The organism is Microbispora oryzae, from assembly GCF_017896165.1.
Lineage (GTDB): Bacteria > Actinomycetota > Actinomycetes > Streptosporangiales > Streptosporangiaceae > Microbispora > Microbispora oryzae.
Genome location: NZ_JAFCNB010000002.1, coordinates 340533 through 397744, shown reverse-complemented (window position 1 = coordinate 397744; position 57212 = coordinate 340533). Strand labels below are relative to the sequence as shown.

Annotated in this window: 53 protein-coding genes and 1 tRNA gene (1 of these 54 only partly in view); 29 read left to right on the top strand and 25 right to left on the bottom strand. The window is 71.1% G+C overall.

What is annotated here, in order from left to right; translation table 11 throughout:
- Positions 1–2 precede the first annotated feature (2 nt).
- On the bottom strand, positions 3–686 hold the full coding sequence (locus JOL79_RS35340; RefSeq protein WP_307848330.1) for a response regulator transcription factor: 684 nt from the start codon (positions 684–686) through the stop codon (positions 3–5).
- A 19-nt stretch (positions 687–705) separates the two neighbouring features.
- Positions 706–1803: a sensor histidine kinase gene (locus tag JOL79_RS05350; RefSeq protein ID WP_210154513.1), complete on the bottom strand. Its 1098-nt coding sequence runs from the start codon at positions 1801–1803 to the stop codon at positions 706–708.
- A gap of 569 nt (positions 1804–2372) precedes the next feature.
- Between JOL79_RS05350 and JOL79_RS05345 the strand changes: the two genes are divergently transcribed.
- The 7 genes from JOL79_RS05345 (at position 2373) to JOL79_RS05315 (ending at position 10162) form a co-directional block, all read left to right on the top strand.
- A complete protein-coding gene (locus JOL79_RS05345; RefSeq protein ID WP_210154512.1) occupies positions 2373–3116 on the top strand; it encodes an AfsR/SARP family transcriptional regulator in 744 nt (247 codons plus the stop codon).
- Positions 3117–3202: 86 nt separating this feature from the next.
- Positions 3203–3853 carry a flavodoxin family protein gene (locus tag JOL79_RS05340; protein WP_210154511.1) on the top strand — a complete coding sequence of 217 codons (651 nt, stop codon included), beginning with the start codon at positions 3203–3205 and terminating at the stop codon, positions 3851–3853.
- Between the two features lie 58 nt (positions 3854–3911).
- A complete protein-coding gene (locus JOL79_RS05335) occupies positions 3912–4376 on the top strand; it encodes a cobalamin B12-binding domain-containing protein (protein ID WP_210154510.1) in 465 nt (154 codons plus the stop codon).
- On the top strand, positions 4373–7570 hold the full coding sequence (locus JOL79_RS05330; protein WP_210154509.1) for an FAD/NAD(P)-binding protein: 3198 nt from the start codon (positions 4373–4375) through the stop codon (positions 7568–7570). The genes JOL79_RS05335 and JOL79_RS05330 overlap by 4 nt, the downstream gene beginning before the upstream one ends.
- Positions 7567–9339, top strand: a complete 1773-nt coding sequence (locus JOL79_RS05325) for an acetate--CoA ligase (protein ID WP_307848329.1) — start codon at positions 7567–7569, stop codon at positions 9337–9339. Before JOL79_RS05330 ends, JOL79_RS05325 begins: the two co-directional genes overlap by 4 nt.
- A gap of 57 nt (positions 9340–9396) precedes the next feature.
- On the top strand, positions 9397–9774 hold the full coding sequence (locus JOL79_RS05320; protein ID WP_210154508.1) for a cupin domain-containing protein: 378 nt from the start codon (positions 9397–9399) through the stop codon (positions 9772–9774).
- A 4-nt stretch (positions 9775–9778) separates the two neighbouring features.
- Positions 9779–10162 carry a tautomerase family protein gene (locus tag JOL79_RS05315; RefSeq protein WP_210154507.1) on the top strand — a complete coding sequence of 128 codons (384 nt, stop codon included), beginning with the start codon at positions 9779–9781 and terminating at the stop codon, positions 10160–10162.
- Positions 10163–10241: 79 nt separating this feature from the next.
- Here the strand turns inward: JOL79_RS05315 and JOL79_RS05310 are convergent, their stop codons facing one another.
- The 6 genes from JOL79_RS05310 to JOL79_RS05285 all read right to left on the bottom strand — a co-directional run bounded on the left by JOL79_RS05310 (position 10242) and on the right by JOL79_RS05285 (position 15029).
- A complete protein-coding gene (locus JOL79_RS05310) occupies positions 10242–10904 on the bottom strand; it encodes a hemerythrin domain-containing protein (protein ID WP_210154506.1) in 663 nt (220 codons plus the stop codon).
- A 61-nt stretch (positions 10905–10965) separates the two neighbouring features.
- A complete protein-coding gene (locus JOL79_RS05305) occupies positions 10966–11337 on the bottom strand; it encodes a DoxX family protein (protein WP_210154505.1) in 372 nt (123 codons plus the stop codon).
- Positions 11338–11377: 40 nt separating this feature from the next.
- Positions 11378–11821 carry an ester cyclase gene (locus JOL79_RS05300; RefSeq protein WP_210154504.1) on the bottom strand — a complete coding sequence of 148 codons (444 nt, stop codon included), beginning with the start codon at positions 11819–11821 and terminating at the stop codon, positions 11378–11380.
- Positions 11822–11898: 77 nt separating this feature from the next.
- Complete coding sequence (locus JOL79_RS05295; RefSeq protein WP_307848327.1) at positions 11899–13056, bottom strand: RNA polymerase sigma factor; 1158 nt, start codon at positions 13054–13056, stop codon at positions 11899–11901.
- A gap of 2 nt (positions 13057–13058) precedes the next feature.
- The gene (locus tag JOL79_RS05290) at positions 13059–13397 is read right to left on the bottom strand and encodes a YciI family protein (protein WP_230984236.1); all 339 of its coding nucleotides are present in this window, start codon (positions 13395–13397) and stop codon (positions 13059–13061) included.
- A 168-nt stretch (positions 13398–13565) separates the two neighbouring features.
- Positions 13566–15029 carry a cytochrome P450 gene (locus JOL79_RS05285; protein ID WP_210154503.1) on the bottom strand — a complete coding sequence of 488 codons (1464 nt, stop codon included), beginning with the start codon at positions 15027–15029 and terminating at the stop codon, positions 13566–13568.
- 254 nt (positions 15030–15283) lie between these two features.
- Here JOL79_RS05285 and JOL79_RS05280 point away from each other — a divergent pair, with 254 nt between their 5' ends.
- Positions 15284–16009: a thioesterase II family protein gene (locus JOL79_RS05280; RefSeq protein WP_210154502.1), complete on the top strand. Its 726-nt coding sequence runs from the start codon at positions 15284–15286 to the stop codon at positions 16007–16009.
- A 25-nt stretch (positions 16010–16034) separates the two neighbouring features.
- Here JOL79_RS05280 and JOL79_RS05275 read toward each other — a convergent pair whose 3' ends face one another.
- Positions 16035–17927, bottom strand: coding sequence for an ABC transporter ATP-binding protein (locus tag JOL79_RS05275; protein WP_210154501.1), 1893 nt, complete (start codon positions 17925–17927; stop codon positions 16035–16037).
- Positions 17928–18152: 225 nt separating this feature from the next.
- Here JOL79_RS05275 and JOL79_RS05270 point away from each other — a divergent pair, with 225 nt between their 5' ends.
- Positions 18153–19436, top strand: a complete 1284-nt coding sequence (locus tag JOL79_RS05270) for an ABC transporter substrate-binding protein (protein WP_210154500.1) — start codon at positions 18153–18155, stop codon at positions 19434–19436.
- Positions 19433–20692, top strand: coding sequence for a CynX/NimT family MFS transporter (locus tag JOL79_RS05265; RefSeq protein WP_307848326.1), 1260 nt, complete (start codon positions 19433–19435; stop codon positions 20690–20692). The genes JOL79_RS05270 and JOL79_RS05265 overlap by 4 nt, the downstream gene beginning before the upstream one ends.
- On the opposite strand, the gene JOL79_RS05260 is transcribed toward JOL79_RS05265, so the two are convergent.
- The 4 genes from JOL79_RS05260 to JOL79_RS05245 form a co-directional block, all read right to left on the bottom strand.
- Entirely contained in the window at positions 20689–21291 is a 603-nt protein-coding gene (locus JOL79_RS05260) for a Uma2 family endonuclease (RefSeq protein WP_230984234.1), read from the bottom strand. The two genes, JOL79_RS05265 and JOL79_RS05260, sit on opposite strands and share 4 nt — an antisense overlap.
- An 84-nt stretch (positions 21292–21375) precedes the next feature.
- Positions 21376–21975 carry a cysteine dioxygenase gene (locus JOL79_RS05255; RefSeq protein WP_210154498.1) on the bottom strand — a complete coding sequence of 200 codons (600 nt, stop codon included), beginning with the start codon at positions 21973–21975 and terminating at the stop codon, positions 21376–21378.
- Positions 21972–22868, bottom strand: a complete 897-nt coding sequence (locus JOL79_RS05250; RefSeq protein ID WP_210154497.1) for an amidohydrolase family protein — start codon at positions 22866–22868, stop codon at positions 21972–21974. Before JOL79_RS05250 ends, JOL79_RS05255 begins: the two co-directional genes overlap by 4 nt.
- A 224-nt stretch (positions 22869–23092) precedes the next feature.
- Positions 23093–23464 carry a phage holin family protein gene (locus JOL79_RS05245; protein ID WP_210154496.1) on the bottom strand — a complete coding sequence of 124 codons (372 nt, stop codon included), beginning with the start codon at positions 23462–23464 and terminating at the stop codon, positions 23093–23095.
- A 304-nt stretch (positions 23465–23768) separates the two neighbouring features.
- Between JOL79_RS05245 and JOL79_RS05240 the strand changes: the two genes are divergently transcribed.
- From JOL79_RS05240 to JOL79_RS05220, 5 genes are all read left to right on the top strand, one after another.
- The gene (locus tag JOL79_RS05240; RefSeq protein WP_210154495.1) at positions 23769–24770 is read left to right on the top strand and encodes an NADP-dependent oxidoreductase; all 1002 of its coding nucleotides are present in this window, start codon (positions 23769–23771) and stop codon (positions 24768–24770) included.
- Positions 24771–24841: 71 nt separating this feature from the next.
- Positions 24842–25117 carry a hypothetical protein gene (locus JOL79_RS05235; RefSeq protein WP_210154494.1) on the top strand — a complete coding sequence of 92 codons (276 nt, stop codon included), beginning with the start codon at positions 24842–24844 and terminating at the stop codon, positions 25115–25117.
- Between the two features lie 48 nt (positions 25118–25165).
- Positions 25166–25882 carry a response regulator transcription factor gene (locus tag JOL79_RS05230; protein WP_307848325.1) on the top strand — a complete coding sequence of 239 codons (717 nt, stop codon included), beginning with the start codon at positions 25166–25168 and terminating at the stop codon, positions 25880–25882.
- Positions 25879–26937, top strand: a complete 1059-nt coding sequence (locus tag JOL79_RS05225; protein WP_210154493.1) for a sensor histidine kinase — start codon at positions 25879–25881, stop codon at positions 26935–26937. Before JOL79_RS05230 ends, JOL79_RS05225 begins: the two co-directional genes overlap by 4 nt.
- A gap of 62 nt (positions 26938–26999) precedes the next feature.
- On the top strand, positions 27000–27773 hold the full coding sequence (locus JOL79_RS05220; RefSeq protein ID WP_210154732.1) for a class I SAM-dependent methyltransferase: 774 nt from the start codon (positions 27000–27002) through the stop codon (positions 27771–27773).
- A gap of 91 nt (positions 27774–27864) precedes the next feature.
- Here JOL79_RS05220 and JOL79_RS05215 read toward each other — a convergent pair whose 3' ends face one another.
- Positions 27865–29409: an HNH endonuclease signature motif containing protein gene (locus JOL79_RS05215; protein WP_210154492.1), complete on the bottom strand. Its 1545-nt coding sequence runs from the start codon at positions 29407–29409 to the stop codon at positions 27865–27867.
- 583 nt (positions 29410–29992) lie between these two features.
- On the opposite strand from JOL79_RS05215, the gene JOL79_RS05210 reads away from it, so the two are divergent.
- From JOL79_RS05210 to JOL79_RS05200, 3 genes are all read left to right on the top strand, one after another.
- Positions 29993–30424, top strand: coding sequence for an OsmC family protein (locus JOL79_RS05210; RefSeq protein ID WP_210154491.1), 432 nt, complete (start codon positions 29993–29995; stop codon positions 30422–30424).
- Positions 30425–31592: 1168 nt separating this feature from the next.
- Positions 31593–32168, top strand: coding sequence for a hypothetical protein (locus JOL79_RS05205; RefSeq protein WP_210154490.1), 576 nt, complete (start codon positions 31593–31595; stop codon positions 32166–32168).
- Positions 32169–32236: 68 nt separating this feature from the next.
- A tRNA-Lys gene (locus JOL79_RS05200) sits at positions 32237–32313 on the top strand.
- A gap of 52 nt (positions 32314–32365) precedes the next feature.
- Here the strand turns inward: JOL79_RS05200 and JOL79_RS05195 are convergent.
- Positions 32366–34852 carry an ATP-binding protein gene (locus JOL79_RS05195; protein WP_210154489.1) on the bottom strand — a complete coding sequence of 829 codons (2487 nt, stop codon included), beginning with the start codon at positions 34850–34852 and terminating at the stop codon, positions 32366–32368.
- A gap of 787 nt (positions 34853–35639) precedes the next feature.
- On the opposite strand from JOL79_RS05195, the gene JOL79_RS05190 reads away from it, so the two are divergent.
- The gene (locus JOL79_RS05190; RefSeq protein ID WP_210154488.1) at positions 35640–36335 is read left to right on the top strand and encodes an RICIN domain-containing protein; all 696 of its coding nucleotides are present in this window, start codon (positions 35640–35642) and stop codon (positions 36333–36335) included.
- Positions 36336–36570: 235 nt separating this feature from the next.
- On the opposite strand, the gene JOL79_RS05185 is transcribed toward JOL79_RS05190, so the two are convergent.
- Complete coding sequence (locus JOL79_RS05185) at positions 36571–37134, bottom strand: TetR/AcrR family transcriptional regulator (protein WP_307848323.1); 564 nt, start codon at positions 37132–37134, stop codon at positions 36571–36573.
- A 164-nt stretch (positions 37135–37298) separates the two neighbouring features.
- Here JOL79_RS05185 and JOL79_RS05180 point away from each other — a divergent pair, with 164 nt between their 5' ends.
- Positions 37299–38792 (top strand): MFS transporter, encoded by a 1494-nt coding sequence (locus JOL79_RS05180; RefSeq protein ID WP_210154487.1) that lies wholly within the window; start codon positions 37299–37301, stop codon positions 38790–38792.
- A gap of 51 nt (positions 38793–38843) precedes the next feature.
- Here the strand turns inward: JOL79_RS05180 and JOL79_RS05175 are convergent, their stop codons facing one another.
- Positions 38844–41084 (bottom strand): ATP-binding cassette domain-containing protein, encoded by a 2241-nt coding sequence (locus tag JOL79_RS05175; protein ID WP_230984325.1) that lies wholly within the window; start codon positions 41082–41084, stop codon positions 38844–38846.
- Between the two features lie 349 nt (positions 41085–41433).
- Here JOL79_RS05175 and JOL79_RS05170 point away from each other — a divergent pair, with 349 nt between their 5' ends.
- Entirely contained in the window at positions 41434–42378 is a 945-nt protein-coding gene (locus JOL79_RS05170; protein WP_210154485.1) for an MEDS and STAS domain-containing protein, read from the top strand.
- Here JOL79_RS05170 and JOL79_RS05165 read toward each other — a convergent pair.
- Genes JOL79_RS05165 through JOL79_RS05150 form a run of 4 tightly spaced genes read right to left on the bottom strand, consistent with a single transcriptional unit; the run spans position 42368 to position 46866 of the window.
- On the bottom strand, positions 42368–43543 hold the full coding sequence (locus JOL79_RS05165) for a cytochrome P450 (protein WP_210154484.1): 1176 nt from the start codon (positions 43541–43543) through the stop codon (positions 42368–42370). The genes JOL79_RS05170 and JOL79_RS05165 overlap by 11 nt on opposite strands.
- A 40-nt stretch (positions 43544–43583) precedes the next feature.
- A complete protein-coding gene (locus JOL79_RS05160) occupies positions 43584–44756 on the bottom strand; it encodes a glycosyltransferase family 4 protein (protein ID WP_210154483.1) in 1173 nt (390 codons plus the stop codon).
- Positions 44753–45637 carry an SGNH/GDSL hydrolase family protein gene (locus JOL79_RS05155; protein WP_210154482.1) on the bottom strand — a complete coding sequence of 295 codons (885 nt, stop codon included), beginning with the start codon at positions 45635–45637 and terminating at the stop codon, positions 44753–44755. Before JOL79_RS05155 ends, JOL79_RS05160 begins: the two co-directional genes overlap by 4 nt.
- A gap of 2 nt (positions 45638–45639) precedes the next feature.
- Positions 45640–46866, bottom strand: a complete 1227-nt coding sequence (locus JOL79_RS05150) for a glycosyltransferase (protein ID WP_210154481.1) — start codon at positions 46864–46866, stop codon at positions 45640–45642.
- A gap of 307 nt (positions 46867–47173) precedes the next feature.
- Between JOL79_RS05150 and JOL79_RS05145 the strand changes: the two genes are divergently transcribed.
- The 4 genes from JOL79_RS05145 to JOL79_RS05130 all read left to right on the top strand — a co-directional run bounded on the left by JOL79_RS05145 (position 47174) and on the right by JOL79_RS05130 (position 49679).
- Entirely contained in the window at positions 47174–47410 is a 237-nt protein-coding gene (locus JOL79_RS05145) for a hypothetical protein (RefSeq protein WP_307848322.1), read from the top strand.
- Between the two features lie 142 nt (positions 47411–47552).
- Entirely contained in the window at positions 47553–48560 is a 1008-nt protein-coding gene (locus JOL79_RS05140; RefSeq protein WP_210154480.1) for an aldose 1-epimerase family protein, read from the top strand.
- 285 nt (positions 48561–48845) lie between these two features.
- A complete protein-coding gene (locus JOL79_RS05135) occupies positions 48846–49313 on the top strand; it encodes an ATP-binding protein (RefSeq protein WP_210154479.1) in 468 nt (155 codons plus the stop codon).
- A gap of 108 nt (positions 49314–49421) precedes the next feature.
- A complete protein-coding gene (locus JOL79_RS05130; RefSeq protein WP_210154478.1) occupies positions 49422–49679 on the top strand; it encodes a DUF6458 family protein in 258 nt (85 codons plus the stop codon).
- Between the two features lie 245 nt (positions 49680–49924).
- Here JOL79_RS05130 and JOL79_RS05125 read toward each other — a convergent pair whose 3' ends face one another.
- From JOL79_RS05125 to JOL79_RS05115, 3 genes are all read right to left on the bottom strand, one after another.
- Positions 49925–51760: a transketolase gene (locus JOL79_RS05125; RefSeq protein WP_210154477.1), complete on the bottom strand. Its 1836-nt coding sequence runs from the start codon at positions 51758–51760 to the stop codon at positions 49925–49927.
- Between the two features lie 77 nt (positions 51761–51837).
- On the bottom strand, positions 51838–52830 hold the full coding sequence (locus JOL79_RS05120) for an SDR family oxidoreductase (RefSeq protein WP_210154729.1): 993 nt from the start codon (positions 52828–52830) through the stop codon (positions 51838–51840).
- A gap of 12 nt (positions 52831–52842) precedes the next feature.
- Entirely contained in the window at positions 52843–53091 is a 249-nt protein-coding gene (locus tag JOL79_RS05115) for a hypothetical protein (protein ID WP_210154476.1), read from the bottom strand.
- Between the two features lie 176 nt (positions 53092–53267).
- Between JOL79_RS05115 and JOL79_RS05110 the strand changes: the two genes are divergently transcribed.
- Both JOL79_RS05110 and JOL79_RS05105 read left to right on the top strand, forming a co-directional pair.
- The gene (locus JOL79_RS05110) at positions 53268–54320 is read left to right on the top strand and encodes a glycosyltransferase family 9 protein (RefSeq protein WP_210154475.1); all 1053 of its coding nucleotides are present in this window, start codon (positions 53268–53270) and stop codon (positions 54318–54320) included.
- On the top strand, positions 54302–55420 hold the full coding sequence (locus JOL79_RS05105) for a DNA topoisomerase IB (protein ID WP_230984232.1): 1119 nt from the start codon (positions 54302–54304) through the stop codon (positions 55418–55420). The genes JOL79_RS05110 and JOL79_RS05105 overlap by 19 nt, the downstream gene beginning before the upstream one ends.
- Here the strand turns inward: JOL79_RS05105 and JOL79_RS05100 are convergent.
- A complete protein-coding gene (locus JOL79_RS05100; RefSeq protein WP_210154474.1) occupies positions 55311–56537 on the bottom strand; it encodes a glycosyltransferase in 1227 nt (408 codons plus the stop codon). The genes JOL79_RS05105 and JOL79_RS05100 overlap by 110 nt on opposite strands.
- 290 nt (positions 56538–56827) lie before the next feature.
- On the opposite strand from JOL79_RS05100, the gene JOL79_RS05095 reads away from it, so the two are divergent.
- Both JOL79_RS05095 and JOL79_RS05090 read left to right on the top strand, forming a co-directional pair.
- On the top strand, positions 56828–57073 hold the full coding sequence (locus JOL79_RS05095; protein ID WP_210154473.1) for a BON domain-containing protein: 246 nt from the start codon (positions 56828–56830) through the stop codon (positions 57071–57073).
- On the top strand, positions 57070–57212 hold the beginning of the coding sequence (locus tag JOL79_RS05090; RefSeq protein ID WP_210154472.1) for a metallophosphoesterase family protein. The gene runs 583 nt beyond the window's last position; only the first 143 of its 726 coding nucleotides appear in the window; it begins with the start codon at positions 57070–57072; its stop codon lies off the right edge, out of view. Before JOL79_RS05095 ends, JOL79_RS05090 begins: the two co-directional genes overlap by 4 nt.

Sequence of the window (57212 nt, the reverse complement as noted above, 5' to 3'; positions counted from 1 at the left end):
GCTCAGGCCGGGCCGCCCTCGGCCGCCTCGAACCTCGTCGCGCCGCGCAGCAGCCCGGCGGCGTTCGCCTTGCGGATGGCGTCCAGCCGGGACACCGCGCCGAGCTTGCCGTAGATCTTCGTCAGGTGGCGTTTGACGGTCGTCTCGGCGATGTGCAGCCGGACCGCGATCTGGGAGTTCGTCAGGGCCTGCGCGGTCAGCTGCAGCACCTCCAGCTCGCGGTCCGACAGCGTCGTCCGCGGCTCGGGCGGGTTGCGCTTGAGCCGGTCGATGGTCTCCCGCGACACCGAGAGCAGCACGTTGCGCCCGTCGCGGGTCAGCGCGTGCAGGGCCGCGAGCAGCTCGCTGCGCGCGATGGTCTTCACCAGATAGGCCGCGGCCCCGCACCGCAGCAGCTCGTGGAGCAGACCGGGATCGTCGTGCATGGTCAGGATGGCGATGCGGGTCTCCGGGTGGAGCCGGGTCAGCTCGACCACCGTCGCCTTGGCGCCGGGACCCGGCATCTCCACGTCGAGGATCAGGATGTCGGGGCGGTGCCGGCCCACCGCGAGGATGGCCTCCGGCCCGGTCGACGCCTCCCCGACGACCTCGAAATCCCCGGTCGTGGAGATCATTTCGACCAGGCCCTGGCGGAACAGTGTGTGATCGTCCGCGACGACGATACGGGCGTGGGCGGGCGCGTTCACAGCGACCCCCTTGGGACATTCACAGCAACCCCCTCAGGAACGGGATGTGCGCCTCCACGGTGGTGCCCTGGCCGGTCCCGCTCTTCAGCACGAACCGCCCGCCGAGCAGCTCCACCCGCTCCCGCATCGAGGTCAGGCCGACGCCGGAGCGCCTGCGTGCCGTCTGCCGCACGTTGAAGCCCGTGCCGTCGTCGCGCACGGTCGCGCTCAGCATCACGTCGGTCACGGTCAGGCCCACGCTCAGCTCGGTGGGCGAGCCGTGCAGCAGCGAGTTGTGGATGGCCTCCCGCACCACGAGATAGACCTCCTCGGCGATCTCGGGCGGCACCGGGAAGTGCTCGTCGCAGGAGAACTCGATCCGCACGTGCGCCGGCACCTCGGTGCGCAGATACTCCGCCACCGCCTCGCCGAGGCCGTGCTCGAAGGCCGTCTCCCGCAGCTCGACCGACATCCGCCGGACGCTGTCGAGCACCTCTCTCACATACGACCGGGCGTCGCGCAGCTTCGCCTTGGCCCGCGCCGGGTCGGTCTGGGCGTACACCTCGTGCAGCTCGATGCTCTGCAGGGCGATGCTCATCGTGTGCGCGATGCGGTCGTGCAGCTCGCGCGCCATCTGGTGACGCTCCTCGATCCGCGCGTTGTTCGCCTTGCGGAGCAGGTAGCTCAGGTAGTTGCCGGTGTCCTCACCCAGCCACTCCATGATCAGGCGGTGCAGCAGGCCGGCGATGGCGACCTGGTTGTGCGGCAGGTCGCCGCCGGGCAGCTCGCGCAGCAACACGGGCAGCGCCGCCTGGAAGAGCGCCCGCGCGGCACGGAGCGACTCCCGGGTGTGCACCACCTCCAGCCCCGACAGCGTCCCCGGCCCCGCCGCCTCGTAGCTCGCGGCGGCGCCCGCCTCCACGGCGGCGCCCATGCCGTCCGGACCCATGCCACCCGGGCCCATGCCGTTCGCGTTCATGCGGAGGTACTGGTCCGCGACCACTCGCACCAGTGCCGCCGCCCGGGTCAGCAGCATCGCCATGGTGACTCCGCCGTACATCGCCTCGCTGTCCTCACGTGCGAGCAGCGATTCGTACGCGCAGAGCACCTCCTGCAGGGCGGACTCGGGCAGCGCCACAGGCGTATCCGACGCGCGATCCCCCATGGAACCCCCCAAGGGTAGGCCGATCGGACCGACATAGCGCTCCGGCTAAATAGTAGCTGCCATATACCCCCAGAGTTGGATAAAACGCCAGGTCAGGATCACTATGCTCTTTACCGTTTGTCAGTGCGTGATTCATCTCAATATATGAACCCCCCATTACGGGTGACCGAATGGGTGCCGCAAACGTTTTCGGCGCGCTGACCGGGGAGAAGCAGCCGCAGGCCGGACGCCTGTTTACCGCCATTCAATCGCCGGTGGGGGCGCTCGCCATACCGGCGTCTCACGCTGTTTCCAGGTACTACTACCTACGTATACCCCCCCGATGACACCTTCGGGTCGAAGTCGCGCGGTGGGGTCGTGCCTACCTTGAGGGGCCCCTGTGCAACCCCTAACTTGGCCATCAACCGTGACAAATGTGACGCCGATCGGCGCTCGCAGGGATCTCAACAGCAATTACGAGAGGGAAGGGGCTGCGCATGTCATCACCGAGAGCAACGACGACGTCCGTGCGGTCAGCCGGCGCAGCTCTCGAGGTGCACTGCATGGGGGCGTTCTCCGTCCAGTTGCACGGCGCCCCGGTACGACGGTGGCACGCCGGCAAGGCGCGCAGCCTGTTCCAGTATCTGCTCGTGAACCGCGGGCGTGTGGTGCTGCGCGACACGCTGTACGAGGTGCTGTGGCCGGACCAGGAGTGGTCGCCGGGCTCCAGCTCGCTCAAGGTGGCCGCGCACGCGCTGCGGCGGATGCTGCTGGAGAGCGGGGCGCCCGCGCGGATCGAGCACCAGGACTTCGGCTACGTCCTGCGGGCCGAGGACGTCTGGGTCGACGCCGAGGAACTGCAGGCGTCGTTCTCCGCCGGCCGCGTCGCCGAGCTGCGGGGCGACCACGAGACCGCCGCAGCGCGCTACCGGCGGGTCGCCGCGCTGCACCGCGGCGACTACCTCGCCGGGGAGACCGCCGACTGGGTGTACGAGCAGCGCGAGTGGTACCGGTCGCTGGCGCTGCGCGCGCTGACCTACCTGCGCGGTCAGGCCCTGGCGCGGAACGACTACCCGGAGGTCATCGAGTGGTCGCGCCAGGCCCTGGCGATCGACCGCTACCAGGAGGAGACGTACCAGGCGCTGATGATCGCGCACGGCCGGCTCGGTGAGCTGGACCGCGTCCGGAGCTGGCACGAGCTGTGCGTCCGCAGGCTGGGCGAGGAACTCAACCTGGAGCCCACCGCCGAGACCGCCCGCATCCTCGCCAACGCCATGCAGGGCCGGCTGCGCTCGTCCGCCGCCTGATTTCCGGCACACACCTCACCCGCCGTACACACCCCGTCTGAGCGCGCCGCCATCGGGGCGCCGTCATCGGAGAGAAGGAGGAGCACGTGAGCGTCACCCAGCCCATCAAGATCCTCGCCATCAACGCCTCGGAGCGCAAGGACGGCAACAACACCGTCATCCTCGACTACGCCAGGCGCCTGCTCGCCATGCGTGGCGCCGAGCTGGAGGTCGTCCGGCTCTGGGAGCTCACGATGACGCCGTGCGGCCCCTGCGGCGACTGCAACTTCCGCACCACGCCCTGCGAGGTCCGCGACGACGTCGCCGGTGTGGTCGAGCGCATGGTGGCCGCGGACGGCATCATCTACGCGACGCCCATCCACGGCTACAGCGCCGCCCCGCTGATGCCCGCGTTCATCGAGCGCTCCGGCACCGGATATCTCCGGTTCGACCGGCGCCTCACCAACAAGGTCGCCGGCGTCATCGTCACCGGCCGGCGGTACGGCCACGTGGAGACCTTCTCCAACCTGGTCCTCAACGCGCTGCTGAACCGCATGATCGTCGCCGGGTTCGGCTTTCCCTCCGTCGCCTTCGGCAACCAGGTCGGCGAGGTCCTGGAGGACGAGGAGGGCATGGAGATGATCACCCGGATGCTCAACCGGATGGTCGACCTGATCACCGTGCTCCGCGAGCACCGCGAGCTGACCGGCCACGACGCGCTGGCCGTCGAGGTGCCGAACGAACGCGCCAGGGCCTGACGCCCCCCTCCCTCCCCTCCACCGCGCAACAGCGCCGCGCAACAGCAAGGAGTCCGCGATGACCGCCCTACAGGAGCGCGCCCGAAAAGTAGTGCTGTCCACGGTGTCGTCCGACTCGCACACGTGGAACCTCGTCTTCCTGCAGCTGCTGCTGGAGGAGCACGGCTTCGAGGTCGTCAACCTCGGGCCGTGCGTCCCGGACGAGGTGCTGCTCGACGCGGTGCGCGAGCACGCCCCCGACCTGGTCGTGATCAGCACCGTCAACGGTCACGGCCATCTCGACGGCGCCCGCGTGGTGCGCCGGCTGCGCGCCGATCCCCTGACGTGTTCCGTCCCGGCCGTCATCGGGGGCAAGCTCGGCATCCGCGGCGCGGGCGACCGCGACAAGGTGCACGCGCTGATCGAGGCGGGTTTCGACGCCGTCTACACCGACTCGGCGGACGCGGACGAACTGCCCGCCCAGCTCGAACTGCTGGCGGCCACCGGCACTGCCGGTCGGCGGACACCCGAGCGCGTGGCATGAGCGGGACACCGGACCTCCAGGAACACGTCAGGCGCGCGAAAGAGGCCGGCAAGCTGGTCGTCCAGCCCCGGATGGGCTTCGCGGCCCCCGAGGAGATGGCGCTCGGGCTGCGCGCCGTCGCGCGGGCGCGGGCGACCACCATCGGCACGATCACGCTGGACAGCTACACCAGAGTGGGCGACCATGTCGGCGCCCGCCGCGCGCTGGGCGCGGGCCACCCGCTCAACGGCTACCCGATCGTCGCGCACGGCGCCCACCTGACCGAGGCCGTCGCGGCGTACGCGGTGGACGACCGGACGCCGGGCGCGGAGCCGATCCCCGTGCAGGTGCGGCACGGCTCGGCCAACCCGCGCGCCATCTTCCGCACGGCCATCATGGCCGGGCTCACCGCGAGCGAGGGCGGACCCGTCTCCTACTGCCTGCCGTACGGACGCACCCCGCTCGCCGAGTCGGTGCGCAACTGGGACGCGGCCGTCGTCGAGCTGGCGGACGGCGCCGGGGAGCGCGGCGCGCGGGCCCATCTGGAGACCTTCGGCGGGTGCATGCTGGGACAGTTGTGCCCGCCGTCCCTGCTGATCGCGCTCAGCGTGCTGGAGGGGCTCTTCTTCGCCCAGCGCGGCATCCCCACGGTCTCGCTGAGCTACGCCCAGCAGACCAACCCGGTGCAGGACGTCGAGGCCCTGGCGGCGCTGCGGCTGCTGGCCGGTGAGGTGCTGCCGTCCCACGTGGACTGGCACGTCGTCCTCTACACGTACATGGGGGTGTTCCCGCGCACCGCGGGCGGGGCGGGGCGGCTGCTCGACGCGAGCGCCGAGCTGGCGGTCCGCGGCGGGGCCGAGCGGCTGATCGTCAAGACCGCGGTCGAGGCGGACCGCATCCCGACGGTGCCGGAGAACATCGCGGCACTCGAGCGGGCCGCGCGCGTGGCCGACCTGGCGACCCGGACGGTCTCGGCCGTCCCCTGGGCCGCCGATGCGGACTGCTCGGAGCTGCTCGACGAGGCGCGCGCCCTGGTCGCCGCGGTCGCCGACGGCGGCGACGTCGGCAAGGCCCTGGTCCGCGCCTTCGCGGCCGGCGTGCTGGACGTGCCGTTCTGTCTGCACCGCGACAACCTCGGCCTGACCCGGACCCGGATCGACGACGACGGGCGGCTGCGCTGGGCCCACACGGGTCGCCTGCCGCTGCCCGCGCCGGCCCGATCCGACGGCCGGATCGGCGCCCACCGGCTGCTGTCGATGCTGCGGTTCACCGCCGACGGGCACGACCGCGCCGCGCTGCGGGAGCGTACGCCGCGCGCGCTGCCCGCCGACCGGCCGTACCGGGTGGCGGTGGTCGGCAGCGGGCCCCGGGGCCTGGCCGTACTCGAACGGCTGGCCGCCCGGCTGATCGCCGACCCGCCCGACGGCCCGGTGGAGATCCACCTGTACGACCCGGTGGAGGTCGGCTGCGGCCGGATCTGGCGCACCGACCAGCCGCCGTGGTTCCTGATGAACACGGTGGCCGGTGAGGTGACCATGTTCTCCGGGCCGCCCGACGGCGGGCCCGCCCGGCCCGGCGCGGGGCCGTCGCTCGCCCAGTGGTGGCAGGAGACCGACCCCGCCTGCCCCGGCCCGAACGGCTACGCGCCGCGCCCCCTCTACGGCCGCTACCTGCGCTTCCTGCTCGACACCGTCGAACGGTCGCTGCCGCCCCGGGTGACCCTCGTCCGCCGCCGGACCGAGGTCGTGGACCTCGTGCCGGATCAGGGCGGCTACCTGTTGCGCGCCGCGGACGGCGAGTCGCTGCGGGCCGACCGGGTGGTTCTCGTGACGGGCCATCCCCGCCCCAGTCTTGACTCGGCCCAGCAGCGCCTCGCCGACTTCGCCGCCGACCGGCCCGAGTTGCTCTACATCCGCGGCGACTCGGCCTCCGACATGCCGCTCGACCGGGTGCCGGCCGGCGCGAAGGTCGGCGTGCTCGGCCTCGGCCTGTCGTTCTACGACGTGATGGTCGCGCTCACCATCGGCAGGGGCGGCCGGTTCGAGGAGGACGGCGGCGCGCTCCGCTACCTCCCCTCGGGAGCCGAGCCGGTCATCGTGGCCGGGTCGCGCAGCGGCGTCCCGATCCCGGCCCGGGGGCGCAACCAGAAGCCCAGCAGGTATGCGTACCGGCCGCGGGTGTTCACCGCGGACCGGGTCCGCGCGCTGCGCCGCGCGGGCAGGATCGACTTCCGCGCGGAGGTGCTGCCGCTGCTGACCGCCGAGATGGAACTCGTCTACTACGCGACGGAGATCCGCGGGCGGTTCGGGGAGGACGTGGCCGAGCGGTTCGCCGCCGAGGCGGCGGCCGATCCCGCGTCGATCGAGTCGCTGGCGGCCCACTTCGGCGTGGCCGACCTGCCCCGGCTGGACCTGGACGCGCTCAGCCGGCCGTTCGCGGGCCGCGGGTTCGCCGGACGCGAGGAGTTCACGGCGGCGCTGCTCGACCTGATCGACGACGACCTGCGCCACGCCGAGCAGGGCAACGTCGACGGTCCGGTGAAGGCGGCCTGCGACGTGCTCCGGGACACCCGGGGCGTGCTGCGCCTCGCGGTCGACTACGCCGGGCTGACGCCCGGTTCGCACCGGGGCGACTTCCTGTCGTGGTTCACGCCGCTGGCCTCCTTCCTCGCCGCCGGGCCGCCGCTGCTGCGGCTGCGGCAGACGAGGGCGCTGATCGAGAGCGGCGTCCTGGTGGTGGTCGGGCCGTCGGTCACCTTCGACGCCGACCCGGCGAGCGGCCGGTTCACGGCCGTCTCGCCGCAGGTGGAGGGGGCGCGGATCGAGCTCGACGCCATGATCGACGCCCGGATCCCCGCGCCTCACCTGGACCGCGACCTCGCGCCGCTGCCGTCGCGGCTGCGCGAGGCGGGCCTGTGGACGGGCTACGTGAACACCCACGGCGACGAGCGGTTCGAGACGGGGGGCGTGGCCGTCACCGGCGCCCCCTTCCATCCCGTACGCCGCGACGGCCGGCCGGAGACGGGCCTGCACGTCCTGGGCATCCCGACCGAGCACACGCGCTGGTTCACCCAGGTCGGCAGCGGCCGGCCCGGTTCGTGGGGTGAGTTCGTGCGCGACGCGGACGCCATCGCGGCCGGACTGATGAGCGGTCTTCCCGCGACGGACAGGGCGGACAGGGCAGACAAGGCGGAGAGGGCGGGTGAGTTGCTGTGACCGCATGGGACACCTGGTCGGGGCCCGTGGCGGCGCCCGTTTCGGGGCCGGTATGGGAGACGGGGCCGGACACCGCACCGTGGACCGCGCCGGACGACGCCTACTGGGGTCCACGCCGGACCCCCGCCCACGCCGCGTTCCGGGCGGCGCGTGACGTGCTGCTCGAACACCGCGACGACATCGACGCGGCCCGCGCGCGGTTCGACTGGCCGCGCCCGGCCCACTTCAACTGGGCGCTGGAGTGGTTCGACGTGATCGCCGCCGGCAACGACGCCCCCGCCCTGATCCTCCTGGACGGCGCGGGCGGCGCCACCGAGGTGAGCTACGCCGAGCTGTCGCGCGGCTCCGACGCGGTGGCGGCGTGGCTGTGCGCCCTCGGCGTCCGGCGCCGCGACCGGGTGCTGATCGCGCTCGACCAGCGGCGGGAGCTGTGGGAGGTCATCCTGGCCTGCCTGAAGATCGGCGCGGTGGTGATCCCGACGTACACGAGCCTGACCCCGCCCGAGGCGGCGGACCGCGTCGAGCGCGGCGGCGTGCGGCACGTCGTCTGCGCGTCGTGGCTGACCCACCTGTTCCCGGTGCGGGCGGGAGGCGGGGCGCGGATCGCCGTGGGCGAGCCGGTGGACGGCTGGCTCCGGTACGACGAAGGGGCGGCCCACCCCGGGCGGTTCGTGCCCGCCGAGCCGACGCCCGCGGACGACGTCGCGTTCTGCTACTTCACCTCGGGCACGACCTCGGCGCCGAAGCTGGTCGCCCACACGCACGTCAGCTACCCCGTCGGGCACCTGTCGGGCCTGTACTGGTCCGGCCTGACGCCCGGCGACCGGCACCTGAACGTCTCGGCGCCGGGCTGGGCCAAGCACTCGTGGAGCAGCCTGTTCGTGCCGTGGAACGCCGAGGCCGCCGTCGTCGCGCTGCCCCCCGGCCCCGTCCCGGCCGAGCGCCTGCCCTGGCTGCTCGCCCACCACGAGGTGACGACGTTCTGCGCGCCCCCGAGCACCTGGCGGGCGATGCTCCCGGCCCTGCTGGACCCGCTGCCCGCTCATGGTGGCCCCGGCCCGTTCCCGGCACGGCCGCGGCTGCGCGAGGCGCTCAGCGCGGGCGAGCCGCTGGACGGTCGCGTGGCCGAGGCGGTCGAGCGGGCATGGGGCGTCGCCGTACGCGACGGATACGGGCAGACCGAGACCACCGGGCTCATCGGCACCTCGCCGGGCCTCGGCCGCCGTCCCGGATGGCTGGGCAGGCCGCTGCCGGGATATGACATCACCCTCCGCGATCCGGAGACCGGTGAGGCGGGAGACGCCGGCGAGGTGTGCGTGGAGCTCACCCCGCGGCCCGCCGGTGTGATGCGCGGCTACCTCGCCGCGGACGGCGGCGTGACGGCGCCCGGCGGCGGCTACTACCGCACCGGGGACATGGGCGAGCGGAGCGAGGACGGCTGGATCCGCATCCACGGCCGCCGGGACGACGTGTTCAAGTCCTTCGACCGCCGTGTCTCGCCGTACGAGCTGGAGGCCGTGCTGCGCCGGCACCCCGCCGTGGCCGACGCGGCCGTCGTGCCGCGGCCGCACCCGGTCGGCGGCGCCGTCCCGCACGCCGTCGTGGAGCTGGTCCGCCCCGGCGACGGCGGCCCGGAGCTCGAACGGGAGCTGCTCGCCCACGTCGACGCGCACGTGACAGAGGACCTGCGGGTGCACTCCGTGCAGGTCAGTCCCCGGCTGCCGCGCACCGCCTCCGGCAAGGTGCGCAGGGCGGCCATCCGTATCTGACTCAGGGTGCGACCCAGGACCTGACCCAGGATCCGATCCAGGGAGGAGAGACCGGAGATGATGGAGACGGCACAGCAGAGGGACGTTCTTGTCGTCAGAGACCTGCTCAGCGCCGAGGGCCGGGAGGCCGTGGCGTGGGAGCGGTGGGTGCAGCCCGGACGGGAGGGCGTCGACATCCACACGCTCTACCGCACCGGTCAGCAGGCCCACGCGTTCCTCGTGCGGTTCGGCCCCGGCGCCCACGGCGACCTGCACGAGCACCTCGACTACGAGATGATGTTCGTGCTGGACGGCGAGCTGGTCAACGACAACGGCGACCGCTACGGCGTCGGCGACGTGATCGTCGAGGAGCCGAACAGCGTCCACCAGGTCAGTTCAGATTCCGGCTGCACGCTGCTCGTCGTGCGTGAGGCCCCGACCCGTCCGGTGAGGTGACGGCATGCCACTGGTCCGCATCGACGTTCTCGACGAACGCGACGACGACACCCTGGCCGCGATCGGCGACGCCGTTCACCTGGCCATGACGGAGACGATCGACGTGCCCGCCGACGACCTGTTCCAGGTGATCAACCGGCACCCGGCGGGTCACCTCCGCTACGACCCCGGCTACATGGGGATCCGGCGGGACAACGGCATCGTCTTCATCGCGATCACGATGCGCGCCGGGCGCACCGTCGAGCAGAAGAAGGCGCTCTACCGGCGCATCACCGAGCTGGCCGCCGACAAGGCCGGCGTCGAGCCGCGCAACGTGCTGGTCTCCATCACCGAGAACGAGCTGGTGGACTGGTCGTTCGGCAACGGGGACGCCCAGCTCCTCGGCTGACACGCCGGCACCGGCACACACCGGCACACACACCGGCACGCACCGCGGGGCCGCCTCGTCCGAGGCGGCCCCGCGGCTGTCAGCCCGCGCCGCCGGCGCTGCCCGTGCCCCACAGGTCCAGGGCCGCGTACGCGGGCTGCCACTCGTTCCGATAGGCCAGGCGTGCCGGTTCGGGCAGCGGGGCCAGCATCACCGCGATGGTCCGCTCGCTCGCGCCGTCCAGCATCCAGGGCAGGATGCGCGGGGCGTCCGGGCCGACCAGGCGAGCGTTGACCTGGCCGAAGTGCTGCCACTGCGGCTCGGTGACGGTCGCCTGGATCAGCGGCAGCGCCTCGTCCTCCTCGTGCTTGAGGTGCCCGCTCAGCCCGGTGGCCAGGGCGTCGGTGAGATCGCCGATGCGTTCCGGCCCGGACTCCCGGCCGCGCAGCGCGGCGTCGATCTCGGCGTCGATCGCGTCGATGAGCGGGTCGATGGCCTCGTGCTCGGACTCCATGGCCGCCAGCAGGGCCAGGTCGTCGGGGCGGCCGGCCACGGCCTCGCGCATCGCCGGCCAGAGCGCGTCGTCCTCGGCGGTGTGATGCACGTGCAGTGACTTCTTGAACAGCTCCCAGCCGACGGCGGCGCCCAGGATCCGCCGAGGGTCGTCATCGACCCTGGCCGTGGTCCGGGCGAGGTGTTCCAGCTCCCGCCGCAGCGCGTCGTGCGCGGCGTACATGGCGGTCATGTCGAGCCTGTCGCTCATGGTTTCTCCTTCGGTTGGCTGATGGTGCCCGGACCGGGTGATTCAGGCGCCGCTGATGCGATCACCAGCCGTAGGGGCCGAACCGTCCCCAGGCGACGAGCGCGGCCAGCACGATGAGAACGGTGGTCACCGCAACTCCGGACGGCTCCCGGCGGCGGAGATGCAGCCCCGCCGCGAAGATCATCATGACCGCGATCCCGGTCGCGGCGATCGGTGTCAGGACGGTGGCGACTCCCGTGGCGGCGGGCGCGATCAGCCCGATCGCGCCGAGCAACTCCAGCACGCCGATGAGCCACACGGTGGCCGAGGACATGTCCCGGACCCACGGATATCTCCCGGCCAGCCTGTCCTTCGGCTGGGCGAGTTTGCCCAGGCCGGAGAGGGCGAGCAGACCGGCCACGATCGCCTGCACGATCCACAGGAACACGTTCATCGGCGGAGGCCCCCGTGGCCCGCCGATGTCGAGGGCGTGATCACGCGGAGCCTCCCGGAAGCACGCCGAGCTGCCGCATCAGCCCGGCGACGTCGACGACACCCCAGGTCTCGGCGATCCGCCCGTCCGCGAACCGGAAGATGAAGATCTCGTTGTAGGCGACGGACCTGCCGGTCGGCGGGAGGCCCATGAAATCGCCCCGGTGGGTCCCGGTGACCGTGTTCCGGCAGACGAGCCGGTCCCCTTCCGCGATCATGTCCTCGACCTCGACGTGCAGATCGGGGAAGGTTTGGAAGAGCCTCGCCCACACGTGCTTGAGCGCCTCCGCGCCCGTCGCGTCGATCGGCAGCGGCGTGCGGATCAACGCGTCCGGCTCGACGATCTCGTCGATCGTCTTCGCTATGAGCTCCATGTCGCCGCTGTTCACGGCGTCATGGAGGCGGCCGAACGCCGCCTTTTCGCGGGTTTCCTGGGTTGCCGACACGTGGCCCCCTTTTCGGGTCGTCGTTCCGTCGTTCCTGTTTTGGAGACGAACGGCGATCCGCCCGCGGGACACCCGGGTCAGAGATCTTCGAGCCGCCGGGTCAGAAACCGCCGCTCGGGGGTCGAGGCGGCCAGGGCGAGCGCCCGCCGGTACGCCTCCCGGGCCTCGGTGTCGCGGCCGAGACGGCGCAGCAGCTCGCCTCTGGTCGAGTGGAAGTAGAGGTAACCGTCCAGGTCGAGGCGGTCGACGGCGCGCAGCGCCGCGGCGGGGTCGCCGGCCTGCGCGAGCGCCACGGCGCGGTTGAGCTCGATGACCGGTGAGCCGGTGAGCCGGGCCAGCCGCCCGTACAGATCCGCGATCTGCGGCCAGTCGATCCGCTCGCGGGTCTGCAGCGACGCGATAGCGGCCTGGACGACGTAGGCGCCGCGCCCGCCCAGCGCGATCGCCCGGTCGAGCACCGCCCGGCCCGCCGCGATCTGCCGCGTGTCCCACAGCGAACGGTCCTGATCCTCGAGCAGCACGAGATCGTCGCCGGAGAACCGGGCCCGCCGCCGAGCGTGGTGGATCATCATCAGCGCGAGCAGGCCGTGCGCCTCCGGTTGGTCTGGCATGAGCGCGGTGAGCACCCGGCCCAGGCGGATGGCCTCGGCGCCCAGGTCGACCCGGCCGCGGTAGCCCTCGTTGTAGATGAGGTAGACGACCGCGAGCACCGCGTCGAGCCGGTCGGGCAGCAGGCGCGCGTCGGGGACCGCGAACGGGATCCCGGTCGCCTTGATCTTGTTCTTGGCCCTGGTCAGGCGGCGCTTCATGGTCTCCTCGGAGACCAGGAACGCCCGCGCGATGTCGGCGGTCTCCAGGCCGCCGAGGGCCCGCAGCGTGAGCGCCACCTGCCCGTCCAGCGGCAGCGCCGGATGACAGCAGGCGAAGATCAGCTCAAGCCGTTCGTCCTTGATGGGGGTGTCGTCGAACTCGTCCATGACGGCCTCGGGCGCCGGTAGAAGGTGGATCTTCTCGGCCAGGGTGCGTTCCCGGCGGATCCGGTCGATGGCCCGGTTGCGGGCCGTCGTCACCAGCCACGCGCCCGGATTGGCGGGCAGGCCGGACTCCGGCCAGCGCTCAGCCGCGATCGTGAACGCCTCCTGTGCGGCGTCCTCGGCCCTGTCGAAGTCGCCGAGGAACCCGACCAGCGAGGCCAGCACCCGGCCCCACTCGTTCCGGAAGACCTCCTCCAGCACGGTCAGCGCGGCACCACCGGCCGGATCTCCACCACGCCGCCGGCCCGGGCGGCCGGGACGCGGGCCGCCATCTCGATCACCTCGTCGAGGTCGGCCGCCTCGACCAGGCAGAACCCGCCGAGCACCTCCTTGGTGTCCGCGAACGGGCCGTCGGTCAGCAGCGTGCGGCCCCCGGCCACCCGCACGCTGGTGGCCGTCTCGGCGGGTTGCAGCTGCCCGGAGGCGACGCACCGGGGGTCGTCGGCCAGCGCGAGATACTCCGCGTAGCCCGCCTCACGCTCGTCGTCGGTCAGCCCTTCGGCGTAGGCGGGCTCGATATAGATCATCAGGGCGTACTGCATCGCGACCTCCGGAGTCAGCGGCTCTCACCCGTACGACGAACGGGCGGCGGCGTAGGGGACACTACCCGCTCGCGACTTCCGGGCGGCCGCCCGGCTCCTCAGGCCGGACGCGGGACCGCCCGGCCTGGAAAACCAGGCCGGGCGGTCCCTCTTTTCTCCAGGGATTCGTCAGGTGGTCTGGAGCGCGTGGTAGGGGCACTGCGCGGCGGCCGCCTCCGCGGCCGGAGCGGCCCCCTCCGCGGTGGACGTGCGGGGCCGGGCCGTCAGGGTGAAACCGGCCGGCATGAAGAAGCCGGGCTCGCCGACGGTCAGCTCGTATCCCGGGTCGGCCTCCAGGTCGAACCGCTGCAGCAGCATGCCGAGCGCGAGCGTCGCCTCGTGCTGGGCGAACTGCCGGCCGATGCAGGCGCGCGGGCCCGTGCCGAACGGCTTGTACGCGTGGGCCGGGCGGGACCTGACGGCGTCGGGGCCGAACCGCTCGGGGTCGAACCGCTCGGCGTCCTCGCCCCAGATCGCCTGGTCCCGGTGCAGCACCGGCGTGAGGACCAGCGCCCACGCGCCCTTCTTCATCGGGTACCGCCCGCCCAGGACGGTGTCCTCACGCGCCTCGCGCATGAAGACCGCCGCCGGCGGCCACAGGCGCAGCGCCTCGTCCAGGACCTTGCGGACGTAGCGCAGCTTGGCGGTCTGCTCGTAGGTGGGGTCGGCGTCCAGGTCGCCGCCGAGCACCCGGTCGACCTCCTCGCGGGCCTTCGCCAGCACGTCGGGGTGCTTGGTGAGGTAGTACAGCGCGAACGACATCAGGCCGGCGCTGGTGCCGAAGCCCGCGACCAGGAACGTCGTGATCTGGTTGCGGATGTTGGTCAGGTCGAGCTTGTTCCCGGTGCCCGGCTGGGCCGTGTTGAGCATCACGCCGAGGAGGTCGCTCGTCCCGGTGTCGCCCGAGTCCTGCCGGCGCCGCACCACGTCGTCGACGAGCTCGTGCATGAAGCGGACGTTGTTCTCGTGCTGCTCCCGCTCCGCGGCCTGCTCGTCGGGCATCTTCGTGGAGTGCTGGAGAGTGGCGATCATGGAGGCGATGAACGGATGCGGCTCGGACCGCTGGAACGAGTCGAAGGTGTAGCCGAACCCGGCCCGGCCGATCGATTCGAGCGCCAGGTTGGTCATGTCGCCGACCACGTTGAGAGGCTCGCCGGCCCGCTTGTTCCAGGCCGCGATGAGTTCCCGGACGGTCGCCGTCATCGCCGCGTGGTAGCTGCGCATGGCCTCCAGCGTGAACGCCGGGGCCAGGATGTCGTGGGCGAGCTGCCAGTTGGGCTCTTCGTTGAACGCGGTGAACAGGCCGTCCGCGGTCACCTCGCGGTAGGCGGCCATGCCGAAGCCGACGTGCTTCGCGAAGCGCGACTCGTCGACCAGCTCGGCGACGAGGTCGGCCCCCGAGGCGATCACCATCTGGAAACCGGGCGCCTCGAACTGGAAGATCGGGCCGAGCTCCCGGGCGAGCTGCATGAACCCCTGCAGCGGGGCGGGCGGGCCATAACCCGCCGCGTCCTCGCCCGAGGGCGGGGCCGGCGTCGGCGGTGCCTTCGGGATCTGGTCGAGCTCCGGCCACAACTCCGCGGTCGATGCCATTGTCGTCTCCTCCTGATCCAATCCCTGGATGGCGGGGAGCCTAGGAAGACCCGGTTAGCGACCGGTTACGTAACCGAAGTGCAACCGTCTCCGGCTCGAATACCGGTATGACCAGCACGTCCATATCCACGTCCATATCCACGGTGGGATCTACGGCGGGATCCACGGTGGGATCCACGGTGGGATCTACGGCGGGATCTACGGCGGCGTCCACGCGGCCATCCACGGCGGCCGGGCGGGAGTGGGTGCAGTGCGTGGCCGGCGACGCGGACGCCCGGTTGCGGGTGCTGCTCGTGCCCCACGCCGGCAGCGGCGTCTCGGCGTACCGCCGCTGGAGGGATCACCTGCCGCCGCGGGTGGAGCTGTGGGCGGCGTGCCTGCCGGGAAGGGAGACCCGGCTGCTCGATCCACCCGTCGGCGCCCTGCCCGACCTGCTGCGGCCGCTCGGGCCCGCGGTGGCGCGGTGGCGGGCGGCCTCGCCCCTGCCGTACGTCCTGCTCGGGCACAGCATGGGCGCGCTGGTGGCGTTCGAGCTGGCCCGGCTGCTCACCGCCGCCGGGCACGGCCCCGCGTGCCTCGTCGTGTCGGGGCACGCGGCGCCCCACCTGCCGCCGGAGAACGCGTTCCACCTGCTGCCCGACGAGGAGTTCCTGCGGCAGGTGCTGGCCGACAGCGGCGACCTCGGCGACGCCCTCGACGATCCCCGGCTGCGGGAGCTCTACCTGCCCGCGCTGCGCGCCGACTTCCGCCTGGCCGAGACCTACCGCTACGTGCCCGGACCGGCCCTGACCTGCCCGATCGTCACCTGGTCCGGGGCCGCCGACCACACCGTGCCGGTGGAGGAGGTGCGGCAGTGGTCGGCCTTCACCGGCGCGCCCGCCCGCCACCGTACGTTTCCCGGCGGCCACTTCTTCCCCCTGGAGGAGCCGGCGGCGGTGCTGTCGTCGCTCGCCGCCGATCTGCGCGACCTGGTGCCCTGAAGCGCCACACGGTGGCTGCTCCGGCTCAGGCCGAGCGGTACGCCTGGGCCTGCAGCTCGTACAGCTCGGCGTAGAGCCCGCCGAGGGCCATCAGCTCGCGATGGTCGCCGTGTTCGCGGACCAGCCCGTGTTCGAGCACGTAGATCCGGTCGGCGTAGCGCACGCTGGCCAGCCGGTGGGTGATCAGCAGGACCGAACGCCCGTCCGAGTGGCGCCTGATCCGCTCGAACAGCGCGTGTTCGGCGCGTGCGTCGAGCGCCGCCGTCGGCTCGTCGCAGATCAGCAGCGGGGAGTCGCGGTAGAAGCCGCGGGCCACCGCGATGCGCTGCCACTGGCCGCCGGACAGGTCGCGGCCGTCCTTGAAGCGGCGGTCGAGCAGGGTCCGGTAGCCGTGCGGGAGCTCGGCGACGACCTCGTCCGCCCCGGCCACCCGGGCGGCGGCGTCCACCGCGTCCTGCCCCTTCTCCAGCCCCATCGTGATGTTGTGGCGGGCGGTCAGCGGCCATCGCGTGTGGTCCTGGGCGATCACCGCGATCCTGCTCCGCAACGTCTCCGGGTCGACCTCACGCAGGTCGACGTCGTCCCACAGCACCCGGCCGCCGTCCGGGGCGTACAGCCCGGAGAGGATCTTGGCCAGGGTGGTCTTGCCCGAGCCGTTCTCCCCGACGAGCGCCACCACCTCGCCCCGGTCGATGTGCGCGGACACCCCGCGCAACGCCGGGGTCTCGGTCGCGGGATAGGAGAAGGAGACGTCCTCGACCGTGATCCGGCTGAAGGCGGCGGGTGCCTCGCGGGTGCGGGCGGCGGGGATCCGGGCCTCGGCCTGGGCGGCGAAGTCGAGGTAGTCGGTGAAGTAGAGGCCCTCCTCGTACAGGCGGTTGGTGGCGAACATGAAGCTGGACAGCGAGCCCTGACCGGCGCGGATGGCGAGCACCGCGGTGCCGGCGACCGCGAGGGGGACCGCGCCCGCGGCGAGCAGGATCCCGAGTGAGACGTAGACCAGCCCCTGGCCCGCGCCGCCGAGCACCTCTCCGACGACACGGGTGACGGTGCGCCGCCTGGCCAGATCGAGGAGCACGTCCTGCTCGGCCCTGGACACCACGCCGTGCATGCGCATCAGGAAGCCGCGCATGGTGAAACTGCGCACCTCGGCCGCGGTCTCCTTGTCCGCGAGCAGCTCGGCGATGATCCACTTCCGCCGCCGGGCGGGGACCAGGCGCAGGTCGGCGACGTAGCCCATGCGGGCGGCGCGGACCGCCGCCCACGCGTCGGGGACGACGGCGAGCAGCAGCAGCGGCAGCAGGACGGGATGCAGCACGCCGAGAACGCCCGCGGCGGCCACCAGGCCCACCACCGACGTGATGGTGTCGATGGTCGCGTCGACCACGCTGCCGGCCATCGCCATGCCGCGGTAGCGGGCCCGTTCGAGGCTGTCGTGGAACGCCGGGTCGTCGAAGCACACCAGGTCGACCCGGCTGGTCAGGTCGTACAGGCGCGTCTCGCCCACCAGGGTCACCTGGGGGCGCAGCCGGCTCTGCGCCCAGCCCGCGCCGGACTGCATCGCGCTCCGCACCACCGCGGCCGCGCCGACCAGCAGCAGGCTGGGCAGCGCGGCCCGCACGCGGCCGGGGGTGGGACCCGCCTCGAACAGGGCGGTCAGCACGCCGGTCGTGGCGAGCAGCCCGAAGGCGGTGAACACGCCGCCGAGCAGGTTGAGGACCACGGTGGCGAGGGTGTCGCGCGGGCTCGCCGCCCACGCCATCCGCAGGGCCTGGCGGACCAGGGCGGGCAGCCGTCGCGCCACCGTCAGGAACCCCACGCCCACGAGGACGTCGCCGTGCCTGAGCCAGGTCGGCGAGTCGAGCTCAGCGAGCGCGGGCAGGTCGTCCTCTGCGTTTTCTTGCGCTGTCACCGCCATGGGAGCAGTGTGGGCGCGGGCACCGACATTTCCCAGGGCTCCGATCAGCGGTACGCCGCCTTTCCCGGGCGCTCCGACGCCGGAGGCCGCTATGCGGAGCCGTTACCCCGGCAAACTTGACGGCGTATGACCATAAATGGGTTGATTGTCCGCGCTGGCAACCTTGTCAGGGACGTGTGTCCGGGAGGCCCGCAATCCTGACGCCGATGGAAAGGGAACGTCGCGATGAGACGACGGTGGATGACGGCCGTCGCGGTCTCCATGGCAGGGGCGCTGATGTTGTCCGCCTGTGGCGGCGACGCGAAGAAGGGCGCGGACATCCTGTCCGGGCCGCGCAAGGTCGAGGTCTTCTCCTGGTGGACCGGTCCCGGTGAGGCGGACGGCCTCAAGGCGATGCGGGCGATCTTCGCCAAGCAGAACCCGAAGCTCCAGTTCTACGACGCGGCCGTGGCGGGCGGCGCCGGTGACCTGGCCCGCGCGCTCCTCGCCAGCAAGCTCCAGGCCAACCAGCCCCCGGACACCTTCCAGGGTCACGCCGGGGCCGAGCTGCAGGGCTACATCAACAGCGGCAAGCTCGAGTCGCTCAACTTCCTCTACAACGACCTGAAGCTGAAGGAAGTGTTCCCCAAGCAGCTCGTCGACCAGCTCACGGTCGAGGGCCAGGTCTACTCGGTGCCGGTGAACATCCACCGTTCGAACGTGCTGTGGTACAGCCCGTCCGTACTCAAGGAGGCCGGCATCGCCGCCCCGCCGAAGACGATGGACGAGTTCATCATCGACCTGGAGAAGGTGAAGAGGGCCGGCAAGATCCCGCTGTCCATCGGCTCCGAGTGGACCCTGGTCCACCTCCTGGAGAGCGTGCTGTGCGGATCGCTGGGCACCGACGTCTACAACCAGCTCTGGACGCCGACCTCCGACTGGTCCACCGCCAACGTGACCAAGGCGCTGGAGAACTACGGGACCGTCCTGTCCTACGCCGGGACCCCGCAGAACGACTGGCAGCCCGCCGCCAAGCAGGTGGCCGACGGCGAGGCCGCGTTCAACATCATGGGTGACTGGGCCTACGGCTACTTCCGCAATCCCGCGCCCGGCGGCATCGGCAAGGAGCCGCACAAGGACTTCGACTGGGCGGCCTCGCCCGGCACTGACGGCACCTTCATGTGGCTGTCGGACAGCTTCACCCTGCCGAAGGGCGCGCCCAACCGCGACGGCGCCATCGCCTGGCTCAAGGTCGCCGCCAGCAAGCAGGGCCAGGACGCCTTCAACCCGCTGAAGGGCTCGATCCCCGCCCGTACGGACGCGGACAAGTCTCTGTACAAGGACTATCTCGCCTGGAGCCTGCAGCAGTGGGCGGCCGACAAGCTCGCCGGCTCCATCCAGCACGGCGTCGTGGCCAGCGACCCATGGCGCCAGGCCATCACCGACGCGGTCGACGTGTTCCAGAAGAACCACGACGTGGCGACGTTCCAGCAGGCGCTGGTGGCCGCGGCCAAGTCGAGCGATCAGTGAGTTCTTCCGTTGTGAGCGGCAGGGCGCGGTGGCTGTTGCTGGGCGGATTCGTACTCGCCGCCCTGAACCTGCGTCCGGCGCTGGCCGGACTGTCTCCGCTGCTGCCCGCGATCATGGAGGACCTTGGCCTGCGTCCGGCTCAGGGCGGGGCCATCACCACGGTCATGGTGCTGTGTCTGGGGCTGTGCGGGCCGCTGGCGCCCGCCCTGGCCGCCCGGCTCGGCCTCGACCGCACGCTCCTCGTCGGCCTGCTCCTGCTGGCCGCCGGGATCGCCGTCCGCAGCGCCGACGGGCTCGTCGCGCTGTACGGCGGGGCCGCGATGGCGGGCACGGCCATCGCGATCATGAATGTCGCCATGCCAGGACTCGTCAAACAGCACTTCCCCGATCGCGTCGGCCCGCTGACCGCCGTGTACGTCTCGTCCCTGGTCTGCGGGGCGGCCACGGCGTCGGCGGTGACGGTCCCGCTCGCGGCGGCGGCCGGCTGGCGGCTTGCCGCCGGGGCGGGCGCGGTGTTCGCCCTCGCGGCCGCCGTGCTGTGGGCCCCCCAGACCTTCGGGGCGCGCGCCCGCCGGGCCGGGTCGCCGGGGCGTGGCCGGTCGTACCGCGTCCTGCTGCGCAGCCGCACGACCTGGATCGTCATGGCGTTCATGGGCCTGCAGTCGCTGACGTTCTACATCATGCTCGCGTGGCTGCCGACGATCTTCCAGTCGGCCGGCCTGTCCGCGGAGGAGGCCGGCTACCTGCTCGGCCTGACGAACCTCGCGCAGATCGCGGCCACCCTCACCGTGCCCGTCCACGCGGGCCGGGCGCGGACGCAGGTCCCGCACGTGATCGTCGCGGCTCTGCTCACCATCATCGGCTACCTCGGGGTGCTGCTCGCGCCTACGACGGTCCCGTGGCTGTGGATGATCGTGCTCGGGGTGGGACAGGGCGCCTCGATCGCGCTGGCACTTCTGATCATCACGCTGCGCGCCCCGGACCCGGCCTCGGTCACCGCGTTGTCCGCCGTCGCCCAGTCGGCCGGGTACGTGCTGGCCGCTCTGGGCCCGCTCGCCGTCGGCCTGCTCCACCAGAGGTCCGGCGGCTGGACGGCGCCGCTGCTGGCCGGGCTCGGCGTCTGCGTGATCCAGTGCGTCGTGGGCGCCGTCGCCGGTCGCCCCGTCCCGGACCCGCGACAGGCCACCGGCAGGCGGGACACGGAGGATGTCCCGGATGTCCCGGATGTCCGGCCGACCGACCGGGGGGCGCGCTAGCGCGGCAGCCGTTCGAGGTCGATGTCGAGCGGGAACGGCGTGTCCACGGTCATCCGGGAGTGGTGCACCCCGGTCACCTGGTAGGCGCCCGTGGTGGGATCGAGGCCGAAGGAGTAGACGAAGGGGCGGCTGCCCGAGCTCTCCAGCCGCCAGAAGTGGGGGATCCCCGCCGCCGCGTAGTGCCTGGGCTTGATCTCCCGGTCCGCCCGCTCGGTCTCGGGCGAGACGACCTCGATGATCAGCTGTACCTCTTCGGGCAGGTAGAAGGTCCGCGAGTCGTCGGCCGCCGCGAGATCGTCGACGAGACAGACGTCCGGGCACGTGCGCCGGTGGCCGCCGAGCTTGACGTCCATCCGGCAGACCGCCACGACGTCGCCGGGCACCTGGGCGTTCAGCACCGTGCGCAGGCCGTACATGATCCGCTCGTGGAAGCGCATCTGCGGCGCCATGAAGATCATCGATCCGTCGACGAACTCGGTCTGCCTGGGCACTTCGAGCCAGCTCGGCTCGCCCTCGGGATCGGCGGGGGGACGGCGGCCGGCGCCGCCGTCCGTCCAGCCTCCGGGAGGGGTGGGCCAGTCATCGAGGACGCTCGTCATGCCCCTCAGGGTAGCGTCGATCCGTCACACGCCGTGCTCGATCGATCACAGGGCCGGTGGCCACGCCTGCGGACTCGGGCGCCGTCAGGCCGGGTCGACGGGCCGGAGCTCGTCGGCGTAGCTGACCGAGAGCCGCCGCATCATGCCGTCCTCGGTGATGGAGTACTGACCCAGGCGCCACAACGGCGGCGAGTAGGCGTGGATCGAGACCGTGCCGTTCGTCTCGCCGGTAAGCCGGTGGATGTGGTCGGGCCCGAAGGAGAACGACTCGCCCTCGGCCACAGGGGTTTCGACGTGCCGCCCGCCGATCCTGGGATTGCTCTCCTTGAGCTCGCCGCTCACCACCTTCACCGCTCCCGAGGAGATGTCGTGGTCGTGCCAGCCGGTGTCGTCCCCCGGCCGCCAGCACAGCAGCCAGACGTCCACGTACGCGTCCCGGTAGAGCGAGGCGTAGTGGCGGCCGCCGTCCTCCGCGCCGTCGAAGCCCAGGTGGTGGGTCCACAGCTCCGGCCGGGCCGCCAGGCCCTCGACGAGGGCGGTGAGCTCGCGGCGCTCCAGCGGCCGGGCGGGCAGCTCGTCGAAGGGGGTGTCGAAGGGCGCGCCGAGAGGGGTGCCGGCGGGAGCCTCGGAGAGAGCCGCAAAGGGAGCACAGCTCTCGGTGACCTGGACGGTGGGGGTGCTCATGAGTGCGACTCCTTTCGGGTGAGCAGGCGGTGGGCGTTGGCCACCGTGATGGCGTGACGGGCGGCGTCGCCGAGGCCGAGCACGGGGGCCTGCGCGTACGGCTGATCCGAGCCGTTGACGACGACGTCGACCCCCAGCTCCCGGATCACCGCGTCGACGGCGCGGGGACCGTAGGAGGAGGTCTCCACGAACATGTCCGGGTCGACGAGCCCCCGCACGGAGGCGCCCCGGCTGATCTGCCGCTCGCTGTGGAGGGGTGCGAGCCCGGCCAGCAGCGCGAAGCAGACCTTCAGCCCCGGGTGCCGGGGCCGGCCGTACGCCTGGAAGGCGTACCAGGCGGCGTGCATCTGCTGGACGTACGGCACGACCGGCGCCCACCAGTCCGGCCAGTCCGGCCCGGCGGCGACCGTGGGTCCCGGATGCGCGAACAGCGGCAGGCCGCGCGCCTCCAGTTCGTCGAGCAGCGGTGCGACGCGGGCCAGCCCGGCGGCGTCCCCGAGCGCGGTGGCGGGGAGCTGGAGGCCGGCGAACCCGGCGTCGAGCGTGCGTCCGAGCCGTACCGGGTCGATGTCGGTGACCGGCGCGGCCGCCCAGGGACGGAACGGCGGTGGCAGGCGGGCGGCGTCGTGGTGATAGGCGTCGATCAGCGGCCAGGCGTCCTCGGGCGGCAGATGCTCGATCCCGAGAGGGCTCGACAGCGAGACGAGCGCGAGTTCGAGATCGGCGTTGAGCTTGAGCCGGGAGTCGAGGTCGTGGGCGGCCGGGTTCACCTCGTAGGGCGGTTCGCCGCCGAGCAGCAGAGTCCAGCCGTCGAGCATGGGCGGGCGCGACCGGCGGCGCAGGGCGTCGATGAACGAGGGCGTCCACAGATGCTGGTGCACGTCGACGGTCATCGTCACCTCCCACTGGCAGTCGCCCGCCTAACCGAACATTCCCGACAGATAATACATGCAATTCGGGTATTCGCATGTCGGAGTGGTTGGGCCGTCCTGCGCGGGCTCGCCGGTGACCACGATCCGTCGACGGTGGACGGGCGGTCAGCGGCGGGTGACGGCGGGCGGCGGCCGGGCCGGGACGCGCGGCGCGTCCCGTGGCCCGGCCGTTCGCCGGTGGGTTGTCAGTCGTCGCCGAGGATCATGTTCAGGAGCCAGCTGATCACGCCGACGACGATCGCGCCCCAGAAGGCCGCGACGAATCCGCTGACGTGGAAGGGGACGTGGAGCTGATCCGCCAGCCAACTGGTGAGGAGGAGCAGCGCGGCGTTCACCACCAGGGCGAACAGGCCGAGGGTGAGCACGTAGAACGCGCAGCCGACGGTTTTGATGATGGGCTTGAGGACGGCGTTGACGATGCCGAAGATCAGCGCGACGGCGAGGAGGGTGCCGATCTGCTTGGCGGTGGTGTCCGCGGTCACCGTGATGCCGTCCACCAGCTTGGTGGACGCCCACAGCGCCGCCGCCACGACGATGATCTTGAGTATGACCTTCACGTAAAGAGTCTTCCATGGCGAGGTACGCGGCGCGCGGGCCCGCAGGCCATCCCTTCCGTCGCCTTCCGCCGCTTGCCGTCGCTTGCCGTGGCATGCAGCGGAGGCGCGCCGGCGGGCCGGGTCCCCAAGGGGTTTCCGGGGATTCGGGCCTGGGACGCTTCCGGGGCTGCCGTCTCCACCGGCGGTGCGGAATGGTAGGACGGTGCCCAGGCGGGTCCCGGTCCCGGTTCAGGAACAGGTCCAGGGTCGCCGCCCGAGCGCCCGCCTGCCCATCCGTCCGTCCGTCCGTCCCACGAGGAGCGCCATGAAGACCCGCGAGATCCACCTCGCCTCCAGGCCCACAGGCTGGCCCGAGCCGTCCAACTTCGAACTCGTGGAGACGGAGTTGCCCGCGCCCGCCGAGGGTCAGGTGCTCGTCCGGAACCTGTTCATGTCGGTCGACCCGTACATGCGGGGCAGGATGAACGACAGGCGGTCGTACACGCCGCCCTTCCGGATCGGCGCTCCTCTCACGGGCGCGGCCGTGGGCGAGGTGATCGAGAGCCGCGCGGAGGGCCTGGCCGTGGGTGATCTCGTCCGGCACCAGAACGGCTGGCGGGAGCACACCCTGCTCGACGCCTCCGCCGCGGAGAGGCTGCCCGGCCTTTCGGGGATCTCCCCGTCCGCCTACCTCGGCGTGCTGGGGATGCCGGGCCTCACCGCGTACGTCGGGCTGCTCGACATCGCCGGGTTCAAGAAGGGCGACGCGGTGTTCGTGTCCGGAGCGGCAGGGGCCGTCGGCGGTCTGGTGGGCCAGATCGCCCGGCTCAAGGGCGCGAGCCGTGTCGTCGGCAGCGCCGGCTCCGCCGCGAAGGTGGCCCATCTCCAGGAGGCCCTCGGCTTCGACGCCGCCTTCAACTACCGGGACGCGCCGGTGGCCGAGCAGCTCAACCGGGCGGCTCCGGACGGCATCGACGTCTACTTCGACAACGTTGGCGCCGATCACCTGGAGGCCGCGATCGGCGCGCTGCGCGTCTCCGGCCGCGTGGCCATGTGCGGCGCGATCGCCGCCTACAACGCGACCGAGCCGCCGCCCGGGCCGCGCAACATCTTCCTGGCCGTCACCAAGCGGCTGACCTTGCGGGGCTTCATCGTCTCCGATCACGGGGACCGGACCGCCGCGTTTGTGGAGGAAGTCGGCGGCTGGCTTCGCGACGGCGCGGTCAGGTACGACGAGACCGTGACCGACGGGCTGGAGAACGCCCCGTCGGCCTTCATCGCCATGCTGCGAGGCGAGAACGTGGGGAAAATGGTGGTCCGGCTCTGACCCGGATTTCCTCCTCAACCGGCATAAGCGGCAAACGCGGGGGAAACCTCATCTCTTGGGGGTGAGGCCGGATGGACGTGGAAGAGCTGGAGTCGCTGCCGGCGAAGGAGCTGCATGACCGGGCGGTCCGTTACGCCGTACGGCACGGCGACCTCGGATTCCTGTGGGACCTGCTGAAGGTCATTCCGGCGGCCGAGGCCGCAGCCGGCAACCCCGACGAGACGGCCAATGACCTCAGCCGGGTCTCCGCGCTGCTCAGCGACGCGATGGCGGCGGGCGAGGGCGAGCTCGGAGACGCGCTCCGGCCGGTCTACGTCGAATATCTCTCCCGGCACCCCGACGCCTGACCGGTCCCCGTTCAGGCCCTTCTCATCTCCCTGGGTCAGGATGGCCCTGTGGCGAAGACGCGTGTGCTGGTCGTGGACGACGAACCCGAGGTCCGCGGCGCCGTCGCGCGAGCCCTCCGCGTGGAGGGGTACGACGTGGTGACCGCGGACGACGGGCTCGCGGCGCTGGCGGCGATCGGCGCGAACGAGCCCGACCTCATGGTGCTCGACGTCCTGATGCCCCGGATGGACGGCTTGGCGGTGTGCCGGAAGATTCGCGGGGAGGGCGACCGGATGCCCGTGCTCATGCTCACGGCTCGGGACGGCGTCGGAGACCGCGTCGCCGGTCTGGACGCCGGCGCGGACGACTATCTCGTGAAGCCGTTCGCGCTCGAGGAGCTGTTCGCGCGGGTCCGCGCCCTGCTCCGGCGTACGGTGACACGACCGGGCGCCGCCTTCGCGGACCTCGTCCTGCTGCCGGACAGCAGACAGGCCCGCCGGGGCGCCCGGCTGATCGACCTGACCAGGACCGAGTACGCCCTGCTCGACCTGCTGGTGCGTAACGGGGGACAGGTGCTGACACGCGAGGTGATCCTCGACCGGATCTGGGGCTACTCCTTCCGTCCGGGGTCGAATCCCCTTGAGGTGTACATCCGCTATCTGCGCAGGAAGACCGAGGCGGCGGGCGAGCCCCGGCTGATCCATACCGTCCACGGCCTGGGGTACGCGCTCCGGGTCCCCGCGCCACCCGCGGGGGCGACCGATGCGACGGGGGAACCGAGGTGAAACTGCGGCTGCGGCTCGCCCTGGCCTCCGCCCTGGCGGGGGCCTTGAGCGTGATCGCCGTCAGCCTGGCGGCCTACCTGGTCACCTCCCGCAGGGTCGAGGGCGCGCTCGGGCTGTTCGGCGGCGGCGCCGACCGGCGCCCCACCGGCGTGCTCGCGGCCCTCGCGGACATCGACGATCTCGGCTGGCCGTTCTTCGTGGTGACCCTGGGCGGCCTGGTGTTGTCGGGGACGCTCGGCTGGCTGGCCGCGCGGGCGGCGTTGCGGCCGGTCAAGGCCCTGCAGGACGCGGTGAGCCGGGTTGCGGCCACCCGTGACCTGACGACCCGCATCGGCGCCGTCAGAGACGACGAGCTGGGCGGCCTGGCCGAGAGCTTCAACACCATGCTCGACGCGCTCGAAAGATCGATACAGGCCCAGAAGAGGCTGGTCGCCGACGCGTCGCACGAACTGCGCACCCCGTTGACCGCGGTACGGACCAACGTGGAGCTCCTGATGGGGGGACGACTGCCCGAAGACGAACGTGAGGAGGTGAGCCGGGCCGTGATCAACGGCCTGGAGGAGCTGACCGCCCTCGTCTCAGATGTGGTGGAACTGGCCAGGGACGAGGAACCCCAGGCACTGGTCGAGAGACTGCGGTTCGACCAGCTCGTCGCACGTGAGGTCAGCCGGGCGACCGGTCACTGGCCCGCCACCACGTACGTCCTGTCCGTGGAGCCGACGATGGTGCGCGGAGTCCCCGACCGCCTGGCCCGGGCGGTGGCGAACCTCCTCGACAACGCGGCCAAATACGGCCCGCGCGGCGGCGAGGTGGAGGTGACGCTCCACGGGGGAGTGCTTACCGTGCGCGATCACGGGCCGGGGATCGCCCCGGAGGACCTTCCGCACGTGTTCGACCGGTTCTACCGGGCCCCGGCCGCCCGGGCGCTGCCCGGGTCCGGCCTCGGCCTGGCCATCGTGGGTCAGGTCGTCGACAGCCACGGCGGGAGCGTCACGGCCACCGCGGCGTCCGGCGGAGGCACGCTCGTCCGGCTGACCCTTCCTCCAGATGATTGATGCCGATAGGTTCGATCGGTTGAGAGCCTGTCCGGCAATCATGTGACTACTAGGCTGTGGCGATGGAACACGTAACCGACGGGCCCGGTAGTCTCGCCCCGCTCGCGGATTCGGCCCAGGTGAACGACTACGACAGCTTCGCCGAGGCCTACTCGGCGGAGAACGAGACCAGCCTCGTGAACGCGTACTACGAGCGGCCCGCGATGTTGGCCCTCGCCGGAGACGTGGCCGGCCGTCGGATCCTGGACGCCGGTTGCGGCTCGGGCCCACTGTCCGCGGCGCTACGCGAGCGCGGTGCCGTCGTCACCGGTATCGATGTCAGCGCCGGGATGCTGGCGTTGGCAAGGCGGCGACTGGGTGATGACGTGGCGCTGCATGTCGCCGACCTGAATGACCGCCTGCCGTTCGCCGACGGAGCGTTCGACGACGTGGTCGCGTCGCTGGTGCTGCACTACCTGGAGGACTGGGGGCCGCCGCTGGCCGAGTTGCGGCGCGTGCTCAGGCCCGGCGGCCGGCTGATCGCCTCGGTGGATCATCCGTTCGTGGCCTACACGATCCAAGATCCGTGGCCCGACTACTCCGCGACCACCAGCTATACCTTCGACTGGACGTTCGGCGGGCGGTCCGTCCCGATGAGGTTCTGGCGCAGGCCACTGCACGCGATGACCGATGCCTTCACCACCGCCGGTTTCCGCCTCGCCGTCATCAGCGAGCCGCAGCCCGATCCGGCCGCCCGTGAGCTGTTCCCCGGCGACTTCGATGACCTTTCCAGAAAAACCACCTTCCTGTTCTTCGTCGTCGAGGTACCCCGGTCGTCTACCGATTCGGACGGGTAGCCGGTCGCGGATCGCGACCGGAGCCGAACCCATTCCACGGTCGTCAGATCTCCCCGCGCCATGCCATGCCGACGACCCGCGACCACGAGGGTCACAAGGTCCGCGGGACAGGCCCTGACCGTGGGCGGCGTGTGGGACCTCTTGTGGGGTGGTGGGTGAGGGTCCAGGTGCCGTTGGGGCTGCGGTGGGTGGTGTAGCGGTGGGGGTGGGTGAATTTGTCGCGGTTGTGGAAGGTGCAGGCGGGGGCGAGGAGGTCGAGGTTGGTGACGCCGTCGTCGATCCAGCCGTGGACGTGGTCGACTTCGGTCATGGTGGCGGGGATGGGGCAGCCCTGGCAGTAGCAGGTGGCGTACTGCGCGAGCAGGGCTTTGCGTTGGGCGGGGGTGGCCAGCCGGACCGAGCGGCCCATGTCCAGTACCTGGCCTTTGGCGTCCATCACCATCCGGGTCAGGCGTGAGGTGCGGGCCAGGCGGTGGACGTCGCTGACGGGCAGCAGGTGGCCGGTGGCGACGAGCAGCCCGGGGGCGAGCCGGTCGGGGGCATGCCCACATGTCCGGCACGCGTCAGCACGCGCTCCTGCGGCCTGCGTCTCCGTCTCCGGCCACGCCCTCGCGTCGGCTCGGCCGTCCGCGCCCGCGTCGGGTTGGTCTTCCGCGCCCGGGTCCACTTGGCCCTCTGCGCCCGCGTCGGGTTGGTCTTCCGCGGTCACGGCCACTCGCGCGTTCCCGTCGGTGTCCGCCACGGTCTCTGCCGGTGCTGGGATGTCGTCGGGGAGGGATTCGGGGCGGACCATGACGATGAGTTCGGTGGAGACCTTCTCGCTCAACAGCGCGGCGAACGCGTCGGCCTGGCGCACGCGTAGCGGCCTGTCGTCGTCCTTGTCTTTGGGGCGAGCGTAGGAGGTCAGGAACGACCGCAGCCGCGCCGCGGCCTCCCTGGGCAGGCGGAATTCGCCCTCCACTCCGCCGGTGTTGGAGGGGCGGAGCAGCAGGAACCGGGACGCGTAGTCGTCTTCGCACTCTTCGACGAGGGTGCCGGGGTCGAGGATCTCCCGGATGTAGCGGCCGGCCTTGGCCACCTCCGCACAGGACGCGCTGTCGGACAACTGCAGCAGGATCGGCTCGGCCTCCGCCGCCTGCGCGTCGGTCAGCTTCGCCGTCACCGTGGTGATCGCATCCACCGCTCCACCGGACAGGGAACCATCCCGGTAGCGGGCCTTCACCAGGGGAAGGCGGGCCACCTCACCGGAGATCCGCAACCACCGCGACGCCTGCGCACCCGTCATCCCCGGACCACGCCGCACCACCACCGGCACCACGGGCGCGCCCGGTACCTCAGCGCCGGTCTCTGCGGCGTCTGGTGCGAGGGTGTTCGGATCGGGGGTGCTCGGATCGGGGGTGTTCGGATCGGGGGTGCTCGGTCGGTCCGAGCGGAGCCATGAAGCGGTGGAAGCATGCCCATACGCCTTCGCCTCACCGGTGACATCCACCCGATGCAGCAGCGCCACTATCGCCGCATTCAGCAGATCCACCGCCTGGATCAGGGTCTCGGCCCGCTGAAGGCACACCGCCGAACTGTCCGGCACCTCCGCGGCCGCCCACCTGGCCGCCACCCCCAGCAACTCCGCCTCCGACAAGCACGGCCCCGGACCTGGCGCAGCATCGTCGGCCGCGCCGGGATCCCCCGGTTCGCCGGAGCCCGAGCCTCGGCTCGACGCCTGGCCGTGCTCCCCATCACCTCCACCAGACTCCGCGCGAGAACCCGCGCGAGAACCCGCGCGGGAGTCCACGTACGGGTCCAGACATGTGCCCTCAAGCGCCGGCGGCACCGGTCGCGCGGACGTGGCCTCTGCACCTTCGGGCGGGACAGAAGGACCAGGGAAGGCGTGATCGGAGTCCGACTGGCCCGAGGCGGAGTGATCGCCGCACCCGTCGGCAGAAGAGCCGTGGAACGCCGGCACCGGAGGCACCCCCTTCCCCACCATCAGTCCATCTACGTAACAACAACACTACTGAATGTCACCAACAACCCGCAAGCCTGTTCGAAAAATCTGGAGGGAGGGAAGAGTGAGCGCAGGCCACCCCACGCCCCAACGTCGGTGAGCCCCTGGCCGAATCTGCCGAGATCGGCCCTCCGGAAATCGGCCTGGCGGCGAACCTGGCTCTGCTGTGGCAGCTGAACGGGACGAGCCCTCGGCATCAGCCGTCTAGGGTGAGGTCATGGGGTCAGTACGCGTTGAGCGCACCGGTGACGGGTTCGTCGCCCGCAACGACCGCGGCGGCGAGATCGTGATGGGGACGGGCGACGGCGTGTTCAGCCCGGTGGAGCTGCTGCTCGCAGCCGTGGGCGGGTGCAACGTGATGACCGTCGAGCCTCTCACGGCGAAGCGGGGTCACCGGCTCGTACGGCTGGCGGTCGACGTGAGTGCGGAGAAGGAGACCCCGACGCTGCTGGGTTCGGTCACCGTGACCTACGACGTCGAGCTTCCCGGGGAGGAGTCCCGCGAGCTGTTCGAGACCGTCGCGAAGCGGGTCCATGAGCGCCACTGCACGGTGAGCCGGTCGCTGGAGCGGGGCACCGAGGTCAGGCTGGTGCTCCGCGCGGGGGGTCCCGGAAACGACCCCGCGGATGATTCCCCCGAGGACGGTTAGGGAGATCGCGTGACGACGCTCATGCCGCGAAATCCGGCGGATCCGGCAGGCACGCGGCCCCGGTCAGGAGCCCTACAGGCGGGCGTCTACGACTGCGGATGTAGGCCGAAAATCCACCTGCGTATGACGACTTCATGACAACTGTGCTTGTACTGTTGAAGCATGTCCTCCAGCAGAGGACACCACATGGACTTTATTGAAAAGGACGCGGATGGGGGAACCGTGTCCAGAAAGCGGGGGACCCGCCGGATGCCTTTGGGGAGGGCATTCCAGGCGGAACCGCTTCGATCCGGAGCCGGGCAGTTGGGGGACTGCCCGGCTCCGGCACGTTCGGACCCGGTGCGTTCGGACCCGGTGCGTTCGGACCCGGTGCGTTCGGACCCGGTGCGTTCGGACCCGGTACCCACCGGCGCAGGATCACGCCACGCCTCCACTCCCGGACCCCGGCGCCGGTCGCCGGTGCCGCGCCACATGACCCCCACTCGTTGACGGTTTCGGGACAGAGCCTCCCGCGCGGTTTCCCCGCGAATCGGAAACCCTTTACGCGTTCTCGATTCGAGGCCGGAATATTCATCGTCGTCCGGACGAGAGGCGCTTTCCCGTACGGCAAACGCTGCGCCTCGGCTGGTCGTCCGTCCAGCACGGCCCCGGACTTGTTTTCCGCGCCCCTCTTCCGTGCCGCCGATCTCGGTGTCACCACACCTTGTGGCCCTATTCCGGCCTCCGCGCCGCCCCGTGGAAGATCTGTGGGAGGCCCTGATCGTATGGCGTGCCGTTCGCTGGGCAATCATGGCCGCGGCTTGGCGTTGCCTCCCCGTCTTGAGCCAACGCGGTAGATCTTCTGGGTGTTATGTGCATCTAACTTTGCTACATCCTGACTTGTCCTGTAGTGTCCAACTTGCCGCCAACCGGTGGCTGGTTTTACAGGGAGAAGGAGATCGCGGTGGAAAACTCCGTACCGACCTCCGGCTCCCGGCCCGGCTCACACGCCTGAACGGCGACGGCCCGCAGGCCGCTCGCCCCTGACTTCGGCGTCGGAGCTCCCGCCGCCCGGGAGACGGACACGTCTCGCTGGGATCGCGCCCCCCTCATGGACCGCCGTGACCCGCACAGGTCCCTTGATGCCGCATGGCCATCCCCTGTCGTCTCACGAAAGATCCCTTTCTTGATGAAGACCGTCTTTGACCTGCGAGACAAGCGAACCTTCACGTCACTTGCCGCGTTGGCGGGCGCCGCCGCCGTCACTCTGAGCCTGGCGACCGCCGCTCCGGCCCACGCCGAGAAGCAGGTCGTCCGGCAGGAGAGCGCCATCGCCGCCCTCCTCCCACAGAACGAGCAGGTTCTGCTCGCTGGAAGCACCACCGGCTCGTACTTCTGGGACGACGCCTCCGGCCGCCAGGGCGACACGGGAATGCCGGCGATCGGCAAGCCCATGCAGAAGGGCCTGTTCGCCAGCCCCAGCTGGCCGCTCGGCACCGAGGGCTACATCTTCTACAACGGCAAGCAGGCCAAGTTCTTCATCGGGGACCGCGGCCCCGGTGTGCCGTCGGAGGACGGCGTCATGCTCGACATCGACGGCAAGACCTTCGCCCAGCTCACCGGCGCGTCATGGAACGACGACACGCTGACCGTGAACGGCGATCAGGGCCACATCCAGGTCCAGTACGTCGTGACGAAGTGGGGTCCCGGACCGGGCAAGCGGGGCGAGCCGTTGCCGTTCTCCTCGGGCGCCTGGAAGGGCTGACGCCGGGCGCCGCGCGGCCGGGCATCGATGTGCGAGCCGCCTTTGGGGCTGCTAAGGTTACGCACGTCGCGCCGCTAGCTCAGTTGGTTAGAGCAGCTGACTCTTAATCAGCGGGTCCGGGGTTCGAGTCCCTGGCGGCGCACCACGGTTGACACCGATGACATGGGCATCCTCCACGGTCTGGAGGGTGCCCACAGTCATTTCCGCGTCTGTTGTGCCGATCGCCGTTGAGAAGCGGGATCAGCGAGCCTGGAGGGGGCCGGTTCGCCGGCTCTTCTCAGGATGTCCTCGGCCTGGGCCAGCAGCGGAGCGGCGCCCATCATGGTGATCGTGGGCATGGTCCCCTCGACGATTCGCATTGCCTCCGCCGGCTGCTCGGTACGCAGCCGGACTTCGGCGATGGCCAGCTGGATCTGGGAGTGAACATGTCTTTCCTGGTTGGTGGCCGCCAGTTCCGCCGCGAGTGTCAGCTGGGCGTCGGCCTCCTCGTATCCGCCGCTGTCGATGGCCAACTGACCCAGGCCCAGCCGGGCATGAGCCTCGCCGGCCCTGTCACCTATTCCGGACAGGGCGGCGGCCACCGATGAGAACGTGGTACCAGCCTCCTCAAACCGCCCCAGCAGCCGGTACGCCTCCCCGAAGTAAAGCAGCACCGTAAGGCGGCGCCAGGACATCTGACTCCTGGATGCCACCGTCAGGGCCGCCTCCAGGAACGGCAGGGCCTCGGCCGGGCGCCCCTCGGCCAGATGGATCTGGGCCAGCCCGCGCAGTGCCATGGACTCCGCCAGGTCGTCGCCCACGCGGGGCGCGACTTGACGGATCCAGAGATAGCGGCGCGTGGCCTCGTCGTAGCGGCCGCGCCGGCGATCCAGCATCGCACGCGACTTCCGCACTTCTACCAGGCCATGCGATTCCCCCATGTCAGTGAAGATCCGCTCAGCCGTATCGAACAGCGCATCCGCTTCACGGACCTGTCCACGAAACATCTGCAGATCGCCGAGCAGGCTGGTACAGGCCCCCTCGGCACGCCGGTCGCCCGACCGCTCGGCCGCCTGCCGCGCCGTGGACAGCAGGCTCCCGTATTCAGCCGTAGAACTCGGTATAGCCGAAATCCAGCTCCCGGCCAGGGCGATCGCCCAGCACTCGTCGAACAGCCCAAGCGTCAAGGTCTGTCCGACCAGCCCGGAAATCGTCCCCGACTCCGCCTCGAGCCAGCCGATGCCCTGCCGGGCGTGTACCGCCACAACCTCCGGATCGACGTCCGAGCCGATCTCACCGGCCAGCCTTACCTGATATTCCAGCCCCCGATCGGCCTCACGCGCTGCCGTGGCAAGACCGATCAAGTGCCGTGCGGCGGTCCGAACCGCGTCGACACCCGGCTCATTGTCGGCAGACCGCTCACGCCCATAGGCACGAACAAGATCATGCATGCCATACCTGATCTGCCCGGCACGATCCCGCCCGATTACCTGCACCCAATGGGACTCGATCAGCCGCTCCATCGACTCCTCAACCTCGGCGCGGTCCCCACCCACCACCGCGGCAGCCAGCCATAACGGAATATCCGGGACATCGAGCGCGGCCAGCCGCCGCAGCAGCCGACGTTCCGGTTCGCCCAGCACCTGGTGGCTCAGGTCGAAACTGGCCCGCACGGCCAGATCCGAATACGACAACACATCCAGTCGACGATGCTCATCGGCAAGATGCGCGGCCAGCTCACGCAGCCGATGGTGAGGCCGGGACGCGAGCCGAGCACCCGCGATACGCAACGCCAGCGGCAGTCCACCACACAACCTCACCACCTCACGCGCGCTCGCGGTCTCCTCGGCGACCTGATCGGCCCCCACGATGCGCCCCAGTAGCTCGACCGACTCCGGTTCGCTGAACGGATCCAACCCGATCAGAGTCTGCGCGCCCAGCCCCGCAAGCCGCCTACGGGAGGTCACCAGCACCGCACAGCCCGCCGAACCGGGCAACAGATGCCGCACCTGCTCCTCGTTCAAGACGTTGTCCAGCACAATCAGTGCACGCCTACGCGACAGCAGCGTGCGAAACAACGCCGCACGCTCGTCCAGATCATCAGGCATGACCCTGTGGTCCACACCCAACGCGCGCAGAAACCCGGCAAGCACTTCCGACGGTCGAGCCGGCATAACATCAGCGCCACGAAGAGTCGCGAACAACTGACAATCCGCAAAACGCGGCAACATCCGATGCGCGACATGCACTGCGAAAACCGTCTTACCAACACCAGGCGCACCAGCCACCACACACACCTTCGGTGCGCCGCCGACCCCTTCGCCCAATGCCCGCACCGCGACGGCGACCTGCTGCTCCCGGCCGGTGAAATCGGCGACATCAGCGGGTAACTGCGCAGGCGCCACCGCCTGCTTTTCGGTCCGATTTCGATCGGAGCGATCGCCCCCAATACGGCTGGCCCAAAAAAGCACCCGTCCAGACTCGATGAATCTTTCCCGCTCATCACCGGCGAGCTCCAGCGCCGCCGCGAGCAACTCCACCGTACGAGCCCTCGGACTACGCCCCCGCTCCATCTCGCCGACCGACCGCGAACTGATACCAGCCCGTTCGGCAAGCTCCTCCTGAGTAAATCGACGTCGAAGCCGATGCCCCCGCAGCAACACCGCGAACGCGCCCGGCCCGGAAGAACCCTCATCCGCGACCATGCCATGAGGCTAACGCACGTCCGGTCAAACGTCCGGTCAAACGTCCTGGTGTGGTACAAGGGCCGCCTGTTTCATGGTGCGAGGAAGGCGGTCGCCATGACAGATGGCCGAGCTCGCACGGTCCGCGGTTTCCTGACAATGGAATGAAGAACGTTTGGCCGTGGAGACTGGCGATCGATCGCCCGAGATTCGGCATTATTTTCCGGAGGGCTTCAGATGAGGGCTCGAAAAGCATTCGTGGCTGTCGTTTCCATTGCGATGCTGGTCGCCGGCTCTGTAGCAGTTATAGGATCTCCGGCGCAGGCGGGAACGTGCCGTACGTCGGGATGTGGCGGAACAGTCATCAATCGCGGCAGCGGTTCGTGGGTCAAGGTGAGCAACGCCTGGTGCTGGAAAGTTCGGTTCACCTATGTCGGCAGCAAGCTCCCATGCGTTTCCCATCCCAACACATGGTACGCATGGAATGCGGACGCGAGTCTCACCTCCGGTGACACCTCGGCTTACAAATCAACCTACTATTACGATGTCGACGCCTTCTTGGCCCGGGCGGGATGTACGACAATTTACTATTACAACGACGCGCGCCGGTACCCGCAAAGCTATCATGCCAGCTCGAACACATGGATCCGCATCACTGGGCAGACTCGGGTCTCCATCACGCGCATCATCTGTTGATTTTCGCCGCGCCCTCGACGTCGACCCATTCGGTCGCCTATGCGCATGGAGGGTGCGTGAGTAATAGATCGGCGAATGGTCCAAGTCGGAAGAAGGTCATTGAAGGGAAGTCATGAAAGGGATGTTCGGTAAAGGCATCTTCGTTGTGGTCGCAGCCATCTGTCTCGCTGTCGCCGGCGTAACGACATCGAGCGCCAACAGTACAAGCGCGATCCCTTCCGCCAATGCGAGCGCGCATTTCCTCCCTGCTGGCTCCATCGTAGCGGAATCGCTCCACCTTGAGCCTGTCACCGATCCCGGGTTGTTGGCTCAACGGCCTATGAATGTCTCCGCCAGCGCTTCGCTATATGTGCTGCGTAGCGGCGCCGGAAGTAATCTGTGTCTGGATGCCGACACTGCTACCTTGGGTTCGAACGGAACCAAGATCCAGCTGTGGACGTGCAGTTATCAGGCCCCGGGCTGGCCCGCCTCCAACCAGCTCTGGTGGCTGAGCACCAGGGACCCAGGCGCCTTAAGCAGCACCTTTATCCAGAGCAACGTCAGTGGCCGGTGTCTGGATGCAGACCGTAGCGCACCTATAGGGCAAAACGGCGTCAAGGTGCAGCTCTGGGACTGTGTGTCCAGCGATTTCACCGAGTGGAAGGCATTGAATCAGATCTGGGGGTGGGATCCTTACCAGCCAAACCAGCTCGTGAATCATTGGCACTGGACCTGTCTGAACGCGGACGGCAACACCTTGCGGACCAAAGTGCACCTCTGGAGCTGCAGTGACGGGGGAGCCAGGGATCAGTGGTATCCGGGGCTTTGACCCCGAGTTCCTGACGGCGCATGGGAGGACACCCCAGCTCATCTCGGTGGGCTGGGGTGTCTCGTTTTGCGGGAGCCCGCAGACCCTTTCGGGTGCCCGGCCAGCCACTCCTCGTTCCAGCGGTCGAGAAACGTATTCCACGCGAGGCGATCCATCGAGGCTCCGTCGCGGGCCGCACCAGGACGCGTCCGGCTCGGCAGAGCCCACTGACGTTTCCGTTCCCGCGTCCGCAGGTTCAGGGCCGGACGCGTATGCCGTCGAGGGTGAAGCCGAGAACGCGCTCACGCTGCCGTTCGTCGGTGAAGGCGGCGGACGTGATGCCCGCGATCATCCGCAGCACGTCGTCGAAGCGGGCGTCCTTACGGGCGATGCCGGCCTCCTGGGCCCGGGTGAGCAGCGGCCCGCCGACCTCGTCGATCGCGCCCCGGCAGGTGCGGAAGATCTCGGAGTCGCGGTTGAGGGCCTCATGGATGGCCCGCTTGGTGGCGACATAGGACACGAAGCGGCGCAGCCACGCCACGAGCCCGTCCCACGGCGGCAGATCCATCGCCTCCTCCGCGGCCCGGCACAGCTCCTCGACCTCGCCGACGTACACGCTGCAGAACAGGTCCTGCCGGGTGGGGAAGTTGCGGTAGAGGGTGCCGATCCCGACGCCGGCGCGGCGGGCGATCTCCTCCAGCGAGACGTCCGTTCCCTGTTCCGCGAACACTTCGCGCGCCGCCTTGAGCAGGGCGTCGAAGTTGCGCCGGGCGTCCGCCCGCTGTGGGCGCCGTACGGCCACGTTCCGGCCCTTGTCCACCCGGACCTCCCGGCATGGGTTGAAGTGGAGGATGGCCTCCGCTATTGTGGAGGAACCCCTCCACTTTATCAGGCGCCTTCGTGCTGCGCCGCCTCCATCACTGAGGGGCCGCCGCACGGCGCGGTATCTCCACCTTCCCCCATGGGACTTTCAGAAGGACTTTCATGGCACGCTCGTCCTCCTCGACGCGGCTGACCTTCGCGGTGCTCGCCGCCGCGGCCGCCGCGCTCTCGATGTTGCAGTCGCTGGTCAGCCCGGTGCTGCCGACGATCCAGCATGATCTGCACACCGACCAGAACACGGTGACGTGGGTGCTGACCGGGTGGTTGCTCGCGGCCGCGGTCGCCACCCCCGTCATGGGCCGCATCGGCGACATGATCGGCAAGGGACGCACGCTGCTCATCTCGCTGGGCGCGATCGCGATCGGGTGCCTGCTCTCCGCGATCGCCCCGAACATCGAGACGCTCATCGTCGCCCGGGTGGTGCAGGGCCTGGGCGGCGCGGTGTTGCCGCTGTCGTTCGGCATCGTCCGCGACGAGTTCCCGCCCCACCGGGTGCCCTCGGCTGTCGGCGGCCTGTCCGCGGTGATCGCGGCCGGTGGCGGCCTCGGCGTGGTACTCGCGGGGCCGGTCGTGGCGGCGCTCGGCTGGCGCTGGCTGTTCTGGATCCCCCTCGTCTTCGTCGTGGCGACCGCGCTGCTGGCCTTCCGCTACGTTCCCGAGTCGCCCGTACGGACGCCCGGACGGGTCAACTGGCTGGCCGTGGTGCTGCTGTCCGGCTGGCTGGTCGCCCTTCTCGCTCCGCTGAGCGAGGCGCCCGCGTGGGGCTGGGGCTCCGCGAGGGTGATCGGCCTGCTCTCGGTCGCCGTGGTCCTCTGCGCGCTGTGGATCGTCGTCGAACTGCGGGCCCGCACGCCCCTGATCGACATGCGCATGATGCGGCTGCCCGTCGTCTGGACCACCAACCTGGTCGCCCTGCTGTTCGGGGCCGCGATGTTCTCCGCGTACGCGTTCCTGCCCGAGTTCGTGCAGACGCCCACGGCGGCGGGCTTCGGTTTCGGGTCGAGCGTGACCGAGGCCGGGCTGCTCATGCTGCCGATGCTCGTCACCATGGCCGTGGCGGGCTCGCTGAGCGGCCCCATCGCCCCGATCTTCGGAGTCAAGGCGCAGCTCGTGTTGGGTGCGGCGCTCACCGCCGTCGCCTGCGCCGCGTTCGCGGGCTACCACGACGAGAAGTGGCAGATCGCCGTCGCCACCGCGGTGTTCGGGCTGGGCGTCGGCCTCGCCTACGCCGCGATGACCAGTCTGATCGTGCAGAACGTGCCGGCCGGGCAGACCGCGGTCGCCGGCGGCATGAACACCAACATCCGCAACATCGGCGGCTCGGTCGGGGCGGCCGTGGCCAGTTCGATCATCACCAGCCACCTGCAGGCGAGCGGGCTCCCGCTCGAATCGGGCTTCACCGACGCGTTCCTGCTGCTGGCCGGCGCCGCGGCGGTCTCGCTGGTCGTGGCGCTGCTGGTCCCCGCGGCCCGGCGCCGAGACGGCGCGCACGCCACGGGCGCGCGGACGGCCCACGGCTCAGCGGCCGGTACGGCGGCGGCCGACGTCCTGACGCCCGCGACACGGGCGGCCGGATCGGACCTGCCGGTCAGATAAAGCCGCGCGTGCCCGTCAGGCTCCCTCAAGCTCCCTCAGGCCCATCGGGTCCTACGCCGTGCCGCCGACGTACGCGCGCAGGTGCCGGGCGGTCAGCGAGTCGCCGTGGGCCACGAGATCGGCGGGCGTGCCGGTGAACATGACACGCCCGCCGTCGTGGCCGGCGCCGGGTCCGAGGTCGATCAGCCAGTCGGCGTGCGCCATCACGGCCTGGTGGTGCTCGATGACGACGACCGTGTTGCCGTCGTCGACCAGCCGGTCGAGCAGCGCCAGGAGCTGGTCGACGTCGGCGAGGTGCAGGCCGCTCGTCGGCTCGTCCAGCACGTATGTCACACCCCGGTCGGCCATGCGGATGGCCAGCTTGAGCCGCTGACGTTCGCCACCTGACAGGGTGGTGAGGGGCTGCCCAAGACCGAGGTAGCCGAGGCCGACGTCGAGGAGCCGGTCGAGGACCCTGCGGGCCTGGCCGGTCGGGAAGAACTCGCGCGCCTCGGTGACGCTCATGGCGAGTACCTCGCTGATGTTCTTGCCGCGCAGCCGGTACGTGAGCACCTCGGGGGTGTAGCGCCTGCCCTCGCACTGCTCGCAGACCGATGCCACCCCCGCCATCATGGCGAGGTCGGTGTAGACGACCCCGATGCCCCGGCACCCGGGGCAGGCGCCCTCCGAGTTGGCGCTGAACAGGGCCGCCTTGACGCCGTTGGCCTTGGCGAAGGCCGTACGGATGGGGTCGAGCAGGCCGGTGTAGGTCGCCGGATTGCTGCGGCTCGACCCCCTGATGGGCGACTGGTCCACGAGCACGACGCCGTCCTGCCCGGTCAGCGAGCCGTGGACGAGCGAGCTCTTGCCCGACCCGGCGACGCCGGTGACGACGGTGAGCACGCCGAGCGGGATGTCCACGCTGACGTCCTTGAGGTTGTGCCGGTGCGCGTTCCTGATCGGGATGGCGCCGCGCGACCGCCGTACCGGCGTACGGGGGCTCACCCGGTGATCGAGGTAGCGTCCGGTGAGGGCGTCGGAGCGGCGCAGGCCCGCGACGTCGCCCTCGTAGCAGATCCGCCCCCCGGCGGGCCCCGCCCCCGGGCCGAGGTCGACCACGTGGTCGGCGATCTCGATCACCTCGGGCTTGTGCTCGACGACGAGGACGGTGTTGCCCTTGTCGCGCAGGCGCAGCAGCAGGTCGTTCATCCGCTGGATGTCATGAGGGTGCAGCCCCACTGTCGGCTCGTCGAATACGTAGGTGACGTCGCTCAGGCTGGAGCCGAGGTGCCGGACCATCTTCACGCGCTGGGCCTCGCCGCCCGACAGGCTGCCCGACTCGCGGTCGAGACTCAGGTAGCCCAGGCCGATCTCCACCAGGGAGTCGAGCGTCTCACCCAGGCCGGCGATCAGCGGCGCGACCGAGGGGGCGTCGAGATCGCGGACGAAGGCGGCCAGGTCGCTGATCTGCATGGCCGAGCACTCGGCGATGGTGCGTCCGCCGACGCGGCACGACAGCGCGGCGGCGTTGAGCCGGGCGCCGCCGCAGGCGGGGCAGGTGGCGAAGGCCACGGCGCGGTCGACGAACGCCCGGATGTGCGGCTGCAGCGACTCCCGGTCCTTCGAGAGGTACGTCCGCCGGACGCGGACCAGCAGGCCCTCGTACGTGACGTTGATCCCACCGATCTTGACCTTGGTGGCCGGGCGGCGCAGGAGGTCGTCCCACTGGGCGTCGGTGAACTCCTTGAGCCTGAGGTCCGGGTCGAACAGGCCTGACCCGGCGATGGTCTGCCAGGGCCAGGAGCCCACGGTGTAACCGGGGACGGTGATCGCGCCCTCGTTCAGCGAGCGGTCCGGATCGACGAGCCCGGTCGCGTCGATGTCCGACACCCGCCCGAGACCTTCGCACTCGGGGCACATGCCGTCGGGATTGTTGAAGCCGAACACGTGCGGGGGGCCCACGTACGGTGTGCCGACGCGGCTGAAGACGATCCGGAGCATCGTGTGGGCGTCGGTCGCGGTGCCGACCGTGGAGCGGGAGTTGGCCCCCATCCGCTCCTGGTCGACGATGATCGCGGCGCTGAGGTTGCGGAGCGCGTCGACGTCCGGCCGGTTGCGGCCCGGCATGAACGACTGGATGAACGCGGTGTACGTCTCGTCGATCAGGCGCCGCGACTCCGCCGCGATCGTGCCGAACACCAGGGACGATTTGCCGGAGCCCGAGACCCCGGTGAACACGGTCAGCCGGCGCTTCGGGACGTCGAGCGACACGTCGGCCAGGTTGTTCTCCCTGGCGCCCCTGATTTCGATCATGTCGTGGGCGTCCGCCTCGGGACGTACGCCGCCGGGTCGGACCCCTACCGGCACGTGCTTCATCGGAACCCTTCCGGGGGAGGCAGCGGGGATGGCGATCCACACGGGGGGATCACTGGAGTTTCAATTCTGTCATTGAAGTCTCCACTGGAGACTTTTCCGCACCTGGCCTCCATTCACCAGCGAAGGAGCCCGGCAGAAGTCTCAACCGCGTCACGAAGGCGCTGTGCCAGACGGGGACCACCTGTGCGGCGGATTTCCGACCATGCGCCTATAGTCCGAAGTAGGGCGACGAAGCGGAATGCCTCACGGTGTGGGGCGGCCGCGCCTTCGTGGTTGGGGGGCCGCGATGGACCCGACGGTGCTCGACCGGCTGTGTGCCGGTGACCATGTCTGCGGGGTGTACGACGACGACGAGCAACGGCTCGGCGTCGTGACCGGAGCGATTTCGTCCGGACTCCGGGCAGGCGAGCGGGTCGTCGTGGCGACGGCACAGCCTGTGGACGCGTTCCTGGACGATTTAGCGAGGCGAGGGGTCGACGTCGGGGTGTTCGGCGACCGGGGACAGCTTGAGGTGACCTTCTCCCAGAGCGGTTACCTCCGAGCCGGGAAGATCGACCATGGCGAGATCCTGAGCCGATGGCGCACCCGGACCGCCGAGGCGCTCGACGCCGGCTACACCGGTCTGCGGGCCGTCGGCGACCTGGGCATGGCGCCCGTGGCGGCCGTCGGGCCCGGACGGCTCAGATCATGCGAGGCCATGGTGAACCGGGTCTTCGCCGCCCTTGATCTCTCGGTCGTCTGCGTGTACGACCAGCGCACGCTCCGCCCGGAGGATCTCGACCACATCATCTGCGCCCACCCGGCCACGCTGGAGCCCTGGGACGACGCGAACTGGAAACCGCTGCTGCGGATGCGTCACACGTCGTGCCCGCCGGGCCTGCGGATGATCGGGGAGGCCGACTTCTCCAACGGGGAGGCGCTGGCCGCCGTGCTGGCCGGTCTCCCCGAGGACGTGTCTCCCGACGGGCCGTTGATCGTCGATCTCGCCGAGCTGCGGTTCGCCGACGCCGCCACCGGCCGTCTCCTGATCAAGGCCGCCCTGACGTGGCCGACGGGCATGCGGATCGTCGGGTGCCGCCGCCCGGTGGCGCGATTGCTGAAGTTGCTGGGCGGCGGCTGGATCCCCGGCGTCCGCGTCCCGGGCGAACGCCCCGCGGCGGGGGCGGTGCCCAGCGGTGGACCCGGCGGCGGACCCGGCGGCGGACCCGGTGTGGGTCCTGTCACCAGGTGACGGGCAATTCGTTGAATCCACCGGTCAAGCGGTCGGCGCGCGGCTTCAGGTCCTCGTACGGCACGGCCAGGCTCAGCGTGGGGAAGCGCTGGAAGAGCGACCCGAACACGGCGCGCAGCTCCACCCGGGCGAGGCTCGCTCCTAGGCAGTAGCGGATCGCGTAGCCGAACCCGACGTGCGGGGAGGCGGCCTCGCGCGAGATGTCGAACCGCTCGGCGTCGGCGAAGGCCCGGTCGTCGCGGTTGGCCGAGGCGATGGAGAGCATCAGCAGGTCGCCCGGGGCGAACCGGACACCGGCGACCTCCGCCTCCTCCCTGACATAGCGGATGATGCCGTGCTCGCTGGGCGCGGCCACCCGCATGATCTCCTCGACCGCCGCACCCGCGAGGGACGGGTCGCGGATCAGCGCGTCGCGCTGTTCGGGGTTGCGCAGGAGCAGCAGGGTGCCGTAGTCGATCTGGTTCACCGTCGTCTCGTGCCCCGCGAACAGCAGGCCGCCCGCGATCCTCGCGACGTCCGGCTCCGGGAGCTGGGCGGTGGCGAGATCGGAGTAGACGTCCTCACCCGGATTTTCGCGCTTCCGCTTCACGATCGCGTAGCTGTACTCGTTCATCTCCCGCAGGGCGGCGGCCGACCGCTCGGGGTCCGACAGGTCGGTCATCTCCTGCGCCGTCGCACGGAATCTCGCCCTGTCCTCGAACGGCACGCCGAGTAGTTCGCAGATCACCTGGATCGGCAGCGGGACCGACAGCCGCTCGTGCAGGTCGGCCGGCGGCCCCTCCTCGGCCATCTCGTCGAGCAGGCCGTCGACGATCTGCCGGACCTTGCCCGACAGGGCCTGCATGCGCCGGGCGGAGAACGCGGGCGCGAGCAGCCGCCGCATCCCGGTGTGCACCTCGGTCTCGGTGGCGTAGTCGCCGGTGGGGCCGCCCAGGAGGGCGCTGTGGGACAGCCGGGGAGCCGTCTCGGGGGTGGGGTGGGATCGGCCGAAACGCTCGTCGGCGAAGATCTGCCGGATCTCCTCGTACCCGGTGACCAACCAGGCCTCGTCTCCGGTCTCGGTGCGGACCCGGGTGATCGGGTGGTCCGCGCGCAGTTCTCCGAACTCGGGGGAGAGAGCCAGTGCGTCCGTGCGCTCGAACGGCAACTGAGGGAGTCCGGGCATGTCAGATTTCCCTTCAAGAGACGTCAGCCTCTAGAAGTTCTCACCTACCCGGGCGATCGACAAGGGGCGAAAGACATCTCTTAACGGCCGCATCGCCATGTCCGGTCAGTGCCGTGCCGTCACCGAGCACTTCTTCGTAGTGTCCGACGAGGCCGGCGCAGGTGTGCGCCCACGTCCGGTCGAGTACCGACCGGCGTGCCCGTTCTCCCATGCCGGCCCGGTATGGCGCGTCCTCCACCAGGCGCAGCACCGCCTCGCGCATCAGGGACGGGGAATCGGCGGGGTAGAGCAGCCCGTTCACACCGGGCCGGACGAGATCGAGCGGTCCTCCGGCGGCCGCCGCGACCACCGGCACCCCCGCCGCCAGCGCCTCCTGGACGGCCTGGCAGTACGTCTCGTTGGCCCCCGTGTGAACGAAGACGTCGAAAGAGGCGAGGACGCGGGACAGGTCCTCCCCGGTGCGCAGCCCGCAGAAGACGGCCCGCGGCAGACGGCGGCGCAGCGCGGGGGCGGCCGGGCCGTCGCCCACGATCACCAGGCGGGTCCCCGGCAGGTCGGCGAGCTCGGCCAGCAGGTGCACCCGCTTGTCCGCGGCCAGGCGGCCCACGTATCCGATCACCGTCTCGCCGTTCGGCGCGAGCTCGCGCCGCACCTCGGCGGAGCGGTGTCGGGGGCTGAACCGGTCGAGGTCGACGCCCCGGCCCCACAGCCGCAGGCGCGGGACGCCGTGCGCGTCGAGCTCCGCCATGGTGGCGGTCGAGGGGGCGAGTGTGCGGGCGGCCCGGCCATGGATGTGCCTGAGCCACGACCAGACGAGCGGGTCGGCGCCGCGGATGCCGTACTGCCGGGCGAAGCCCGCCAGGTCGGTCTGGAAGACGGCCACGGCGGGGACGCCGAGCCCGGCGGCGGCCGTCATCCCCGACGCCCCCACCACCGTGGGGGAGGCGAGGTGGACGATGTCGGGCTTGAACTCCCGGAGCAGCGCGGCGACGCGCCGGGTCGGCAACCCCACCCGGAACGACCGGTAGAACGGCAGCCGGAAGGCGGGGGTGGCGTGCACCGGGAACCCGGCGTACCCGTCGGGCCCGGGGGACGGTGCGATCACCATCGCGTCGTGGCCCTGATCGGCGAAGTGGTCCAGGATCCGGCAGACGGAGTTGGTCACGCCGTTGACCTGGGGGAGGAACGACTCGGAGACGATGGCCACTCTCATGCGGAGATCTCCCGGGCTCGGGGCGGGACGTGCTGCGGTTCGCGGGCGGGCACCGGAGGGAGACGGCGCAGCGCCGGCTCAAGCTCGGCCAGGAAACGCTCGTCGAGCGCCGCCGTCCGGCCGCGCGCCGCGTACCAGGCCTCGCGGACGACCAGCGCGCCGAGCCTGGGGAGGAAGTCCCTCGACCGGCGGGCCAGCCAGCCGGTGCCCTCGACCGCCATCCACCGGACGCTCGCCCAGGCCGACGGGTCGCGCCCGGCCGGCTCCTCGGCGGGCAGCGCCCGTACGGCGACGCCCCGGGCGGCGAGCTCGGCCGCGAAGAGGCGGGCCAGCAACCGGTGCCCGCGCTCGCTGGGATGCAGCCGGTCCACCCCCCACATCCGCCGCTCGTAGAGTGCGGGATGCGAGGCCAGGTCGACGTGGACGGTGCCGTACCTGTCCGCGAGCCGGTCGAGGACGGCGTTGATCGCCCGGACCCTGCGGGTGAGCGGACGCCTGACGAGATCGGGGACGCCCAGCATCAGGCCGGGATCGGGCAGGCGCGCGGTCATGACCGTCGCGCCGGCGTCGCTGAGCCCGCCGACCACGGCGTCCAGGTCGGCGGCGATTCCGGCGAGCCCGAAGTCGCCGCGCAGCGTGTCGTTCACCCCGGCCAGCACGCAGGCCAGCGTGGGCCGGAACGCCAGGGCGAGCGGGAGCTGGTCGGCGGCCAGGTCACGCGACGTGGCGCCGCTGCCGGCCAGGTTGCCGAACAGGACCTCCTCGCGGGGGCCGAGGGAGTCGGCGAGCAGCCGGGCGTACCCGCGCCAGCCGCCGCCGGGCAGCGGGTCGCCCAGGCCTTCGGTCACCGAGTCGCCGAGTGCCACGAAACGCGTCGTCACCGTCACTCCTCTCCCGATGGATCCGTGTGCGAGACAGGCCGCGGCGCCCGAGCCCCGCCCGTGCGGGATCCTGTGCCTATGCCGGGGCCCGCGCCCGCGTCGAGGGCCCGCAGGAAGCCCGCAACCGCGGCCGGCCAGCCGTATCTCTCCGCCTGCCGCCGGGCGGCGGCGCGCCGTTCGCCCTCGTCCCGCGCGAGGATCCGCTCCACGGCGTCGGCGTACGCGCCGGGCCCGCCGTCGACGGCGAGGCCCGCGTCCGCGACCACCTCGGGGAGCGCGCTCTCCGCCGACACCACGACCGGCGTCCCGGACGCCAGCGCCTCCAGGGCGGCCAGGCCGAAGGTCTCCACCGGTCCCGGGGCGATCGTGACGTCGGCGGTGGCGAACAGCCTTGCCACCAGGTCGCGGTCGGACAGGTGGCCGAGGAAACGCACCGGCAGGTCACCGGCGAGCGCCTCGAGCGCGCGCCGCCGGGGGCCGTCGCCGGCGACCGCGAGCACGGCGGGCACCCCGCGGCGGCGGAGCTCACGCAGCGCCAGCACCGGCCGGTCGGGCCGCTTCTCGGGGGAGAGCCTGCTGCAGTGGACGACGAGGTGCTCGCCGGGCGCGGCCAGCGTCCGGCGCAGCTCGGCGTCCCGGTTGGCGGGCGCGAAGCGGTCCAGATCGACTCCCAGGGGCGCCCGCACCAGGTTGGTGACGCCGATCCGCTGAAACTCGGCGGCGGCCCAGCCGGTCGTGCAGATGATCGTGTCGAAGGACTCGGCCGTGGCCGCGTTCAGCCGGTCGGCCATCCGGCCCGCGACGCGGTCGGCGGCCAGATTGGGCAGGACGCCCGCGACGCGCCGGGGCGTGAACACGCGGAGCAGGCCGTCGAGGCTCTCGTGCGACACCATCGCCGAGCGGACCCCGCGTGAGCGGGCCCACCGCCCGGTCCAGCGCAGGGTCGTCCGGTCGGACACCTCCAGCCGGTCGGGCGCGAGGTCGTCCAGCAGCCGCGTGAGCGAGCGGCGGGCGGTGATGACCCGGTATCCCCCGGTGCCGGGGACGAGCGGGCCGGGCACTGAGATCACGAGCCCGGCGGGGGTCTCCCGGCGCTCCGGACGGGGCCCGGGAATCACCAGGGCGACCTCGTGCCCGGCGGCGGCGTAACCCGCGCCCAGCTCCCGGAGGGCCGTGCGCAGGCCGCCCGAGCGAGGGGCGACGAAATTGGCCAGCCGTACGATCTTCATGTTCCATCCACGGCGTCAGGACGGGCGTCTGCGCCGATGGTGGACCGACTGGTCAGCAGGACAGCTAACCGCTTATGGCCTGATACCTAACCTTCTCTGAATACCGGTCAGTGTCGGGACAAGACATGAAACGGATGGGACGGGAGGGGTCTTCATCAAAGTCGGGTGAAGTGACCGCATCCGGTGGGAGATCTTCATCCTGGCCGCGGTGGCCGCGCCGCCGCGCGGGGGAGACCGCTTCTCACTACCAATCGTGTCCGGCAGGGCAGATCGTCGTGTCCGGCACCGAACCTGGAGGTGGTGACGCGTGCGGTTCTCAGCCGAGGACGCGGCCTGGAGCGAGCTGCGCAGCGAGTACGCCGGCCGCTGGTCGATCTGGAGGAGCGACGCCGGGCGCTGGTACGCGACCCGGATGACGAGGTCTCTCTCCCGGGCCGAGATGGATCGGGGCATGATCATGACCGGGAGCGGTGAGAGCGCCGACGAGCTGCGCGCCCTGCTCACGGCTCAGGAGCGCCTGGGCAACCACATGATCTCCACATGATCTCCACCTGACCCGCACCCGATGCCCGCCCCTGATGTCACGGCCTGATGTCACGGCCTGATGTCACAACCTGATGGCGGGGCTGGGGGGTGCGGCCGGGGGTGCGGCGATATCGCCCCAATTGGGGTGAGAGCATCGGGGGATGACGGAATCCGTGGTCAACGACGGCGCGTCTACGGGCGCCGGCGCCGTCCCTCCGACGGGCACCCAGTTCGCGATCGAGGGCGGCGGCTACCGGGCCGTGCTCACCGAGGTGGGCGCGGGCGTCCGGGCCCTGACCCGGGACGGCCGGCCGCTGCTCATGGACTATCCGGCCGGCCACGCGCCGGTGGGGGCGGCCGGGCAGCTCCTCATCCCGTGGCCGAACCGCGTGCGGGACGGCCGGTACGAGTTCGGCGGCGTGGAGCGGCAACTCCCGATCACCGAGATCGCGACGGGCAACGCCACGCACGGCTTCGTGCGCACGCTGCCGTGGACCGTGCTCGCCCGGGAGCCGGATTCGATCCGGTTCGGGCTGCGGCTGTTCCCCCAGCAGGGATATCCGCACGTGCTCGATCTGACCGCCGCTTATGCCGTGGGACCGTCGGGCCTGGAGGCCGAGGTGACCGCGGTCAACGTCGGGTCGACCCCCGCGCCGTACGGGCTGGGCGCACACCCGTACCTGACGCTCGGCGAGGGGACCGTCGACGAGGCGTTCCTGGAACTGCCCGCCGCCGAGTGGGCCGAGGTGGACGCGCGCAAGATCCCGACGGGACGGCGGGACGTCGAGGGCACCGTCTACGACTTCCGGGACGGCCGGCGGATCGGCGGCACCGTGCTGGACACCGCCTACACGGGGTTGCGCCGCGACCCCGACGGGCTCGTCCGGGTGCGGCTGCGGACCGCCGGCGACTCGCACGGGGACTCGCACGGGGACTCGCACGGGGACTCACATGGCGTCGAGCTGTGGGCGGGCGAGGGCGTGCGCTGGCTTCAGGTGTACACGGGTGACACGCTGCCCGAGCCCTACCGCAGAGCGGGGATCGCCGTCGAGCCGATGAGCTGCCCGCCCAACGCGTTCGCCACCGGCGAGGACCTCATCCGGCTCGAACCGGGCGAACGTGCCGGTCACCGGTGGGGAGTGCGCGCGCTGCCCACCGATGTGGGGTGAAACAGCAGTCGTGTCGAGACATGTCTGGTTTTCATGTTATTTCACGACGAGGGGCAGGCCGGCTGGTCTGAACGGGCGGCCGGCCGCACCCCGCCGCTCACGACCGATGGCCCGTTGACCTGGGTGAATACGGCCCCATCCGGAGATGTCACGGTTTGTCAAGGGCGGGTGTGGTCACGATAGGGCACTCGACCGGAAACAATCGCGTTTCATTGAATTCACATGACCACGGTGTGTGCCGTATCGTACGGCGTGGGAGCGCTCCCATTGGCTAAGGAGGCGCGCGTGACTCTCCCCCTCGGACCGGCGCCACTGGACGCCGACCCCGTCTGGACCGCCGAATGCCTCCTACCCGCCGTCCCCGCGAGCGTCGCGTCGGCCCGCTCCCTGGTACGCCGGGAGCTGACCAGATGGGGGCTCGACGCGATGGTGGACGACTGCTCCCTCGTCGTCAGCGAGCTCGCCTCCAACGTCGTACGGCACGGCGGCACCGTCTTCACCCTGCGCCTGGGCAGCAACGGCACCTGGGTGTACGGCGAGATCTTCGACCAGGGGGAGGGCCTGCCCCGGCAGCGGGAGGCCGACATGGACTCGACCGACGGGCGCGGGCTGCTCATCGTGCGGGAGCTCGCCGACGACTGGGGGGTCGTCCGGTCCGCGAGGGGCGGCAAGACCGTGTGGTTCATCACCGGCGCGGAGACCCCGGCCACGGTGCCGATCGTGCCGTCCCGGGCCCGCCTGGCGGTGGGCTGAGCCCGCGCCGCCCGGCAGGGCCCCTGCTCCGTTCGCCCTCCGCCCGGCCCACCCCGCACGTTTGAAATCGGTGGGGAGGATAGAGGCACCGGCGAAGGAGGAGAATCCATGACCATCGCCGGAAGCATCATCCTCATCATGGTGGGCGCCATCCTCACCTGGGCCGTCGACTTCGCCGTCGCGGGCATCGACATCCAGGTCATCGGGGTGATCCTCATGGTCGGCGGGCTCGCCGGGCTGTTGTTCGGCATCTGGCGGCTGACCACCGTCCGCCGCTCGGCCGCCGTTTCCGCCGCCGTTCCGGTCGACGAGGCCACCACCCGCCGCCACGTGTACGAGGAGCGGCGATACAACGACCCCATCTGAGGCCCGTCCACGACCCCATCCGAGCGTCCACTCCTAGCGTCCACGATCTGAGCGCTCCACGATCTGAGCGCTCCACGATCTGAGCGCTGCACGGGCGCCCCGCAGGCGGATAAGGCCCTGCCGGGGCGCCCGTGCCCGTACTCCCGTGCCGATAGCCGCCAATAGGGCACCAATAGGCCACCAACAGGCCGCCGATACGCCCTGCCCGCCCTGCTCATACGGGACGGGCCGTACCGGTCCCCGGGTCACGAACCGCCGCGGACCAGAGCCCGCACCGCCCGCCGGATCGCGTGCCGGTCGATGCCCGCGTCGGCGAGCTGCTCGGCCGGCGCGGCCGAGCCGGGCATGCCCGTCACCGCCAGCTTCACGAGCGGGACCGGGGCGTCCGCCAGCGCGGCCAGGACGGCGTCGCCGAGGCCGCCCTCCGGCCGGTGGTCCTCCACCGTCACGACGCGCCCGGTCGACCTGGCCGCCGACAGCAGCTCGGCCGCGCCGAGGGGCTTGACGGAGTAGGCGTCGACGACGGTGATCGAGATGCCTTCCTCCTCCAGCGGGCCGGCGGCCGCCAGGGCCTCGTGGACGGTGATCCCGGCGGCCACGACCGTCGCGTCGTCGCCGGTGCGCAGGATCTTGCAGCCGCCCACGGGGAACCGCTCGTCCGGGGCGTAGACGACCGGGGTCTCGCCGCGGGTGGTGCGCAGGTAGCGGATCCCCTCCAGGTCGGCCGCCTGCTCGACGAGGCGGGCCGTCTGGTTCGCGTCGCACGGATACAGCACCGTGCTGCCGTGGATCGACCGGAAGGCGGCCAGATCCTCCAGTCCCATCTGCGAGGGACCGTCCGCCCCGATCGAGACCCCGCCGTGCGAGCCGACCAGGCACAGGTCCGCGCGGCTGACCGCGGCCATGCGGACGAAGTCGTACGCCCGGGTGAGGAAGGCGGCGAAGGACACCGCGTACGGCTTCCAGCCCCTCGCCTGCATGCCGACCGCCGCCGCCACCATCTGCTGCTCGGCGATGTGGCACTCGAAGAACCGCTCGGGATGGGCCTCGGCGAAGGTGTCGAGCCCGGTGGAGTCGGCCACCTCGCCGTCCAGCGCGACGATCTCCCCGCGCTCGTTGGCCAGCTCCGCCAGGGCCCGTCCGAACGCCGCCCGGGTCGCGACCCGCTCGCCGATCTCGTACGCCGGGGGGCTGCCCGGGGAGATGGCGAAGCCGTAGGCCGTCCCGGGCCCGGTGGGCGGCGTCACCCGGACGGTGAGCCGGCGTGGTCCGCCCAGCTCGGCGATCGCCTGCTCGGCGTCGTCGAGTGGTTTGCCGTGCTTGCCCTCGCGGTCCTCGACGGCGGACACCCCGAACCCCTTGCAGGTGCGGGCGAGGATGGCCGTGGGACGGCGGCGGGTGGCCCGCGCGTCGGACAGCGCGTAGTCGATCTGGCCGGGATCGTGCCCGTCGATCTCGATCGTGTGCCAGCCGAAGGCGCCCAGCCGCCGGGCGTACCCGGCGAGATCCCAGCCGAGCCGGGTCGGCCCGCGCTGGCCCAGCCGGTTGACGTCGATGATCGCGGTGAGGTTGGCGAGGCCCTCCTGCCCGGCGAACTCGAACGCCTCCCACATCGACCCCTCGGCCGTCTCGCCGTCGCCGCACAGCGCCCACACCTGGTACGGCAGGCGGTCGAGCCGGCGGCCGGTGAGGGCCAGTCCCACCGCGACGGGCAGGCCGAACCCGAGCGAGCCGGTGGCCACGCCGACCAGGGGAACCGAGGGGACGGGATGGCCCTGGAGGCGGCTGCCGCGGCCGCGGAAGGTCAGCAGCTCCTCGTCGTCGATCACGCCGGACGCCTTGAGCATGGCGTAGAGAAGCGGCGAGGCGTGGCCCTTGGAGAAGACCAGATGATCGTTGGCGGGGTCGCGGGGGTCGGTCAGGTCCACCCGGAGATGACGGGCGAGGAGCACGGCCATGAGCTCGGCCGCCGACATCGACGACGTGGGATGCCCCGAGCCGGCGGCCGCGGCGGCGCGTACGGAGTCGACCCTCAGCTGGGTCGCGAGCTCACAGAGGAAACGGTAGTCGACCTCGTCCATCGCCCTCGACTACCCCGCGAATGACCGAATATCGCGGGATTTGAGGCGTTATCTGGTAACCGTCGCCGCTGAGTGGATCATCTGCGCAGGAGGCGGCCGATCCCGGCGACCGCGGCGATCCCGGCCGCGGCGGCCGTCATCGCCCCCCGGTGCTGGGAGAACCACAGCTGGAGGCTGTGACGGTGGGAGCGGGTGTCGAAGTCGCCGTGCGCGCCGTAGTCGTGGTCCTTGTCCGCGGGCTCCCAGAGATTGGACACGCCCGTGGGCGGCTCGTCCGCGAGCTGCGACTGAACCCCCGTCCTGGCCAGATAACGATCGAGCAGGGCGGGCGCGATCCGCTGCGCCAGGATCGTGGCCGCGGTGGTGCCCCCGACCCAGTACTCCTTGCGCTCGGGATGCTCGGCCGCGAAGAGCAGCGCCCGGGCCGCGACCTCCGGCTGGTAGATCGGCGGCACCGGCTGGGTGTGCCGCCGCATGCGATTCAGGCCCCAGTCGAACTGCGGTGTGTTCAGCGCCGGGAGCTGCACCATCGTGATGTGCACGCCGGATCCCTCGGCCATCAGCTCGGTGCGGACCGACTCGGTGAAGCCGGTGATCGCGTGCTTGGCCCCGCAGTACGCCGACTGGAGGGGGATCGACCGGTACGCGAGGGCCGAGCCCGCCTGCACGATGACGCCCCGGTCGCGCGGCCGCATCGTCTCCAGCGCGACACGGGTGCCCCACACGTAGCCGAGGTAGGTCACGCGCGTGGTCCGCTCGTACTCCTCCGGGGTGATCTCCATGAACGGCGCGAAGACCGTGGTGAAGGCCACATTGATCCACACGTCGATCGGCCCCAGCTCCGCCTCGACCCGCTGCGCGGCCTCCCGCACCTGGTCGTAGTCGGAGACGTCCGCGCTGTAGACCTTCGCCGTGCCGCCCTCGGCGCCGACGTCGACGGCGGCACCGGCGAGGCCGGCTTCACCCCGCGCGATCAGGGCGACGGTCGCGCCCTCGGCGCCGAGCTGCCGGACGACCGCGCGGCCCACACCTCCGCTCGCGCCCGTCACGACCACGACCTTGTTCGTCAGGCTCACCGGGGGTCATCCTCTCGATTCCGGTCCGCCGCCCAGCGTGCGCTGCTTCCTCACGGCGAACACCATGTTCAGGACCACGAGTACGGCGACGACCAGGACGATTCCGGTCAGCCACCACAGCCGCGCGACGGCGGACAGCACACCCACGGCCACGCAGAAGACGAGCACGAACGAGCCGAGGCGGATGCGGATCACGTCCATGGGTGTCGCCGGCACCATCGGCTTGCCGGACGGCGAACGCTGTTCCTCGCTCATATTCTGGCGGCTACCCCCACAGCCGGGACGAAAACAACCGCCATGACACCGCCACAACCAGCACCGTCATCCGGTTTGGGAGGTCCGGGACCGGGTAGCCAAGTCGCTTCGCGAGGCGATTGGGGGTGTCCCATGAACGAGGGAACGACGCGGAGACCGTCCCGTGGCGCCCGCCCGTGAGCGCGACCCTGCTCGTCGACGGCGTCGAGCGGATCGCCGTCCTGCGGGCCAACGCCCTCGGCGACCTGCTGCTCGCGCTGCCCGCGATAGCGGCGCTCAAGCGGGCCTATCCCGTCGCCAGGATGACCCTGCTGGGCCGGGAGTGGCACGCCGGATTCCTCCGCGGCCGGCCTGGACCGGTCGACGAGGTGGTCGTCCTGCCGCCCGTGCCCGGGGTCTCCGGCCCGCCGGGCGTGCCGCCCCCGCCGGACGACGTCTACACGGACCTGCGGGAACGTCACTTCGATCTGGCCGTGCAGATGCACGGCGGCGGGCGCGCCTCGAACCCGTTCATCCGGCGGCTGGGCGCCCGCGTCACCGCAGGCCTGCGCGCCCCGGACGCCCCGCCGCTCGACCGCTGGGTGCCGTACGTGCACTACCAGCACGAGACGCTGCGCCACCTGGAGGTGGCGGGACTGCTCGGCGCGTCCACCTCCGACCTCGAACCGCAGGTCGCGGTCGTCAGAGGTGACTGGGCGGAGCTGAACCGCGTCATCGGTCATCTGCCGCGCGGTCTCGTCGCGATCCATCCGGGCGCGAGCGACCGGCGCAGGAGATGGCCGCCCGAGCGGTTCGCCGAGGTCGCCGACCGGCTGGGACGGCCCGTGGTGGTCACCGGCACGGAGGAGGAGCGCGACGTCGTCGACAGGGTGGTCGCGGCCATGAAACGGCCCGCGCGCCCGGTCGTCGGCGAGCTGTCCGTGGGCGGGCTCACCGCGCTGTACGCGGCGTGCGACCTGCTGGTGTCCAACGACACCGGGCCCCGCCATCTGGCGGCCGCCACCGGCACGCCCACCGTGGGCGTCTACTGGTGCGGCAACCTCGTCAACTGGGGACCGCTGACCCGGCATCTGCACCGGCCGGTGATCTCCTGGACCACGCGGTGCCCCGTCTGCGGCGGCGCCGGCGCGGATCCGGTCATGCGGGCGTGCGGCCACCCCGACGCGTCCTGGGTCGGCGACGTCACCGTGGACGCCGTACTGGAGCAGGCATGGGATCTGCTGAGGTGACGGCGTTCGCCGTGCCGGAGATCGAGTTGCGGCCCAGCGACCCGAAAGAGCCGGGGATCCGGCGGCACCGCCGCGGCAAGGGCTTCACCTACACCTGGGCGTCGGGACGGCCGGTCAAGGACAGGGCGACACTGCGGCGGATCAGGTCCCTGGCGATTCCGCCCGCGTGGACCGACGTGTGGATCTGCGCCGCGCCCGACGGGCACCTGCAGGCGGTGGGAACCGATTCGGCGGGCCGCAGGCAGTACCGCTACCACGAGGAGTGGCGGCGGAGGCAGGACCGGGCCAAGTTCGACCACGTGCTCGAGGTGGCCGAGCGGCTGCCGGTCTTCCGCGAACGGGTGGCCGGAGACCTGGCCGGCGACGAGCTGACCCGTGAACGGGTCCTCGCGACCGCGGCCCGCATGCTCGACATCGGCTTCTTCCGGGTCGGCGGGGAGGAGTACACCGACTCCTACGGCCTGGCGACGCTGCGCACCTCCCACGTGAGGTGCCGCGATGGCCAGGTGATCTGCAGATACCTGGCCAAGGGCGGCAAGGAGCGCGCGCTCGTGTTGCGGGACCCCGACGTGTGCGCCGTCCTCACCGCCCTGTCGTCCGGCCGGCGGGGCGAGTTGCTGTGCTACCGGACCGGCGAGGGCTGGGCCGACGTGCGCAGTGCCGACATCAACGCCTATCTGAAGGAGACGCTCGGCACCGAGGCGTCGGCCAAGGACTTCCGCACCTGGCACGCCACGGTCCTGGCCGCGGTCGGGCTGGCCGTCTCCAGGCCGGTACGCGGCACGACCGGCCGGAAGCGGGCCGTGTCCCGGGTGATTAAGGAGGTCGCCGAATATCTCGGCAACACCCCGGCGGTCGCCCGCGCGTCCTACGTCGATCCACGTCTGATCGAGCTGTACGAGAAGGGGCAGGTGATCCCGGCCGAGCGGCTGGGGGAGGGCGCGGGCGAGGGAGGGCCGGCCACCCACGGGCGGGTCGAGGAGGCCGTCATCAGCCTGCTGCGCGGGGCCGGCCGTCCAGGGGCGACAGGCCGCGGGAGGAGATCACATCCTCGTACGCGGCGAGCGTCTCGGCGGCGATCCGGCTCCAGCCGTACCTGACCCTGGCCCGGTCGGCACCGGCGAAGCCGTACGCGGCGCGCCGGACGGGGTCGTCGAGCAGCCCGCGCAGCGCCCTGGCCAGCACGAGGGGCTGCCGGGGCGGCACCAGCAGGCCGGTCACCCCGTTGACCACGGTCTCCTTCTGGCCGCCGACCGCCGAGGCCACGACGGGCACCCCGCATGCCATGGCCTCCAGTGTGACCAGGCCGAAGGGCTCGTACCAGGGGACGGACACCACGACGCTCGCCGAGCGCATCAGGGCGGGCAGCCGGTCGCGGCCGACCGTGCCGAGGAAGCGCACCCGATCGGCCACCCCCGCCTGGGCCGCGAGCCACCGCAGCCGGGTGATCTCGGGGTCGTGGTGCAGCGCCGCCGCCGGCGGGCCGCCGGCGATCACCAGTTCGGCGTCCCTGAGGTGCCGCAGGGCGTCGATGGTCGTCTCGATCCCCTTGCGCGGCACGAGGCGGCCGACCGAGAGCAGCCGTGGCCGTTCCGGCCGCTCCAGCGGCTCGACGTGCGGGTGGAAGACCGATGAGTCGACACCGCACGGCACGACCTGGGCGGTCGTGCGGGGGATCCGCATCCTGATCAGCTCGTCGACCTCGTCCGGGCAGGTGGCGATGATCGCGTCGGCGCGCCGGCCGATGGCGGCCTCCGCCTCGATCCGTTCGCGCGGGCTGGTGTCGGCGAGGCCCTGGTGCCGCCGCTTGACGCTGCCAAGGGCGTGGTAGGTGTGCACCACCGGGATCCCGAGCCGCTCGGCCGCGTCGAGGGCGGCCAGGCCGCTCATCCAGAAGTGACTGTGCACGACGTCGGGCCGGTCGAACAGCCACCGGTCGTGCAGCCAGCGTCCGAACCGCGGGATCCAGGGCAGGATCTCGTCCTTGGCGATCGGTGCGGCGGGGCCCGCGGGCACGGCGACGACGGTCACGCCGGGGCCGAAGGAGACCGTCTCGGGCAGGTCAGGGTGATCCCTTCGCGTGTAGACCGTCACGTCGTGCCCGCGCTCGCCGAGTTGCCTGGCGAGCGCGGCGACGTGGACGTTCTGGCCGCCGGCGTCCACCCCGCCGAGGGCGGCGAGGGGGCTGGCGTGCTCCGAAACCATGGCGATCTTCACTGTGAGGTCCCTCCGTGGGGGAAGCGAGGAGCACCCGGCCCGGCGTCCGGGAAGCGCGGGCGGTAGACGCGGCGACTGCCGGGGACGGAGCGGAAGGAGCCTCGGCGCCAGGGGCGCACGGCATGCCGGGTACCCATGACTGTCCTCCGTTACGGCACGCTTCCGCCTGGGAGGTACCTGCGTCTTAGGCACCGGGCATTCCCCTTTCCACTATCCGGCGTGGCGGCGGTCAAACCCGTGGTTTCGCCTGCGGAGGGCCGGGCAGCCGTACGAAGGGGAAGGGGGAGCCAATGGAGACACCCCAGTACGTCGCGGCCCGCGTGCAGCGGGCACTGGCCGAGGACGAGCGCACCAACGAGCTCGGTATCCGCGTGGACGTGCGCGGGGAGCAGGTGTACCTGCGCGGGCAGGTCTCGTGCTCCGAACGGCGGCACCAGATCGAGAACGTCGCGCGGGAGACCGCTCCCGGCATGCGGGTGCACAACGAGATCACTCTCGTCGAGATGCTGGAGCCCGGGGAGGAGGAGCACCTGTGAGGGATCTGCGGATCGCCGCGGTGGCGGACATCCACCTGGGAGAGGACGTCCGCGGCCACTACCGCAAGCGGCTGGAGGGCATCGAGCACCGGGCCGACGTGCTGCTGGTCGGGGGCGACCTGACCAGGCACGGCACCCT

Bases quoted from the DNA above. Each gene is read 5' to 3' on its own strand.
- JOL79_RS05345 (WP_210154512.1), top strand. From the start codon at position 2,373: ATGGGGGCGTTCTCCGTCCAGTTGCACGGCGCCCCGGTACGACGGTGG.
- JOL79_RS05335 (WP_210154510.1), top strand. From the start codon at position 3,912: ATGACCGCCCTACAGGAGCGCGCCCGAAAAGTAGTGCTGTCCACGGTG.
- JOL79_RS05330 (WP_210154509.1), top strand. From the start codon at position 4,373: ATGAGCGGGACACCGGACCTCCAGGAACACGTCAGGCGCGCGAAAGAG.
- JOL79_RS05320 (WP_210154508.1), top strand. From the start codon at position 9,397: ATGATGGAGACGGCACAGCAGAGGGACGTTCTTGTCGTCAGAGACCTG.
- JOL79_RS05315 (WP_210154507.1), top strand. From the start codon at position 9,779: ATGCCACTGGTCCGCATCGACGTTCTCGACGAACGCGACGACGACACC.
- JOL79_RS05310 (WP_210154506.1), bottom strand. From the start codon at position 10,904: ATGAGCGACAGGCTCGACATGACCGCCATGTACGCCGCGCACGACGCG.
- JOL79_RS05305 (WP_210154505.1), bottom strand. From the start codon at position 11,337: ATGAACGTGTTCCTGTGGATCGTGCAGGCGATCGTGGCCGGTCTGCTC.
- JOL79_RS05290 (WP_230984236.1), bottom strand. From the start codon at position 13,397: ATGCAGTACGCCCTGATGATCTATATCGAGCCCGCCTACGCCGAAGGG.
- JOL79_RS05285 (WP_210154503.1), bottom strand. From the start codon at position 15,029: ATGGCATCGACCGCGGAGTTGTGGCCGGAGCTCGACCAGATCCCGAAG.
- JOL79_RS05275 (WP_210154501.1), bottom strand. From the start codon at position 17,927: ATGGCGGTGACAGCGCAAGAAAACGCAGAGGACGACCTGCCCGCGCTC.
- JOL79_RS05270 (WP_210154500.1), top strand. From the start codon at position 18,153: ATGAGACGACGGTGGATGACGGCCGTCGCGGTCTCCATGGCAGGGGCG.
- JOL79_RS05260 (WP_230984234.1), bottom strand. From the start codon at position 21,291: ATGACGAGCGTCCTCGATGACTGGCCCACCCCTCCCGGAGGCTGGACG.
- JOL79_RS05255 (WP_210154498.1), bottom strand. From the start codon at position 21,975: ATGAGCACCCCCACCGTCCAGGTCACCGAGAGCTGTGCTCCCTTTGCG.
- JOL79_RS05250 (WP_210154497.1), bottom strand. From the start codon at position 22,868: ATGACCGTCGACGTGCACCAGCATCTGTGGACGCCCTCGTTCATCGAC.
- JOL79_RS05240 (WP_210154495.1), top strand. From the start codon at position 23,769: ATGAAGACCCGCGAGATCCACCTCGCCTCCAGGCCCACAGGCTGGCCC.
- JOL79_RS05235 (WP_210154494.1), top strand. From the start codon at position 24,842: ATGGACGTGGAAGAGCTGGAGTCGCTGCCGGCGAAGGAGCTGCATGAC.
- JOL79_RS05220 (WP_210154732.1), top strand. From the start codon at position 27,000: ATGGAACACGTAACCGACGGGCCCGGTAGTCTCGCCCCGCTCGCGGAT.
- JOL79_RS05210 (WP_210154491.1), top strand. From the start codon at position 29,993: ATGGGGTCAGTACGCGTTGAGCGCACCGGTGACGGGTTCGTCGCCCGC.
- JOL79_RS05205 (WP_210154490.1), top strand. From the start codon at position 31,593: ATGAAGACCGTCTTTGACCTGCGAGACAAGCGAACCTTCACGTCACTT.
- JOL79_RS05195 (WP_210154489.1), bottom strand. From the start codon at position 34,852: ATGGTCGCGGATGAGGGTTCTTCCGGGCCGGGCGCGTTCGCGGTGTTG.
- JOL79_RS05190 (WP_210154488.1), top strand. From the start codon at position 35,640: ATGAAAGGGATGTTCGGTAAAGGCATCTTCGTTGTGGTCGCAGCCATC.
- JOL79_RS05180 (WP_210154487.1), top strand. From the start codon at position 37,299: ATGGCACGCTCGTCCTCCTCGACGCGGCTGACCTTCGCGGTGCTCGCC.
- JOL79_RS05175 (WP_230984325.1), bottom strand. From the start codon at position 41,084: ATGATCGAAATCAGGGGCGCCAGGGAGAACAACCTGGCCGACGTGTCG.
- JOL79_RS05170 (WP_210154485.1), top strand. From the start codon at position 41,434: ATGGACCCGACGGTGCTCGACCGGCTGTGTGCCGGTGACCATGTCTGC.
- JOL79_RS05165 (WP_210154484.1), bottom strand. From the start codon at position 43,543: ATGCCCGGACTCCCTCAGTTGCCGTTCGAGCGCACGGACGCACTGGCT.
- JOL79_RS05160 (WP_210154483.1), bottom strand. From the start codon at position 44,756: ATGAGAGTGGCCATCGTCTCCGAGTCGTTCCTCCCCCAGGTCAACGGC.
- JOL79_RS05150 (WP_210154481.1), bottom strand. From the start codon at position 46,866: ATGAAGATCGTACGGCTGGCCAATTTCGTCGCCCCTCGCTCGGGCGGC.
- JOL79_RS05140 (WP_210154480.1), top strand. From the start codon at position 47,553: ATGACGGAATCCGTGGTCAACGACGGCGCGTCTACGGGCGCCGGCGCC.
- JOL79_RS05130 (WP_210154478.1), top strand. From the start codon at position 49,422: ATGACCATCGCCGGAAGCATCATCCTCATCATGGTGGGCGCCATCCTC.
- JOL79_RS05125 (WP_210154477.1), bottom strand. From the start codon at position 51,760: ATGGACGAGGTCGACTACCGTTTCCTCTGTGAGCTCGCGACCCAGCTG.
- JOL79_RS05115 (WP_210154476.1), bottom strand. From the start codon at position 53,091: ATGAGCGAGGAACAGCGTTCGCCGTCCGGCAAGCCGATGGTGCCGGCG.
- JOL79_RS05105 (WP_230984232.1), top strand. From the start codon at position 54,302: ATGGGATCTGCTGAGGTGACGGCGTTCGCCGTGCCGGAGATCGAGTTG.
- JOL79_RS05095 (WP_210154473.1), top strand. From the start codon at position 56,828: ATGGAGACACCCCAGTACGTCGCGGCCCGCGTGCAGCGGGCACTGGCC.